The following is a 57671-nucleotide window of genomic DNA, read 5'->3' as shown; positions in this document are numbered from 1 at the left end:
ATGAGAAAGGTAGCCTTCTTTACAGAGATACTCGTCGAGGATTTTGACGGTGCATCACGGACAATGTTTCAGCTGATAAACCGTATAGACCAGCAGAAATTCAACTATTTCTTTATTTATGGCGGCGGCCCTACGCAATTTCGAAATTTCCATTCTTACAAGGTTCCCACATTCAAAATACCGGTCAATGACGATTATTGTCTCGCTATTCCACAGCTTATTAAAAAGAAACTTGAGCTCGCTTTAGATAAATTTGCTCCCGACATGATCCATATTGCAACTCCTTCCCTTTTAGGTTTTTTTGCATTGAATTATGCCAAACGGAAAGGTATTCCTGTCCTTACAATCTATCATACACACTTCATTTCATACATTGCCTATTATTTCAAAAACATATTACCCTTAGTCAAACCGACTGAACAATGGATGAAAAAAGCAATGAATAACTTTTACAACAAATGTGATATTGTCTATGTACCGACCAAATCCATTCTAAATGAATTACAGCAGATCGGCTTACAACAAGAAGGATTAAAACTGTGGCAAAGAGGAATAGACACAGCTCTGTTTAACCCCCAAAAAAAGAATCTATCTCAACTGCAGACCATCACAAAGAATGACAAACCAACAATCCTTTTTGTCAGTCGTATCGTCTGGGAAAAAAATATTAAAACGCTTATTGAAATCTATCAACAGATACATGCCCAAAACCTCGACTATAATTTCATTGTTGTCGGTGAAGGAACAGCCAAAATAATTGCGATGCAAGAGATGCCTAAAGCTATTTTCTTAGGAAAGAAAAGCCATGATGAGCTCGCAATTTTATATGCTTCGGCCGATGCCTTTGTTTTTCCGTCGGTCTCAGAAACGTATGGAAACGTCGTCGTCGAAGCATTAGCATCCGGACTTCCTTGTGTTATCGCCAACGGCGGAGGCTCGGCCTCCTTGATTCAGCACGGAAAAAATGGATTTAAGTGTCAACCTGAAAATGCGGCTGGATATGTTTACTACCTCAAAAAAATTCTCTCCGACGCAAGCTTAAAAAGGAATCTCGTCATTGAAGGTCTATCCTATGTTGGGCAACTGGATTGGAATAGACTAGCTGGACGCTATTTTAATGACATTGAACTATTGATAGACAAAACACAGGAAGTCGATTTGGCATGGGCAAATTAACAAACCCAAGCCAACTCATCAAAGGTGTTTTTTTACTTTTGATTCTGGCGTCCATCACGATCTTTTTAGCGAAAAGCGATTTAAATGCGTTGAAAAAAGAGCTCTCCTCTGTTGGTTATCGCTTCATCGTTATTTTGTTTACAACTTGCGCGGCCTATTTTTTAGGTACATTAGCTTGGTGGATATGTTTAGGCCCTGCAAAAAAGAAGGTCAATCTGCTCGAACTCTTTGCCGTCCGTCAAATCGGGGAAACCGTTGGACTATTCAATCCCACCAGCATTATCGGTGGCGATTTATTAAAGGCACAATTGATAACCCGTTATGACATTCCTTTAAAAGAAGGATTGAATTCGGTTGCAATATCCCGTATTACTGCCGTACTGTCTCAATTGACACTCTTTTTGATTGCTATGATTTGGTTGATATTTTCTCCTTTAAAAAATGAAATTATACGCTACGCAGGCCCAGTAATTTATATGATCTGTATGTTCTTATTTCTTTTGATGATCTTGATACTTTACTGGTTAATAGCTGCAAAAAGTCCCTCACAAACCAAGGCTTCAACAGCAACACCTTTTGGAAAAGCACAAGCGCATGTTCAGTCACTACTTTTGAGTGTAAAAGACTTTTATAAACATCAAAATAAGGTTTTTTGGTATTCTTACTTACTTTTTGCACTACATTGGATTATTGGCAGCCTTGAATTCTATTATATTCTAAAATTTTTGGGTGTTTCAGTACAACCAATACATGGTTTAATAGTAGATATGAGCGTCATTGTGCTAAAAAGCATCGGTGCTTTTATTCCAGGACAACTGGGTATTGAAGAAATCGCCAATAAGCTCCTACTCCATATGATCGGTATTACAGGAGGTAGTATTTGGCTCAGTGCTTCATTATTACGTCGCGGCCGACAGCTCACCTGGGTAGCACTGGGTTTTATATTTTATCTATGCATCAAAAAGAAACCAGTACATGTACCCCTCTGAAATAGAAATACTTTTTGTCAGCCACAAATATCCCCCAAGTGTTGGCGGTATGGAAAAACAAAGCTTTGAACTGATCAATACTGCGGCTCTTTACTTGAAGGTACACACCTTAGTCTATGACAATAGGGAACCTCTTTTAGCCTTCTTCTTCCTACTGAATCGCCGCATTCTAGCCAAAATTAACGATAACCCCGGCATCAAGCTTATCCACTTTAATGATGGATTAATTGCGTCCTTCGCCTCTTTTCACAAAGGATATACCCATTTAAAACGTGCTGTCACGCTTCACGGTCTGGATATCGTTTTTCCACTTCGTTATTTTCAACGTAAGATTATACCGCGGTTTAACACTTTTGATCAGCTTATTGCCGTTAGCCAAGCCACCGCCGACGCCGCACAGTTACGCGGTATCGATCCATCCAAAATCATTGTTATACCCAACGGTGTAGATCCGATACACTGCTCCACTCAAAACAATGAACCAACCTGCGAAAGCAGGCCCTATTTTATCACTTTGGGACGCCCTGTTAAGCGGAAGGGCTTCTCGTGGTTGATGAAACATGTCATCCCCGCGATTCAGGGCGATTTCAAATTACTAATGGTGGGGCCATTCGATCAAAAACCGCAATGGAAAGAACGCCTATTGCAGCTTACACCAAAAAAGATAAATCATTTAATCACCCTATTCCTCGGATTTCCCACCGATCAAGGGGCCATCCGAAAATTACTGAAAGCATACCCCGAAAAAATTGAACATCTTGGAAAAGTTCCATTCGAACAACTGCAAAGCCTCCTGACCAACGCACAGGCCTTTTTGATGCCCAATATTGAAATGGCCGGTGATATGGAAGGCTTTGGGCTCGTCTGCCTAGAAGCTTCCACAGCAGGCACAATTGTTGTTGCCGCCGAATTAGAAGGAATTACAAGCGCCGTTACACACAATTACAATGGGCTTCTCCTGCCAAGCGAAAACCAAAACGCATGGATCGAACAACTTCAAGCCATTTTAGAAGATCCAGTCCACTATAAAAAGCTAAGCCTACAATTTAAACAGAATACCCTAAAACAATATAGCTGGGATATTATGGCCAGATCCTATTGCCAATCATTTGCAGACTTAATTACAGCAGCAGATAAATAATTGAACGTAATACCGCATCAAGTTGACTGCTTCTGTCATCCACGCGGAAAGCTCTTCAAAAGGCATTGTTTATAGAACTTACTTGCTTGCTTGCTTGCTTGCTTGCTTGCTTGCTTGCTTGCTTGCTTGCTTGCTTGCTTGCTTGCTTGCTTGCTATACAGATAAAAGATCAATTAAATGATGAAATATGAAACAATAGATGCTTACTTCCAACGACAAGAACTCATATGGATAAATTCAACGTCTTTCAAGACGCAAAACTTTTTTATAGCGAACTGCTAACGGTCGATAAAAAATCAATTGAATCAAAGCGAAACATCCTACCAAAACAAGTCCCAATGGTGAATAAAAAGTTAGACCAATATACAGTAGTAATAAGAATAACCGCAGCATCTCAAGTGGAAAAACCCAGTCTTCATGTTCTAGAAGTCCTCCAATACAAATAACACTACAAAGAATAAATCCCCCGCCAATAACGAGTTGTATCAGTTGCTGATAATTACCATAAAGCAGAAAGAAAAAAAGAAGTGTCATCGTCAACATGGACTGAAAAAAGATATAGCGGCTTAACGCCTGCGCATGAACTTGCGGCTTAGCTCCGGCAAATATGCGCTCTTCCAGTTCTTCGCGAATTTCAGGCAGTATATCGTCAGGCTTACCGAATATAGTCCGCATTTTGTTCCTAAATCCTTTCGCTCGCTTAAATGACAAACCAATTTCAAATAAATAATGAAAATGCTGCCATAGAAAAGTATAGCGGTGAATGGGCTTTGTGAGCCCATAGACACAAGGCTCCTCCTTTTGTTCCGATATAAATGTTCCAAACAGCTTATCCCAAATAATCAGGATATCCCCATAATTCTTATCCAGATAGATTTCGTTGCTGCTATGATGCACCCGATGATGGGAAGGCGTTACAAATAGCCGCTCCAAAATACCCAAATTTCCAACAGTCTGCGTATGGGAGAAAAATGGATATACGCCATGAATCAACAGAATAGCGGTCATCATAAAGGGCGGGAAACCCAAAAGGGGGATAAAAGCCCAAAATAGCGAACGGAAAACGGCTTGAAATATGGTGATCCGGGCCGCCACCGTAAAGTTATAATCTTCACTTTGGTGATGTACAACGTGCGCAGCCCACAATAGGTTTATTTCATGGCTATAGCGATGATACCAATACCAGAGAAAATCTGTAAATAGGAAAAGTACAACCCAGGTCCAAACATTAGCTTCAATGTGAAATATCGCAAAATTTTGATACACCCAAACGAAAAAAAAGTAAAATAAACTAACGGAAAACATATCACACATACGCTCAACGATACCAACATTAAGATTTGAGATCGATTCATCAAAAGAATAAAAACGTTTCTGTTTTTTGAGGCTATACCCATATTCCAACACCATCAGAATTAAAAATAAGGGAATGATAAATGCCAAAAAATTAAGTTTTTCCGTATACATCCATTTGCTATTTTAAAGACAAACAATCTACCTGAATCGCTATTTGATAAGATTCGTCTTTTCTGATGCCAAAAGATAAATTCTTTCAAACTCTTTATTATTAAACAATCAATTTTAAATCAGGTTTTTCAATTTATGGTTTTTCAATTGATCAAAGGTATGCTTGCTCCTGTTTAGACAAGACCAAACGCCAACCTTAAGGACTTTTCTATCGCAAAAGAAAATGCACAAAAAAATCCTCAAAAAGCTAAACACTTTTTGAGGACTTCTGACTGAACGATAACCAGTACTTTACTGACAAGTCACCGTGATACCAGCTTACCGGACTATTTAAATGCTAATGCACACTGGACATATCGATCTGCGTCTTTCCTTGTTTGATCATCAAAACAAAGGGGACACACAGCAAAAATACCACACCCAGATATAAAAACACATCCATGTAGGATAATACAGTAGCCTGTTTCATCACGCTCATATCGAGTATCTGGTGTGCTTTGGCCAAAGCTTCATTGGGCGAAAAACCTTTCGCCTGAAAGCTCATTTGCAATTGCTGTACCCGTTGTTGCACATCAAACTTGCTTGGATCTAAATTAGCCACCAGATCGACGCGATGTTTTTGGCTATCACGGGCAATAAATGTCGTAATTAAGGCTATACCAAACGAACCACCCAGCTGGCGCATCATCCCTGTAAAGGCAGCTCCTTCACCGATTGACTTACCATGTAATGTCGATAGGGAGAGTGTCATGACAGGTACGAACAACAATCCTAAGCCAACTCCACGGAGAATTAGGGGCCAAAACATGTGCTCTGCTCCCGTATCATTGGTCATGAGACTGTACATCCAAAAACAGAAGCCAAAAAAGATACTTAGTCCTACGGCAACCATATATTTTTGGGGAACACCATTTTGGATCATCTTCCCAATAAAAGGCATCATGATACCGGTCATGATTGAACTTGGCAACAATAACAAACCTGCGTCTGTGGCCGTCCATCCCAATATCGACTGTGTATAGATTGGAATAATAAAAGTCGATCCAAACAAGCCGAAACCAAGAATAAAACTCATCACTACACCAACCTGCAAATTCTTATCCTTCAATACCCGCAAGTTAACAATCGGTTTATCATAGACCAATTCCCGCCATATAAAGAATAATAGTCCGAAAACAGACAAGATTGATAAGCCTAAAATCAAGGGATCGTCAAACCAATCATCCTGTTGTCCATGTTCCAATACAAACTGAAGGGAACCAATAAACATGATCAAAAAGATCATACCAAACCAATCCACTTCCTTTGCAGATTGCTTTTGGCTATATTTAGGACTGCGCACAAAAGATAAGGTCAACAAGGTCGCAATAATCCCTAACGGCACATTGATATAGAATATATATGGCCAGGAGAAATTATCGATAATATATCCACCTAACGGTGGGCCTAGCGTTGGACCAATAATTACCCCCATACCATAGATAGCCTGAGCCATACTACGTTTTTCTTTCGGATAACTCTCTGTAATAATGGTCTGCGCTGTTACCAACAACGCTCCCCCGCCCATCCCTTGTATAAAACGAAATGCAACAAGCTCCCAAATATTGGTCGCGTTACCACATAAAAATGAAGATACTGTGAATATGATAATAGACGCAGCAAAGTAATTTCTCCGTCCAAATTGTTGGGACAACCAGCTGGTCATCGGAATCACAATTACGTTGGCGATTGCGTAAGCCGTAATAACCCATGCCACATCTGTCAAGGTCGCCCCCAACGAACCTTTCATGTCGTTCAGAGCCACGTTGACGATGGTTGTATCCACGATTTCCAACAGCGCACAAAGCACCGCTGTAATCGTGATTACAACACGTCGAAAACCATATTCAACCAGACTATCTTGTTGATTTAAATTTTCCATAGTTATTGAACATGCACATCTACGTCAGCATTCATGCCCGGTCTGAGCAAAGCCACATTTTCTGCTTTATTGTCTTTTGTCAATTTGATTTTTACAGGTAAACGCTGAACAGTCTTCACAAAGTTACCAGTCGCATTATCTGGCGGCAATAAAGAAAAACGCGATCCTGTCGCCGGTGAGAAAGAATTTACTTCACCTTCAAATTCGATATTAGGATAAGCATCCACTTTGATCCCCACCTTTTGACCAGGCTTCATTTTTTCCAATTGCGTCTCTTTAAAGTTGGCTACTACCCAAGTTTCAATATTATCGACAATGTAGAATAAAGATTGACCTGGATTGACCATTTGTCCAGGCTGAACCTTAATGTTGGATACCTGACCATCCACAGAAGCCAGTACCGCGGTATAAGAAAGGTTCAATTTAGCCGCCTCAAGCTGTGCATTCGCTCTTTTTATATTCGCCTCAGCAACAGAAGTTTGTTTTGAAGCCACTGTAGTCTTACTGACGATTGCATTACGTTGCGACGCACTGGCATTGCGTTGCTGTTGCAAAATTTCAACCTGCTTGTCGGCTTCCAATTTCGCAGTCAATGCCTGCTCGTACTGCTGTTTCGTAATGGACTGGTTATTGTATAAGTTTTGGTAGCGGATATAATCATTGTTCGCTTGCTTAGCACGAATACGTGCCGCATCGATGCTGCCTAAATTAGATTGGATCGTTGCATCTGAGATCGCCACATTAGCCGAAGACGCAGATACATCTGCCTTTGAAACATCAAAGCTACTTTGAGCTGCTGCCAAGGCTGCTAATGCCTCGTCCACACGAACCTGATAGTCTTGACTCTCAATGGTAAATAACGTATCCCCTTTTTTAACCAAATCATTGTCCTTTACATAGACTTTAGCGATAAAACCGCCCACCCGTGGAATGATCGGGCTCATGTTTTTCTCCACCTGTGCATCGTCTGTAGTCTCATGCGCCTGGCCATGCATATATTTATACGCCCCATAAGCCCCTCCGAAGATGACCAATGCAGCCAAAACAATTGTAAATTTTTTATTTGTACCTTTTTTTTCAGGTGCGTTTTCTACTGTATTTTCCATGTCTAGATTAATTGCTATTTAATGTTTAAAGACCCATTTGCTAACAGCAGGTCGTAATATTTTTCAATGGTGTTTGCTTTGCTGATTGCCAGATTGATCTTGCTTTGCAGCTGCTGTACGTCTGCGGTCAACAAGTCGTCGGTATCGGCGATACCATTATCGTACTTATCTTTGGTGATCCGATAATTTTCAACAGCCTGATCCACCGCCTGATGATAGACCACATCCTGCTTTTGTGCCAGCATATAGTTTTCATTGGCCTGTTGAACCTGCACTTTTACCTTGTCATTTAATAATTCAATATGCTCATCAATTTCCTTGATACGGTTTTTTGCCACATTCACTTCTCTTTTATTTTTGTAAAGCGAACCGATATCGTAAGAAACGCCGATGCCAACCATGGCAGCATTCGTCACGGTAACCACCTTTTGAAGACCAAAAGCATTGTATCCAGCTGTTGCAGCAACAGTTGGCATGGCAGCCGCTTTTGTTACTTTCAACTGATCTTCAGCAACCAAACGTTGCGATTCCATCGATTTTAGATCTGAGCGCGAGGTTTTTGCTGCATCATATGATGCTTTTAAGCCCAAATCCACACCTGTGACTTCGCCCAAATTGATCTGATCCAGTTGGGTATCTTCATCAATTTTCAAGAAATTAGCCAATTGATAATTCAGCACCTTGATATTTTTCTGTGCTTCCTGAAGCGAAACCTGATAGTTTGAAAGCTGCAGTTCTGCTTTTAATAAGTCATTACGTGCGATCAAACCATTATCCAACATCGCTTTAAAATCCGAAACACGTTGCTCCGACTGCTTGATATTTTCAGCAATCAACAAATTGGTTTGCTGAGCCTTATAAAGACTCAAATAAAGATTTACTGCACGTATAGCCAATTGTTCTTTGCTCGCTACAGCATTGTATTCCTCGGCTTTCAATACATCCTTTGCAATATCAATGCCGCCCTTAATTCTGCCACCGGTATAGATTGGTATACTCACCGAAGCCTGACCCAACCACAATTGGTTTGCAGCGATATCTGGAGCAGATCCCCCCTCACCTAAAGCCAACTTTAAATTCACATTTGGTGTGGTCATAGCCATGTATTGTCCACTCAATTTTGCATCAGGAAGTTGTTTCGATTTGGCCGTTTCCACCTCGAGCTGCCTACCCAATATCTTGGTGTCGGCAGACTTCGCTCCCACGCTTTGATTTGCGGCCAAGTGAATTATTTCTTCCAAAGTCATGTGCTTGTTGTCCTGTGCCAACAAACCCATGGGACTTAAAAGCAATAAAGCACTCAAATTGGCCAACTTATTTTTCATATGTCAATAAAGCTTTAATTGTTGTCTGTATAAATTCTGTTAAAGTTGTTTCTATATAATTTGCATATTCTTCATCGTTATCGATATGCAACTGATCTTGCAAAAAGCAATGATTCATTTGGAAATTCATAAAAGTTCCCATCATCATCGAATGGATTAAAATTGGATCATATCCACCTTTGAACACCCCCTGTTCTACACCTTCATTGATCACGGAAGAAATAACCTCCAGGTTATGCAATTTGAGCTTCCTGAATGCTTCAGAGATCAGCATCCGCTGTTTTAGTGAACTTTCAATGGTAATAATATGATACAGCTTACGATGCGAATTCATCGATTTAATTGATCGATCTACCATCGCGTCTATTTTGTCCAGCGCATTGTCAATAAGCGCCAACTCATCCACATTGATCATAAAATCAGGAACACGCCACTCAAAAAACGTATCCAGCAACTTGTCCTTTGATCCAAAATAATAGTTGATCATTGCAACATTTACATTCGCTTCGTTGGCAATATCACGCACGGAAGTCCCATCAAACCCTTTTGTTGCAAAAAGACGCTCAGCTGCAAGTAAAATATCAATCTGTTTCTCGTTAAATTCCATTTTAAACCTCGATCTTTTAAAGATACCATCGCATATTCATAGCGATAATAAAAGACGTTCTCGCTAAATGCGCGACAAAGTTAAACAAACGTTTAATTTAAACAAGTGTTTAATTATTAAATTTGTGTAAAAAAAAACACCATTTCTGGTGTTCGCTATATGTAGCTGGCATTTTCGCAATATCGGATGAAATGTATTTCGCCAATGTTGGATCGAGCTTGCTTCGCTATATTGGATGAGATTAGTTAAGTATCCGGTAGATCATTTCTTTTAAAATCTCTTCACTATTGAAATTGCTCGGCACATTGACACCTTTGGATTTCAAGTCGGTCTCCTTCAACACATTAAGCACATCGAAAGTTTTCCGTCTATTGTAATTCCGTGCAGCAAGCTCGTATTCTTTTAGAAAGAAAGGATGTACCCCCAGTTCTTTTGCCGCGACGGATTTGTCTATCAGATAATGGTATTTGAGAATCTTCGTGAAGTAGGTGGCAATTTGTCCAATAACCATCACCAGTGGATTATTTTTGGGATTGGCGACAAAATAATCGACGATCTGATATGCTTTTAGGGCATTACGTTTAGCCAAAGCAGTATTTAATTCAAAAACATTATAATCTTTGGAAATACCTATATTCCGTTCAACATCTTCCATGCTTATCTCTTGGCTCTTCGGAACATTAAGCATCAGTTTGTCAAGTTCATTGGACACCTTGGACAGGTCATTACCGAGATAATCCGCAATCATCAACGCAGCTTGCGGATGAATGCGCCAGCCCGCATCTTTCACATACGTCCCAATCCAGGGGCCAACCTTATCGTCGTATAGTTTGGCCGCATCAACAACTAGTCCCTTTTTTTCAAAGACTTTATAAACCTTTTTGCGTTTGTCAAATTTCCCATGTTTAAAACAAAACACAAGAATGGTTGTCGGTGTAAGATGCTCCAGGTATTTAGTTAACAGTTCTTCCGTATCCGATTTCCATTTCAGCTCCTGCGCTTCCTTAATAATAATCACCTGATAATCACTCAACATGGGATACCGTTTTGCTGCATTGACAATGGTAGATATATCAATATCTTTTCCATAGAAAATCGATTGATCAAAGCCCTTTTGTGCTTCGTTCAACACCGTCGCTTCCAAGGCGTCAGCAATGGTATCAATGAAATAACTCTCCTCCCCTTGCAATAAATACACTGGTTTAAAAGACCTGTTCTTAATATCGGATAAGATCGGATTGATGTTCATATTTAAAACTATCGATAGTATTTATTTTCCCTGGGCCCAATTAAGCTCTTTACACGCGGCAACTTGTCTAAAGTTGCTATGGAGTACCCGGTCTATTTATTTATTTTTTCACTGCAGATCGGTTGCCCCATTACTTTCCCGCATCCAAACAATCTGCTACAGTCTAAAATGTCCCATGTTATTGCATCTTCACATGGTGTATCTAGTTCGACTATGGACATTTTATAGGAAGCAAAATTACGATTTTAATGGCAATTTAAGCGAGTAACCTCGCCGAATTAACGCTTTTATAATTGATTCATGTACGACCATCACTTTAAGCTATTGGTTTAAAGCCATGAACATTTAGCACCACAACTTCCACAATTCTGGTCAAGCAATACGGCCACAAAAGCAGACCTGAGGTTTTTTACAAAAAATCATCTTCGTCAGCAAAAAAACACCATATTTCATGCCTGATGAATGTATTTTTTTTGCTAAAATTTTAGTATATTTGTGTATGTTTTCACCGACTCCACTGAACTTACCGCCGTATCAAGCTAAAATATCTAAAAAGAACAATGCGATTTATATATTTGATGAGCTCAGAAAAAAGGATCTGGTATTAACACCGGAAGAATGGGTTAGGCAGCATTGGATCAACTATTTGTCGCTCATGAAAAATTATCCCAAGGCACTGATGCACATCGAAGGCGGTTTGAAATTAAATAACCTGCAGAAACGAAGTGATTTGTTAATTTATAACAGCAGCGGGCATAAGGTGGTCTTAGCCGAATTTAAGGCACCTCATATAAAAATTACACAACAAGTATTTGAGCAAATTGCAAATTATAATACAGTTCACCGTATACCATACCTGCTAGTAAGCAACGGTATGAATCATTATTATTGTAAAATTGATTTTATCAAAAAGTCTTACGAATTTTTGGAAGACCTCCCCAACTACAACGAAATTGACTAAGGAGCTATGCATGAAATAGATAAAAATTAATCCGGAGATTCAGTCTCCCTTAGGTCTTGAACGGGGAGCACCGAAAAAATGTAAAGTAGATGTAAAACATCTTTTCAATTTATTTGATTTTTAAAATATAGTTTTATATTAGTCCTACAGAATAGAAAAAATAAAAAGATGAATATAGATAAAAACGAATTCAGAAAATATGCAGTAAAGCATCACCGTATTGGAAGTCAACATGTTGATAGCTTCATTGCGCGTACAGAGACTAGCATTCCGACAAACCTTACGCCTTACATCGTTGAAGAACGTCAACTGAACGTTGCACAAATGGATGTATTCTCACGTTTGATGATGGACCGTATCATATTTTTAGGAAGCGGTATTGACGATCAGGTTGCCAATATTATTCAGGCACAGCTCTTGTTCTTACAGTCTACCGATGCACAACGTGATATCCAGATCTACATCAATTCACCAGGTGGAAGCGTATACGCTGGACTAGGAATTTACGACACCATGCAATATATTACGCCAGATGTAGCAACCATCTGTACCGGTATTGCAGCATCTATGGGCGCTGTTCTTTTAGTTGCTGGTGCAAAAGGCAAACGTGCAGCCTTACGCCACTCACGCGTCATGATTCACCAACCTTCCGGTGGCGCTCAAGGAGTTGCAGCCGATATGGAAATCAACTTACGTGAGATGATGAAATTAAAAGAAGAATTATACACCATTATTTCAGATCATTCTGGACAAACTTACGAATGGGTAGAAAAATCTTCCGATCGCGATTACTGGATGCGGGCTAATGAGGCCAAAGAATTTGGTATGATTGACGAGATTTTACTTCCAAAGAAGGAGATTATTAAATAACAATGGCAAAGAATAACGATAGAGACATTCATTGTTCGTTTTGTGGCATAAGCAAAAATGAAGCCCAGATGCTTATTGCTGGCAACGGTGCACACATCTGTGACCGTTGTATCCAGCAGGCAGGCGAAATCTTGGCAGAAGAATTAAAACAACGAAAAAGTAAAACTTTACAGACAGCTTTAAAGTTGATCCGTCCTTTGGAGATTAAAAACCACTTGGACCAATATGTCATCGGTCAGGATGATGCCAAAAAAGTAATTTCAGTAGCCGTTTATAATCACTATAAACGTTTAAATCAGAAAGTGGATAAAGACGAGATCGAAATCGAAAAATCCAATTTGATTATCGTGGGGGAAACAGGCACTGGTAAGACCTTGCTGGCAAAAACTGTCGCCAAGATACTTAATGTACCTTTCTGTATTGTGGATGCTACAGTATTGACCGAAGCAGGTTATGTAGGGGAAGACGTCGAAAGTATATTGACGCGTTTACTGCAAGCGGCAGATTACGATGTGGCTTCCGCTGAGCGTGGTATCATCTACATCGATGAGATTGATAAAATCGCACGTAAAAGCGACAATCCTTCTATTACGAGAGATGTATCGGGTGAAGGTGTGCAGCAAGCTTTACTGAAGATTCTCGAAGGTACAGTTGTCAACGTTCCACCGCAAGGCGGCCGTAAACACCCTGATCAAAAAATGATCGCGGTTAATACAAGCAATATCCTATTCATCTGTGGTGGGGCATTCGACGGTATTCAAAAGAAAATAGCAAACCGTCTGCGTACCCAGACAGTAGGTTATAAAATGAACGAGGACGAAGAGGAAATTGACTTGAACAATTTGTACAAGTATATTACACCGCAAGACTTAAAGAACTTTGGATTAATTCCAGAGCTGATTGGTCGTCTTCCTGTATTAACTTACTTAAACCCGCTGGATAAGGAAACCTTGCTGAGTATTCTGACTGAGCCAAAGAATGCTTTGGTAAAACAATATAAAAAGCTGTTTGAATACGAAGGTATTGAGCTAAAATTTGATCCTGACGTTTATACGTTTATTGTTGATAAAGCTGACGAATTTAAACTTGGCGCCAGAGGCCTACGCAGTATATGCGAAGCCATTATGCTGGATGCCATGTTTGAAATTCCGTCAACGAAAGAGCAGACGGGACAGAAAGCATTGGAAATCACGCTAGACTATGCGAAGAAGAAATTCGAAAAGTCTGATTTAAAAAAGCTTAAAGTTGCTTAAAAAAATCCCGTTCGCTGAACGGGATTTTTTTTTTAGAAAAGAATTAAAAATCTTATATTACAATAATAACATAGCCATAACGGAATGTTGACAGGAAGATAAGAGATTCAAGAAATTAAATTTAATGACTATGACAACAAAGAAAAGTGCAAAGAATACCGTAAATAGTCCGATCACACCAGGTTTAAAAACCAAAGAAGAAATCGTGAACAACTGGCTTCCCCGTTATACCGGAAGACCTTTGGAAGAGTTCGGGGAATATATCCTTTTAACGAACTTTTCGAAATATATACACCTATTTTCTGAAATGCATGATAATGCGCCTATTTATGGAGAAGATAAACCGATGCAATCCGTCACTGCCGGAGGCATCACCATTATCAATTTCGGGATGGGAAGTCCAATGGCCGCAACCATTATGGATTTATTATCAGCAATTGCACCAAAAGCAGTGCTATTTTTGGGTAAAACCGGTGGAATCAAGAAAAAAATTCCTGTAGGCGAATTGATTCTTCCAATAGCCGCTATCCGCGGTGAGGGAACTTCCAATGACTACTTTCCACCCGAAGTACCTTCATTACCCGCCTTCGCCATGCAAAAGGCCATATCCACGACAATCCGGGATCACCAACGTGACTACTGGACAGGAACGGTATACACCACCAATAGACGAGTTTGGGAACATGATAAAGCCTTCAAAAAATATTTAAAATCAATCCGTGCCATGTGCGTGGATATGGAAACCGCAACGATATTCAGTGTCGGATTTGCCAATAAGATTCCAACAGGTGCTCTGTTGCTGGTTTCGGATCAACCAATGGTACCCGAAGGAGTCAAAACGTCTGTCAGTGATGTAACAGTTACAACAAAATATGTAGAAGCACATATCAGCATAGGTATTGATGCTTTAAAACAGCTTATCAATAATGGATTGACCGTGAAGCACCTTAAATTTTAAGCTGTATTTCAGCCAACATCATATTTTCCCTTTCTAGGAAAATATGATGTATCCCTCCCCATAAAACCATAACTATCAAACTCTTAAAACTATTAACTATTATTTTTGATTAATAATTGAACGCTTATTAACTAAAATTTGAGGTGTTAACAAATGTTAATCTTCACAATAATTAAACGATTTGTCGTTTATATTGTAATATTCATATTACTCAACACATATATCGTAAAAATTAATCAAGCATTGTGAAGAAAAAAACATTATCTATTTTTAACGTAACCTTTTTGATTTGTTCAGCCTTAGCCACACAGGTAAGTTGTTCTTCAAGTTCTTCAAAAGAAAATAAAACCAAAGAAAAAAACGTAGCCTTGCCAGTCTATACCGTCACTAAATCTGACGCCACCACCATCAAGGATTATTTGGGAACCATAGAAGGTAAAGTTAACGTGGAGGTCCGCCCACAGGTCGAAGGGCTGCTTCAGGAAATTTATATCGATGAAGGCTCATTTGTTCAAAAAGGCCAGAAACTGTTCAAGGTAGACCCCTCTACTTATCAAGAAAATCTCAATAACATGGTTGCTACGGAGCAAGTCGCCAAAGCCAAACTTAAAAATGCACAGCTCGAAGTCGACCGGTTGAAACCGTTGGTTCAAAACGACGTTATCTCCGATGTCAGACTGGCGTCGGCAAAATCAGATTATCAAGTAGCCAAGGCAACGTTGGACCAGGCCATCGCAGCCGTACGTTCAGCGCAGATCAGCAAAGATTTTACAGTGATCACCGCTCCGGTAAGTGGTTACATTGGCCGCATTCCAAAGCGTATTGGAAATTTGGTATCAAAAGGCGATAAAGAACCCCTTACCTATCTTTCAGACATCCAGGAAGTGTATGTATATTTCTCCATGAATGAATCTGACTTTCTTTATTTTTCCAAAGCACAGGCAAAAAAAGATAGCTTGGAAGGGAAAAAATACAACCAGAATCAAAAGCTCGTATTTCCAGAAGTTACTTTAGTCCTCGCAGATGGTGAGGAATATTCAAAAAAAGGTATTGTCGACGCCGTCAATGGCCAGATTAACCGAACTACGGGAGCAATCTCTTTGCGCGCCACCTTCCAAAACCACGACAACATACTTCGATCCGGAAGTAGCGGCACCCTTAAGATTGCCGAAGTAAAAAAAGACGTTCTTCAAATTCCGCAGATAGCCGTCAATGAATTGCAGGATAAAACCTTTGTCTATATACTGGACCAAAACAATAAGGCGCAAAAACGAAATATCCAACTGATGGGCAAAAGTAAAAACAATTATATCGTCTATACAGGCCTCAAGGAAAACGATCGCGTTATTACCAGCGGATTTGACAAATTAACCGACGGTTCACCAGTGACCCCGATTTTACAGAAATAATTATCGATCATTTTTGCATACTACCTGGTGCCAGGCATACTGTGCACCAAAAGTAGCGTGTTTAAAATTCTATGTATATGCTAAAAACATTTATAAATAGGCCTGTATTAGCTACGGTGGTTTCTATTATCCTGGTTATCTTAGGCTTGGTGGGCCTAAAACTCCTGCCTGTCTCGCGCTTTCCAGAAATTGCCCCACCAAGTGTGCTTGTTTCACTAAGTTATCCCGGTGCTAATGCGGAAACCGTAGCAAAAAGTGTTTTGCTGCCTATCGAAGAAGCCATCAATGGTGTAGAGGATATGACCTATATCAAGTCGTCTGCCTCCAATTCAGGATCGGGAAGTGTATCGGTGTACTTTAAGACAGGTACCAATCCTGATATTGCTTCGGTCAACGTACAGACACGGATTTCCAAAGCAATCAGTTCCATTCCTGCCGAAGTAAATGAAGCCGGCATCACGGTCATGCCTCGGCAAACCGGTGTCATCATGACCATCAATCTCTACTCCGATCACCAGGATAGCGCCTACGATGAAACCTTTCTCCAGGCTTATGCACAGATTAACCTGATGCGACCTTTGCTGCGTGTCGATGGCGTAGCTCAAGTTTCCCGTTTGGGGGCCAGGGATTATGCGATGCGCCTTTGGCTGAACCCAGAAAAACTAGCCCTTTATAACCTCGTTCCACAAGATGTTATGAATGCTATAAAAGATCAAAACTTTGAGATTGCCCCAGGCAAATTTGGAGAAACCTCGGATGAAGCTTTCGAAACAGTGATCCGTCATAAGGGGCGTTTCACCACACCGGAGGAATTCCAGAGTATTGTGATCAAAACCAACACCGACGGTTCAGTGCTCTATTTAAAAGATGTGGCCCGGGTAGAATTCGGAGCTACAAATTTAAGCAGCGACAACAAGGTGAATGGCCATCCCGGTCTTACACTCAACTTAACACAGACCAGTGGTTCCAACGCCCATGATATCGATATTGCTGTCAGAAAGGTTCTTGAAGAACAATCAAAAACATTTCCAAAAGGCCTACACTATGAGGTGACCTATTCAGTACGTGATCAGATCGACGAATCGATCAACCAAGTGGAGCACACCCTTTTTGAGGCGTTTATCCTGGTATTTATTATTGTCTTTATCTTCCTGCAAGATTTTCGATCCACCCTGATTCCGGCAATTGCAATCCCAGTTTCCTTGGTGGGAACCTTCTTTTTTCTGCAGCTTTTTGGATTTTCGCTCAATGTCCTCACGATGTTTGCCCTGGTGTTGGCTATTGGAATCGTAGTGGATGACGCCATTGTCGTCGTCGAAGCTATCCATGAAAAAATGCACAGCACAGGATTGAAACCCAGAACCGCAACATTGTCGACGATGTCCGAAATTACGGGAGCCATCCTGTCAATAACCATGGTCATGGCTGCTGTATTTTTGCCTGTAGGATTTATGGAAGGGCCAGCAGGTATTTTCTATCGCCAATTTGCCTATACCTTGGCAACGGCGATTCTGATTTCAGCACTCAATGCCTTAACTTTAAGTCCAGCCTTATGTGCTCTCCTACTGAAAGCCCCGAAACAGCATACCAATCAAGAAAGCAGCAAAATCAATCAATTTAAAGATCGTTTCTTTAAAGCATTCAATACGTCTTTTGATCGGCTGACGGCCCGTTATGTCGCTATTGTAGAAATACTGATCAAGAATAAAAAAATAGCCTGGGCAGGCTTAATTTTAATTACAGCACTTGGCATCGTGTTCATGATTAAAACGCCCAAAAGTTTTATTCCGACCGAAGATGATGGCTTTATTACATATAACATTGCCCTCCCTCCCGGCGCTTCATTGAGTCGGACTACTGAGGTTCTTCATCGTGCCGATAGTATTTTAAAGAAAAGACAGGACATCAATGGCATGACAACAGTCTCTGGTTTTAATGCCCTGGACGGAAGTTCGAGCCCGGCATTTGCTGCTGGTTACATTACCTTAAAACCACATGCCAAACGCGAGCACATCAAAAACATTAATGCGTTTATGGATACCATTAGGCATGATCTATCCCAGATCAATGAAGCAACGTTTACGGTGTTCCCCCGACCTACCGTACAGGGTTTTGGAGACTTTGCCGGCATTGAAATGGTTCTTCAGGATCGGATGGGTGGTGACATTCGGGATTTCAACACCATTGCAGATACCTTTATTAGCCAGCTCAATACGCTGCCTGAAATTCGCAGCGCCTACACAAGCTTTAAATCGAACTTCCCTCAATATGAAGTAAATATCGATGCCGTAAAGGCAAAATCGCTGGGCGTCGAAATCAAAGATCTTATGTCTACAATACGGTCTTATTTTGCACGTGTACAGGCGAGTGATTTTAACCGGTTTGGTCGCCAATACCGCGTTTATGTTCAATCGGATTTCGACTTCCGGAAGGATCCCGAATCCTTCAATTCTATTTTTGTGCGGAATAGTAAAGGCGAAATGGTTCCTATTAACACCATATTAACTTTAGAAAAGACGGTGGGTCCGGAAACTATTACACGCTACAATCTGTACAACGCGATAGCGGTTAATATTACGCCAGCGGAAGGCTACAGTACTGATGATGCCATGCAGGCAATCCAAAAATTGGCCGACAGTAAACTTCCGGGTAATTATGGTTTTGAATGGACGGGCATGAGCTATGAAGAAAGTCAGTCCGGTTCACAGACGATCTTGATTTTTGCGCTTAGTATCCTATTCGTCTACTTCCTGCTTTCGGCTCAATACGAAAGCTATATCCTTCCTTGGGCAGTACTATTGTCCATACCAGTCGGCCTGATCGGCGTTTTTACCGTGATCAACCTGGTGGGACTTCAAAACAATATTTATGTGCAAGTCGGACTCATTATGCTCATTGGCCTCTTGGCCAAAAATGCGATTCTGATCGTGGAGTTCGCTGTCCAGGAGCGAAAAAATGGCAAAAGCATTATCGAAGCAGCCATTAGCGGTTCAAAACTTAGGTTAAGGCCAATCTTGATGACCAGCCTGGCTTTTGTTGCAGGGCTGGTACCCTTGATGTGGACGGTTGGCCCCTCGGCAATCGGTAACCATTCGATCAGCTTCAGCGCCGCCGGCGGCATGCTCTTTGGTGTAGCATTCGGCATCTTTATCATCCCCGTACTCTTTGTTGTATTCAAAAGTCTGGATGAAAAACTACATGATAAACTAGCTAAAGAAGAGGAAGAATAATGAAAAACATACAAAAATACCTTTCGGGAATATCGATCATCATTGGCCTCTTAGGCCTGATGAATGCCTGTAAGATCGGCAAAGATTATGTGCCGCCCAAACTCAAACTTCCGGAAAACTTTCGTGGCGATACGCTGGATTACTTCGGAGATACCTCCAGTATGGGCCTGATCCATTGGAAATCCTTCTTTCATGATCCCACATTGAAGCTATTGATTGATTCTGCCTTAGCCAATAACTTTGAAATGAAAACTGCACTGCTCAACCTGCAGATTTCAACGCGAGTCTTAGCGCAGAATAAAGCCAACTACCTGCCGAGTGTAAATGCAACAATTGCCAATGGAAACCGTACCTGGCGATCAAAGGACTTTGGCAGTGGTCCTCTGACTAAATACTACGATCACAAGGATGAAAAAGCGCCGCAAAATATGTTCGTCTATCAATCCATGTTTGGCTCTGATATTAATTTTAGCTGGGAAGTCGATATCTGGAAGAAAATAGGAAGCAAACAAGAACAACTCTTAGCCGAGTATTTGGATACAAAGGAGGCAAAAAATGCGATACAGACCTCGATCATAACAGCTGTGGCAAAAGGTTACTTCAATCTCTTGATGCTCGATGCCAAAATTGAAGTTGCCAAACGGAACGTCCAATTAAATGACAGCACTCTCCGCATGATCAAGCTCCAATATGAAGCTGGTGAAATCACCGCCTTGGCAATCCAACAAACACAATCACAACGCCTATTGGCAGCCTCCCTCGTTCCCGAAATCGAAAAGGAAATTGCCATCCAGGAAAATGCGCTGCAGACACTTACCGGAAAATTACCCGACAGCATCAAAAGAGGAACTTCTTACGAGCATCTCTTCGCGGAGAGCAAAGACATCTCCCTGGGGTCCCCAATCGAGATTGTCCGCAATAGACCAGATATCCGATCATCTGAATTTCAACTGATGGCAGCCAATGCGAATGCGAATATCCAACAGGCTATGCGTTATCCGTCATTGACCGTGGGCGGCGTATTGGGGGTAAATAGTATGCTCCCTAAAAATTGGTTTAATATCCCTGGCGCATTGCTTGGTGGAATAACTGGAAATTTAACCACGCCTATTTTCAAAAACAAAACATTGAAAACACAGTATGAGGTTGCTAAATTGGAACGTGATAAAGCCGAAATCCAACTGCAACAAAAAGTTGTCGAGGCAGTCGCCGAAGTCTCTAATGCAGTGGTCACAGTCGACAAGCAACGTGAACAATTAGCTTTGGCTAAAGAAAGGGTCGATAACGCGCACCTGGCAGTTAAAAACGCAGGTCTACTCTTTAAAAGTGGGTATGCCACCTATCTAGAGGTCATTACCGCGCAAAGTAATGCCCTTAATAGCGACCTGGATCTCGTCGAATTACGACAACAGCATTTAGATGCATTTGTAGACTTGTATCGTGCGCTCGGTGGAGGTTGGAGATAAGGATTTAAAACTTTATTTTTGTGGTATGACTCCAGAAGAATTACAACACTATTTTCAATCCAAAGACTTGCCCGAAACGCTGGAAATACAGCAAGATATGCAGGTCTTCGACGTTCAGCGTTTCTTGAGCACAAGCTTCATCCATGTAAGCTTATGGAAAAAAGATTTAAGCAAATGTCCATCCTGGATTAGACTGCTGAAATTCAAGGATGCCTTAGAAGCAAAAGAAGAAGCCTAACATCTGTTAGGCTTCTTCTTTATTTATACGTTCTATAGGCTGGGCGCAAGTTGTTTCATTAATAAAGGCATCTGTTCTTTCGAAAAAATCTCTTCTGCCCCGGCGTCCCGCAATTCCATCCGCTCATTCTCATCACTGCTCGAAGTCAACCCAAATATTCTGATCGAGGGAAATCTTTCTTTCACAATTTTTGCCGTTTCTATTCCGTTTAATACAGGCATATGCAGGTCTAATATACATATCTCAGGAAGCTCATGCTCGTTTTCATGGAGGTAGTCGATCAACTCCCTGCCATTGGATGCACAATAAACCAAATCCAATAAATGTGATTGAGCCATCGCTCGCATCAACACATGATGAATCATCGCATCATCTGCGTAGACAATCGTACATCTATCTTTGGTATCCATTTGAATAAGCTGTCATTTAGTAATTATAAAAACAATATTATATAAATATGTAATAAAATAAAAAATACAGAAAAAAGTTAGCAATAATTATGTTATTATACAAATTTTATTTCAAAATGTCCAATATTAACAATCCAACAAACTTTTAGTTTGATTTATACAATAAGAACATCATAGGTAGCAATCTCTTCGCGTCAACAACGCTAGAAAAGATGTGGTAAAGAGAAAAGAAGACCGGTAGATTATCTCCTAAAAATCATCTTCAATAATTTCGGCCACTCTTCCTATTTGGCCGTCCGTCAACCTGACTTTAATCCCCCTCGAATGATAAGAGGACGATGTTAGCAAGTCCTTCACAATGCCTTCTGTTAGATTTCCCGTACGCTGGTCCTTTTTTAAGATTATATTCACCAACATACCTGGCTTTACATCTGCTCTATTTCTTCCATCCATGGTCAAACTTAGATAAATAGTTTTTTAAATGCAATATAAAAAATCATTTATTGTTGGAAAGACCTTCATCCTGAATGCAGGAAAAAGCGTATTGAAGTGAATGCAGGGCTATTGCATACATAAATGTTACAAATCAAATGTAAAGACCTTTTCCTGCTAGCACTGTCATATCACAAAAAATGGTCGGAAGAAATTCCGACCATCGTTGGCTTTTAGCTTTTTTTTAGAAATAGTCACCGTCAGCATTGACCGGCGACCGTTGACTTATTTAAATAACTTAAAGATATCGTTTCCAAATATAAAGACCATCAAGGCCAAAAGAATGAAGAAACCGACCATTTGTGCTTTTTCTAGGAATTTTTCACTCAATGGCTTGCCTTGAATCATCTCAACCAACAAGAACAACACGTGACCGCCATCCAAAGCTGGAATAGGCAATAGGTTCATAAATGCCAATGCCATAGACAACATCCCTACTAAGGACCAAAAACGGATCCAGTCCACTTCCGTGCCAAACAGAGTTGCAATGCCAATAGGGCCAGATAATGCTTTATCAGCACGCACTTCGCCTTTGAAAATTTTACCAAATCCCTTGGCGTTATCGGTAATCACTGTAAACGCTTTCTTTGCACCGATCGGAAACGCCTCCATCAACGTATATTGCGTTGTAAACGATTTGATGGAATAATCACGATTGATCCCTATTCCCAGCATGGCATCTGCAGGAACAATTCCTTGCAAGGAAACTTCGGCCCCTTTGCGTAAAACTTTAATCGCAACCGTTTTATTGCTGTTCGCTTTTATTTGCGCCTTAAATTGATCGAAGAAAGGAACCTGTGTCTCGTTTACGGCAATAATGCTATCGCCTTTCACAAACCCCATTTTACTTGCCACCGAACCGGGAGCTACTTCAGCAACACTGGTCGTTTTAACCCGTGGCTCGATAAACTTCTCTCCTTTTTTGTCGGAAAGCGTGTTTAATAAATCAGCGGGGACTTTGACTTCTGCTGTAGCTCCATCACGCTCAACTGTAAGTGCAACTCCCCCCATCAATACTTTAGAACTGATCAGCTCCGAGTAATTTTCGATACGGTGACCGTCTATTGCAATCACTTTATCGCCAGCTTTCAAACCAATAGATTCACCAATGGACCCAGGCACAATACCGTTTACCAGCTGATCCATTTTAATGTCTGTATTGCCCATTTTAAAAGTCAGCATCCAAAAAACAACAACACCGACGACAATATTGACAATAATACCGCCTAACATGACGATTAAACGTTGCCAAGCTGGTTTTGATCTAAATTCCCAAGGTTGTGGCTCCCCCTTCAATTGCTCCGTATCCATCGATTCATCGATCATACCCGCAATCTTGACATAACCGCCTAAAGGCAACCAGCCAATACCATATTCACATCCTTTATAATTGAATTTAAATAATTTCACTCCCCAAGCATCAAAGAACAGATAAAACTTTTCCACCTTGATACCAAATGCACGTGCTGCTAAGAAATGTCCTAACTCATGTAGAACAATTAAAATTGACAAGCCTAAAATCACTTGTCCGACCATAATTAAAACACCCATGTATGCTTTTTAAAATTTAATCTTTGATTATTTCCTTTGTTATTAACCTTGCGGCACGATCCGTCTCCAGATAATCATCCAGCGTAGGTGTCGCAATGAATTCTACTTTATCTAATGTCTGTTCAATAATCTCACTCATCTCCAAAAAACCAACTTGATCTTTCAGGAAGGCATCCACAACCACTTCATTGGCCGCATTTAATACACAGCTTCTATTTCCGCCGGTACGAAGGCTTTCATACGCCAATGCCAAATTCCGAAAAGTTTCCATGTCTGCTTTTTCAAAACTGAGCGTCGGATAGTCCATGAAATTAAATCGTTCAAAACTGTTTTCAAAACGTGCCGGATAGGTCAGTGCATACTGGATCGGCAATTTCATATCAGGAATCCCCATTTGGGCCTTCATGGAACCATCTTGAAACTGAACTAACGAATGTACAATAGATTGAGGATGTACAATCACATCCACCTGATTTATGGACAGATTGAAGAGCCATTTTGCTTCAATCACTTCTAGCCCTTTATTCATCAGGGATGCTGAGTCAATCGTAATTTTGGCGCCCATCGACCAATTGGGATGCTTCAAGGCTTGGGCCTTCGTAACCTGTAGGAGATCGGCACGTTTTTTCCCACGAAAAGGACCGCCGGAGGCAGTCACATATATTTTCTCAATTGGATTATGCTCCTCACCGGTCAAACACTGAAAGATCGCCGAATGCTCTGAATCCACAGGAAGCATGCGTACACCATATTCTTTCACTAAGGCCATTATCAGCTCACCAGCGACAACAAGTGTCTCCTTATTGGCCAGTGCAATATCTTTTTTCGATTGAATCGCTTTAACAGTAGGTTTTAATCCCGCAGATCCAACAATTGCATTCAAAACGATATCAACTTCTTCCAACTGCACCACTTCAACCAATCCGGCTTCACCCAAAAGAACAGCGATATCATATCCTTTTAAAGCATCCTGTACCTGATTATAGTGTAGGGAATCTGTTACCACCACTGCTTTGGGCTTAAACTCCAAGGCCTGCTGGATCAACAGTGTGACATTGCTGCCACAAGTCAGAACAATTGCTTCAAATGTATTAGGAAAGGCTCTTATCACATCCAAGGCTTGTGTGCCTATACTTCCCGTTGCCCCTAAAATGGCAATTCCTTTTTTACTCAAAACCTTTGCTATTAATTAAAATATATTATTTAAAATCTTTGGGTCTTCTCCCCCATGGTAATCCGCCATCATGGATCGGTAAGCGACCGAAACAACAATACTAGCCAGAGGTACCACCAAAAACGAGCTCACGAGGTTCAAAATAATAAAAATTATGTAATATTCTAAATAATTAAAATACATCTGTAGTAACTGGAAAAAAGCAAATACAGCCAAAATCAATAATAGTTTGAATACATTGCCTTTTGTCAATGCAAAACTGAAGCGTAATGACCGTAATGTCCCCGCGTGTTTATCAATAATGAAAAACGGATAAAATGCCACTCGAATAATCAGGATGAACGTCAATATGGCCGCAACAAAGACAACAAACATCGTAAAGTTGCTCATCAGCTCCATCCGATTGTCACCATTTTCAAATAGGTAAAGGAATGGTAAAGAGACGGCCCCCAATAGCATCAGAAGTGCTATAGAAAGCACCATAATACTCAACATAGCGCCAAAAAAGTATGCAAGCTCTTTCGTACTCGGGATACATTGGACGAGTTTCTTCTCCTGGTTACCATCAATCAGGCTTAAAATATACTTAAACAAAGTCATGTTCAATCCAAAATACATCACCATGAAAAAAAATGCCATAAAGCCACTCAACACCACATTGAAATCACTGATGGTGGTCGCGAGATAATTAGACAGTCCGGAGGTTACAAATAGTAAAAAACAAAGCCCCGCCACTGAAAAATAATGCCTTTTCAGCAACTCCAATGACTTATTAAAAACCTCGTTAACGGCAAAAGTACTTTCCTTTAGGAATTGAATCATTTTTTCTTTGAATAAACTTCTACAAAGATGCCATATTTTTTAATTTTCAACAATTTACACACCTAGAAAAATCACTTTTTTTATCATTTTTAACATAAAAAGAACGGTTATGGAAAATCTGTTATCCCAGATAGATGAAAACAGGCTAAAAATAAAAATCCCCTATCCGAATGGATAAGGGATTTTCTATTTTGACCTTAACTCTTCCTATTTAAATTCTTTGGGAAGCGGCTTCTCCAATAAGTATTGGTAGTAGAAACGCGCACGCTCATTAAAATCATATTTACTTTTCGAACGGTCAAATCCATGACGGCTTCCCGGATAGATCATCAATTCAAAAGGGACGCTTCGATCCGTTAATTTATCGACAAGTTGGGTTGTATTCTGCAAATGAACATTGTCATCCATATCGCCATGCATAATGCGCAACACGCCTTTATAATTATTGGCATAGGTCAACACAGAACCAGCTTTATATCCGTCTGGATTGTCTTGAGGCGTGTCCATCCATCTTTCCGTGTAATGGCTATCATACAGATCCCATGAGGTAACCGGTGCGCCAGCAATACCAAAATCAAATACATCTGCCGCCTTCGTCATCGCCAAACAAGTCATATAGCCACCATAGCTATGCCCTGTAATAAGTACTTTGTTTTTAGCGACCCAAGGTTGCGATTTTAACCATTTAACAATTGTCGAATAATCAATAATTTCCCAGTGACCAAGATTGCAGTGCATATAAGCAACACCTTGTTTACCAAAATGACCAGATGCCCGGTGATCTGCAGAGACTTGAATAATTCCTTCATTGGCCCAGTACTGATTGGCCGTTCCTTTCCAGGTATCTTTTACCGTTCCCGCGTCAGGCCCACCGTAAATACTGAAAACAACCGGGTACACTTTTGATTTATCAAAATTTGTCGGATAAGTGATGGTCAATGGAAGATCGAACAGTCCGTCATCTGATTTAAGATGTAAGTATTCGGTTTTACCGTAGGTATACGAGGCAAAATCAGCAGCTTTACTATCCGCTAGCTGACGTACGACCTTACCTTGATTATCCAACAAAGCGAACCGATCGGGTGTACTCACATTGGAGTATTTGGTAATAAAATACTTGCCGTCAGGCGATACATTCACATCGTGCGAGTATTCACCGAACGTCAGACGTTTTAAGTTTTTACCTGAATAATCCACGCGGTACAAATCAAAACGCGCTGAGTTTTCTTTACGTGCGGTAAAATAGATCACCTTATTTTTTTCATCAATCCGTTTTAATTCCGTCACCTGCCATTCGCCGGAAGTAATTGGATTGACCAATGTTCCATCCAATTTATAGAGGTAATAATGCGCCCAGCCTGTCTTATCCGATTTTAGGATATAATATTTGTTGTCCGCCAGATACGTGATACGCTCATCGTGATCCAAATTGATCCATGAAGCCTGACGCTCATCGTAGATTTCTTTTTTTGCACCAGAATTTGGATCCACCTGATAGAACTTTAAATTGTTCTGATCCCGGTTCATCCACTGTACCATCACATTTTTACTATCAAAGGCCCAATAAGGCTGGCCAAAATACTGATCGTCTTTCTCGTTGAAATCAGCCCAGGTAACGTTGCCCCCTTCGAGGTGAACGATTCCTACCTTCACTTCCGGATTTGGGTCACCGGCTTTGGGATATCTTGTCTCCTCCAGGTAACCATGCTGGCCTTTGGACGAATAAATCGGAAACATCGGAACCTTGGTATCATCGAAACGCATAAAAGCGATCTTACGGCTGTCCGGAGACCACCAAAAAGCTTTATATTTTGTTGGGCGCCCAAGAATTTCTTCGTAATATACCCAGGATGACCAACCATTGTAGATCACATCAGTACCATCCTTTGTATATTGCATTTCTTTTCCTGAAGTCACGTCTACGCTATACAGATTGCTTTTACGCGTAAAGGCTACATATTTACCATCCGGTGATAAGGTCGGATTCTGTTCAGCAACATCAGGAGAGTTGGTCAGCCTCTTTGCTACACCATCGGTACCTTTCAGGAAGATATCATTGTTCTCGACATAAACAACCGTCCCTTCTTTAGCGGGAACTGTATAAATGCTTCTGCGACCTGATTTAATGTTAACCTGATATAAACGACCATCATTTACATCATTTTCCAGATAAGCTGTCCCGTCTGCCCAGCCAGGATACTGATTGGTACGAACTGTCAACGATGACTTTTGCCCCCAGGACTGTGCAAAATCCAATTTCTTTTGTGCGAAACCAACCTCGTGCACAAAAAAAACGATAGACGCACCTAAGAGTACTCTTGATACCGTATTCATTAATTTTTGGATATGTTTATTAATTATTTTGGCTAAGATAAAGAATTGTGACAAATAACGACGATTTTGCCTGTAACAAGCTTAATTCACATATCGCGTACCATATGATTTAGCAAGGGCTCGATTAAACCGGATGATTCCTTACTAAGGATGTTGCTCGAAAAGTGCAAGCTGTATGCCTTCCTTTGGAAAATCAGCTTCTTCCACAAAATTTGATATCGAAACACCCAACAACCTCACTTTGTTCACCAGCTCAACCTTGCTCAACAAACTATGGGCGGTGGCGTAAATTTTGTCTTCCGAATCAAAACTATTTTCTAGGGTTATACTTCGTGTCAACTGAACAAAATCGGCATATTTAATTTTTAAGGTTAAGGTTCGCCCAGATATTTCCTTTTTCCCAATACGTGTCCACAACTGTTTGCAGAGCCGTTGCAAAATGGTATTTAATTCTTCAAAAACTTCTACATCCTCACCAAAAGTATCCTCAATCCCGACCGATTTGCTGCTACGATTGGGAACAACAGGACGGTCGTCTATCCCGCGTACGATACGGTAAAAAAAATGCCCCGTCTTTCCAAACCAACGTACGAGATCCTCTTCACGCTGTTTTTTTAAATCAAGCCCAGTAAACAGTCCCAGTTCATGCATTTTTTTTGCTGTCACCTTACCTACGCCAAAAAACTTGTCCACGGGCAATGACTCCATAAACTTGACAATTTTAGAAGGACCTATAAATGTTAAGCCGTTGGGTTTGTCCATATCCGAAGCAATCTTTGCAACAAATTTATTCACGGAAACGCCGGCCGAGACGGTCAGATTCAGTTCTTCTTTGATTGCTTCTTTAATGGCTTTGGCGATATCAATAGCCGAACCAATGCCCTGCTTGTCTACAGTTACATCCAAAAAAGCTTCATCGAGGGAAAGCGGTTCAATTAAGTCCGTATAACGGAGAAAGATCTCCCGGATTTGATATGAAACCTGACGATACACGTCAAAACGAGGATAGGTAAAGATAATATGGGGGCACAACTGAAGAGCCTTTCGGGAGCTCATCGCAGATTTGACGCCAAATTTTCGTGCTTCGTAACTGGCCGTCGCAACTACTCCTCTCCCATCCGGAGAACCACCTACTGCAATCGCTTTCCCCCGATATTCGGGAAAATCACGCTGATCTACAGATGCATAAAAGGCATCCATATCCAAATGAATAATCTTGCGATGTACCTGTTCGGGATCCATGATCCAAATTTACAAAAATTAGCATTACAGACTAAGAAAACCGAAAAATAACTAATAGAATTAGCAACTACAGCAAAGCCCGCAAACGGTAGGCTCGGGAGCCTCTTACTCCAATCACGCTCGGCAACTTTCTAGGCTACATCTAAACCATTCGTTATTATGCCGTTAATTTTTTATCTTTAGGTGAAACTATAGGTTAGGCGAAAAAGCATCCAGTCCTGATAGTCTCATAAACCACAGTAAAAAGACTTAAAAATAGCACATTATGGAAAATATGCCTGAACAAAAACCGAAAAAATCCGGATTTAAGAAGTTCTTACTTCTGCTGATCCTTTTTCTACTTGTGGGGGGTGGATCCTACGTTTACTGGAAGTATTACTATGTATTCGGTGAAGGCGTAAAATCTGGTTATCTTAATTATGCTGTAAAAAAGGGCAATATTTTCAAGACATACGAAGGTAAACTCATCCAGGAGGGGTTTGGAAGTATCAAAACGGGTGGTATCGCCAGCAACCAATTTGAATTTTCTATTGAAGATGATTCTATATTCCGTCAATTGGAGCTCAATAGTGGAAAGTACTTCGATCTGCGCTACAAAGAATATCATGGCGTTCTTCCCTGGCGTGGAAACACGGTTTATATTGTTGACAAAGTTGTCAATATGAAATAGAAATTTACGTTCCCGATTGAAGATTTTTCGACACAGCCTGCTTATGCAGAAAGCACATCACGCACGATCAATTTTTCGTTAAAAAAACTTTTTAAAATGGTCCCGTCACCGTGTAGTGTCCAAACTTCCTGGGGATTTACCATCTTAATGTAGTGAAGAATGTCATTCCAGTCCACATGATCTGAAATATACAATTCGATATCATTCTGTGCCTGTAAACGTTTCCAGCCTGAAGCAAATGCACGTAACACTTTGGTCGCCCTAAAATAACTGTTAAAAGTCATCGGCGGTACCAAATAAACTTTATTCTGTTCGCCCTGTTTCATTTCTTTTCTGTTGTAGGGCTCATAGTCTAATTTCTTCAGCCCGTGTTGGTCGTAAAGGCGATGGTAGGGCAATATTCCACTATGCACAAGCACTTTTCGCTCCGGACAGTATCTGTTGATCAAATCAGTAATCCGCTGCGCCTTGCCCAACACATAAGTACCTAATAAGATATTGCTGGCATGTCCGTCAAGTTTTTTTATCTCCTCCGCAGGATCTGGGTGTATAATATCCGGATTTGCAAATGTGCTTTCTGTAATAAGGACATCGGCTTGCTGCACTTCGATCGGCTCGCAAGTCTCATCAGCTTGCAATTTGTAATCGCCCGTGTATAGGTAGCGCACTCCCCTGTATTCCATCAGAATTTGTGCCGAACCCAATATGTGACCTGCTGGTAAAAATGTGATTTCGACCGCACCCATTTTAAACGGACTATTGAACAATTTAACCTGATATGAATCTTTGCGGTTTTGTTTATAGCGATAAGTCATAAACAATGAAGTTGCCTGCGTTGTATACACATAATCGTGTCCCGAACTGGCATGATCGCCATGGGCATGAGATACGACATTGTGCATGACGGGATTGCTCGCATCAATAAAAAAATCACCATAACGGCAATAATAACCTTCTGGTTTTCTGACCAAGAAGTCAGCTAATATGATCGACATAGTTTTATTTTAGAAATTTTTGATGTAAAGTCCACACTTGCGGCAATAGCGGAGTGGTTCCATCATTAATGATGACGAAGTCTGCCAGTTTTAATTTTTCTTCATCAGTTAGTTGCTTATTTATTCGCTCCATGACCTGTTCTTCAGTGACGCCATCACGCTCCATAACACGTTTAACACGTATGTGTAAAGGCGCAGTAACCAGGATGGTATAATCAAGATCCTTGTAAGAGCCACTTTCAAAAAGCAAAGCAGCCTCCTTGAGTGAATAACGGGATTTTTGTTGTTCGGCCCAGTCTTTGGCCGCCTGGATAACGATGGGGTGTACAATGCCATTTACAAGTTCGAGCTTCGCCTTGTCGCTGAATATCTGTTCGGCCAAAAAAGCCCGATCTAATTTCCCATCCTTATAGGTCTCTTTACCGAACTCCGCAATCAAGCGTTCTTTGATCCGTAAATCGGTATTCATCAATTCCTTCGCCTCATCATCTGCATTATAAACAGGTACAGCCATGGCTTTAAAAAGCTGACAGATAAATGTTTTACCGGATCCAATTCCGCCTGTTATTCCAATCTTCATGAAAATAGTGTTATTTACGTACAAAAAAGTCCACGTTTTGAGGTACAACGCTGATTACCTTACAAAAGTCAGGTACTTTGGTCAGCAAAACAGGCAAATATTGCACCCCGTTTTTCTCCCAGTCAGCCAGATCTACCACAGCTTCAAAATCTCGCGATGTATAGTTATTATAATCCTTAACGGACATCAGTACGGTGACGACCACTTTGCTTGGATTAAGCCTAACAGAACTATAGCGCTGGCCATTTTCAACCTTCACGGGTAATTCAATCACTTTCTCGGTTAACTCCCCTACAGGCATCAGAACCTCGACCGAAGTCGGATAAACATTGATATTCGCTTTTTGGTTACGTGCCAGGTTTGCCACGGTTCGAACATCGGTCTCCACTTCCTTCCCGCGAACGGTATCGGTCTCCCAATACTCAATCGCCGAAACATCCTCATAGGGCCCTGTAATCGTCACATAAGCCGGGGTAATCTTGGTATCAGCAATAAAACCATACCCACGCTTAAAGCCAATATTGGATAAAGGTTTGACGGGCACTTTGCGCTGCGTCTGTTTGGAAAAATCGAAAAACAAGGTATCTGGGCTGACCGAGACTACCCGTTGTTCATGTGGAAACTGCCGGTTGATAAAGCCCAATTGATTGGAAAAAACAATCCAATCTTTGGTTTTTAAAGAGCTTAGGTCAACCTGCACCTTTGGGGTTTCCAAAGCAGCTTTGGAAAATAGGAATTGCCATCCCGTCATCTCCAATTTCACCTTTACCGTATCGGATTGTTGCGGGTGAAATGCGCGTTTCTCGGGAAGATTGACATATTCAATTGCTGCCTTAACGGACACAGTATATTGATTGGAAATCGAAAACAATAACCAAGCTAACAACGAAATTCCAACACAACGCACGAAGACATTAATCTTACGCCGTTGGGTCTTATTTATTCGAACTGCATTCGCCATGATACAAACTTAATCAATTTGCGCAAAAATTAGCGTTCTTATCTGCATTTCATCACAAAGACGCCAATATTTCCATTGCATTTTTCTCTTTTGTGGCAAGGGTTTTGAAAATTGCTGATGCCTGTTGGACAGCATCGAAACTGGCCGTCTCAGCAATTTGACTAAACAATTCCGACAGGGATGTCCACAATAATGCAATCTGTACAAACTCATGATGAACCACCGCGAGTTGTTCTATTCCGAGGAGATCGTAACTTTCCTTGATAAAGTCGCGATACAGATTTCGAAACAAAGCACCCCCAGTGCCCGCTTTTTCCATTAGACTTGCAGCCATCTTAAACTCGCTTTCAATAGCTTGACTTGTCTTGAACCAATTCATCACTTCTTCACTGGTCTTCAAAATTCCTTTATATGAAATATTGTTGATAGGTGGTGCAAGATATTGCTTTGCATTTTTGACCATTGCGGCAATCAGCACTTCTTTCAGGTCAACGTTCTCCATATTACCTGCTATGGTATAATACAAATTTTTGGACGACATAGGCCCTTTCTCTGCCCGCGCTAAAGCTAAACTCGCAAGCGACGTCTTCACACTACCGCCTTGCTGCCTCGTATCCACCAAATAGGCATGCTCATCGTCATAGCCATATATAGCGACATAATGTCCCGCAAAATGAAATGGCTTAGTAAAATATTCCAGGTAATAGGCATCGAGTTTTAATCCCACAGGTTGCCCCTCATCCAAGAGCTGTCGTACAGCCTGCCAGGCTTTTACTTTTGAAGAGGTTTCATGAACATTGAGTTCGAGACCGAGATTTTTGCAGATATGCTGCGTCAGGAGATCCGTTTTTATTCGTCCGCCCAAAAATGGAAAGTCCATGGTTTTCATTTTCCAATAGATAAAACTAAGTCCCTCCCCTAATCCAAAAAGCATCGGTTCAGAAAGTTCAATGCCAATATGCTTCAATAAAGTACCTGTTGCGGTAGTTTCACAATGTAGCCCGTCAAACGGTTTAAGATTTTCCATAGCATTCTTTTTCACAAAATTAGAAGCTCGATTGACAGCTTGGTGTCAGCAGGAAAAGAGCGTCTAATAAATACTTCTTGCGACACACTTTTTTGTTACAGAGTGTAGTCCCTTCCCTATTGTCTCATTTAATTTTTTAGCTGCAACAAAAGAACATCAGCTGGTAACCAACTTATCCCTTTTTACAGTGATTGTTCAGTGATTGTTCAGTGATCGTTCAGTGCTTGTTCAGTGGAGACTGAATAAACAATGACTGATTACTGTCTAAACATTGAGTAAAAATTGTGTTTAGGGATTACCTGGTATTAGCATATTTCCTTTTTTATGCTTATCTTAATTATCTATAAGCTAATCAATACATTATGGCAATCATAAAAAACGGGAGCCCATACCTGAACAGCTGCTGAGTAGAACACGCTTCAAAACTATGAGGTCGCATATAAGCATGTTAAACCCGATCATCACTATAGGCTACAAGGCATACAGTTATCCGAAACGGGCCTATGATGTCGCAATGTCTTATAATTTGAACCATGCGCTTATTCAGGAAGAGAACGGTTTTGTGGTGGACTGGCAAAAATTTATGATTGCCAAAGGAAGTCCCAATCCCATCACTTCCTACACGATGGATTTCGATCAAGAAAATCAGGTGTTTCTGGTTACCTGGGAATACGACCCCTATCTGGAGAAGAAATTTGACATGGGAACTTATGATTCGTTCTTATTCCTGTATAATGCAACGTATAATGGGGCTGAATATCCATTTTTGACGAATGAGGCGAAAAATAGCTTAATAACGGGTAGACAAAACATTGATATACCGAAACATAAAAAGCAAGTGACCTATGAAGTGTATATCTTTTTTGTAGAGAGCTATGGCGGAGGTAATACAGACAGTATGCACTTAGGTAAGATAAAGATTTGACCGGTACATAAAAAAAGCCAGTTTTCCACGAAAACTGGCTTTCATTTCTTTCCCAAAAAAGCTTAAGAAGCGCTCTTCTCCGTGTTGTTAGCAGCTTTAGAAGCATCTAAAGCAATGGCTGATTTGTCAAAACGGATTTTTACACCTGAACCTACATCAACTAAGAAAGTCGTGTCTGATACTTCTACAATGCGTCCGTGAATACCAGCTGTAGTTACTACCTTTGAATTTACACCTAATTGCTCTACATATTTTTTATGGTCTTTTTGTTTTTTCATCTGTGGTCTGATCATGAAGAAATAAAATACCACAACTAGACCAACCATCATTATCAGTTGACCATAACCGGCGCCACCTGCTGCTTGTAATAATACTGTATTCATTTGTTATTATATCGTTTAATAATGTGTTATTTTGCTAATACTTCGCCCTTTAGCTGCACTGTTGTTAAGCCATTGGAAGCATTCGATTGAATCGTAATGATCTTCTGCTGTTTACCAACTTGTCCCTCACTATTGAAAGTTACATGGATCTCAGATTTTCCACCTGGCAAAATAGGGCTTTTCGAAAACTCAGGTTGTGTACAACCACATGAAGCAGTCACTTTCGAGATAATAACAGGTGCATCACCCGAATTTTTCAGCACAAAGGTATGCTTTACCTGTGCGCCTTCCTTTACCTGACCGAAGTCAAATGCAGACTCTTCAAATTCTACTTTTCCCAATTGTGCTGCCGCCTTGGAAAGGCTATCCGCAGCTGCTGTTTCAGTCGCTGTCTTGCTTCCTTCATCTTTTCCTTTTTGTGCATTTCCACAAGAAAATAAAAGTACTGCCGACAAAGCTAAAACCGAATATTTGCCAAAGTTTTTCATTCGTATAAATTATTTATGCGTTTGGTTTTAATCTCTTAAACCACGACCTGCCTTCTGGATTCTTCCTTGTTGATTCAGATCGTTTAATATTTTATCCAAGATACCATTGATAAATGTATTACTTTTCAATGTACTGAATACCTTAGAAATTTCAATATACTCATTTATTGTCACTTTCACAGGAATAGATGGAAAATTAACCAACTCACATATGGCCATACGCATCAATAAAGTATCCATTAGCGCAATACGGTCTGACTCCCAGTTCTTCGTTTTCTCCGAGATAAGCTTTTGATATTCATTTGTATTGCGAATAGTTTTACCTAGCAATGCAATGACATAGTCGCTATCATCATTCCAGTTTTGCGTAATCTCTGCCAGTTTATTTTTACGTGGATCTTCTGAACTAAAGTTCTTAAAAGTCTTCGCAATCAACGCTTGCAATACTTCTTTATCGACAGGCCAGTTGATGAATTTCTCCTCAAAAACCTGCTCAATAACCGGTGATTTCAAGATAATCTTTTTAAAGATATGCTTGATGATATCCTTTTCCGTACCGATCGAACGATCCTCTTGTTGCAAGTACTCCAAATAAGCCTCGGAATCCTTTAATTGCAAAAATACCGTACGAACGATCTCCGGATCGAAACTCCAAGAAATTTTATACTTTTTGACACCTTCTCCATATTGTGGATTTTGTCTCAATGACTCAATAAAAGTGTTAGTACTTAACTTGGTCGTTAAAGACAAGTCTTTTTCAGTTGGTAAAAACTTATTAGCTCTACCCTCTGCATCTATTAAGACATAATCAGATACTTCATCTAATAGATTCAGTGTCCACATATACATCTCATAGACTTCATCCACATTTTTTAATAGTGCTTTTTCAAATGTTTTGATGTCTTTATCTTCTGAAAGACTGTACGCATAAAGCGTTTGCACTACTTTTACCCTCAGGTGTCTCCTGTTTAACATAGTAATTTAAAGAACGATTTTTTTATAAAATAATAAGTAAGAACGATTTTGGGATGAAGACTACCGCTTGATTTTTTTAATATCTTGGATACGCTTCTCCGCAATGCGATTAGCCGCTTCAAAAGTAGAAATATTCTCTTCTTTTGATTTTTTCAAGACGTCTCTAGTCGCATTATAAATATTTTTGATCACAAATTCAGTGTGATCTACGCCGTAATTTTGAATTTCTGAATAACAGCCGATTAATGCACCAGCGTTGATCAAATAGTCAGGCGCGTATAATATACCTCTTTCATGCAGAATAGAACTTGTAACAAGTTCATCTTTCAATTGATTATTGGCAGAACCAGCAATAATTTTGCATTGCATTTTCTGTGCGGATTCCGGATTTACCGTACCACCTAACGCACAAGGAGAATATACATCAAATTCGTGATCGAATACTTCATTGTAAGGTATTGGCTCAGCTTTGTACTTAGCCGCCACTTTCAGCATTTTTTCTTCCGTAATATCGCTGACATATACACGTGCATTCTCTTCACGTAACATCGCGATCAAACGTTCGCCAACACCACCTACTCCATGTACAATAACTTTTTTACCAGCAACATTTTCCGATCCGTATAATTCCTTTAAACAGGCTTTTATACCAAAATAAACACCTTGTGCAGCAAAAATGGAAGGATCACCGACACCGCTACCATGAATAGCCTTTGGTAGACCAGCAACGTGGTCAGTCTCGGTATAAATATGTTCTAAATCACGTTGTGTCGTACCTACGTCTAGTGAAGCAATGAAATTACCATTCAATCCTTCAATAAACTGGCCCAAACGGCGCAATAAAACCTCAGATTTGTCCAAACGGCTATTACCAATAATAACAGCACTTCCCCCGCCTAAATTCAATCCAGTGATGGCAGATTTGTACGTAATGGCCTTGGATAAACGTAAAGCATCCTCAATAGCTTCTTCTGTACTTTCGTATGGTAACATACGAACTCCTCCTATCGCAGGCCCCAAGGTTGTATCATGGATCGCAACGATAGCTTTCAAGCCCACTAATTCATCATTACAGAAAAATAAGTTTTGATGGCCAGACTGGCTCATCAATTCAAAAATAGAATTTTGAGATGTTGACATAAAATGTACTACTCTAATTTGTTTTAATTTTTTAAGGTACTTGATGCAAAAGTAGGAAAATTATTCGTTGTGCATAACAACTTTTTTTATCCAAGACTTAACATTTGATTTCCGAATGACAGTAAATTCGCTTAAATCGTAAAGCATTTTGATGAATTAGTCCTACTTTTGTATTCGTAATATGAAGGATCTCGCCTACTTAAATAAGTACTTTTATAAATACCGCTGGAAACTGATTCCAGGGGTTATTTTCGTTATCATATCCAACTATTTTGGGGTATTGCCTGCAAAGGTAATTCGCGAAGCATTTGATTTGGTTCAGGAAAACATCTATCTATACCGTCTATTTGATGGTTTCGACAGACAGGAACTCATCTATCAGGTATTTGGCACCAGCCTCCTGTTTTTTGGTTTCGTCGTGCTCCTACTTTCACTGCTGCGGGGCATATTTTTATTCTTTATGCGTCAGACGATCATTTTAACCTCGCGTTATATTGAATACGACCTCAAAAATGAGATCTATAATCATTACCAGGATCTAAACTTTGGTTTCTTTCGGAAAAACAATACCGGAGATCTCATGAGCCGCGCGACGGAAGACGTCAATCAGGTGCGTAACTACCTAGGACCTGCCATCATGTATGCGATCAATACCGTAGTTTTATCGATCATGGTCATCTATGCGATGTATAGCGTCAACGGAAGATTGGCCACTTATGCATTGGCGCCAATCCCTGTCCTATCGGTTATTATTTTATTTGTTAATAAAATCATTAACAAGCGTAGCTTAAAAATACAGAAACAACTGGCGAACCTTTCTTCTTTCGTCCAGGAGACTTTTGCTGGCATCCGCGTAATCAAAACCTACACCAGAGAACAAAATAAAATGCAGGAATTTGAGAAGGAAAGTACCATTTATCGGAACACGGCTCTTGATCTCGTCAAAGTACAGGCTGTTTTCTTCCCGCTTATTCTATTGCTTATTGGACTTAGTACAGTCATTACCATTTATATTGGTGGAATCGAAGTTGCCAAAGGAACAGTGACTGCCGGAAATATCGCCGAGTTTATCATCTATGTCAACCAGTTGACTTTCCCTGCCATGTCTTTGGCTTGGGTCACGTCATTGGTACAACGTGCTGCCGCGTCACAAAAACGGATTAACGAATTCCTTCAAACCGAATCTCCTATCGTTAACGGCACAGCTGCCAAGGAACTGGAGGGCGAAATCAAGGTTAATGGGATCTCGTTTACTTATCCGGAAACCGGCATTCAGGCGATAAAAAATATATCGTTCCAAATTCCGATCGGCAAAACACTTGCTATTATCGGAAAAACAGGATCCGGAAAATCTACGCTGGCCAATTTACTCCTTCGGATGTATGATATCGACAAAGGAAGTATTCATTATGATGGTCTTGAAATTAAAAACCTTGATTTCAAAAGCTTACGCCAACAGGTCGGATTTGTCCCACAAGATGTTTTCCTATTTTCAGATACCATTGCCAATAATATAGGCTTTGGTTTAGACCACTTTACACAGGAACAAGTGGAACAGGCTGCCAAAGATGCCGCTGTATACGACAATATTATCGCTTTTGAAGATGGATTTGAAACCGCTGTTGGAGAACGTGGGATTACCCTCTCCGGGGGCCAAAAGCAACGGGTATCCATCGCACGCGCTTTAATTAAGGAACCCAAAGTATTGATTTTTGATGACTGTCTTTCAGCCGTGGATACAAAAACGGAAGAAACCATTCTCCGTTCGCTAAGCCGCATCATGAAAGGTAAGACCTGTATTTTTATTGCCCATCGCATCTCGACAATCAAGAATGCAGACCATATATTGGTGATGGATCAAGGGGAAATTGTAGAACAGGGTACACATGCTGAATTGATGGATAAAAGAGGTGAATATTTTGAACTCCATGAAAAGCAATTACTGGAAAGTGTGGAAGGATAAATAAAATATCCCTGAATTCAGCTAAAGGATCCAAGGGATATCTCTCCTAAATTTGTCTTAAATATTTAAGTCAAACATTTTACATTAAAGGATCATGGAGAGAACCCCTATTCAAAAGGCTACGTCAAACGACGGAAAAACAATTGCTATTATTTCTTACTTAACCATCATCGGCCTTGTTGCAGCCATCATTATGAACAACAAGGAAAAGACTGCTTTAGCACAGTTCCATATCCGACAAAGTATAGGTATCTCCGTGACAGGAATGGCCTTGGGGCTGTTACGTTTTGTTCCAGGTATTGGCGGAATTGTCCTTAGTATTGTTGGATTGCTCCTACTTATTGCTCTTATATTGGGATTAATGTCTGCATTTGCCGGAGAGCAAAAGCCACTCCCTTTCATCGGTGAAAAATACCAGGAATGGTTTAATATGATATAATAGGCCTATAAATAACATGGAGCACCTCCCCATCAAAGATGCTCCATGTTTTAATTTTTTCTGAAATCCCTGTTTTTAATTGACCAAAGGCATCTTTAACGAGCTTTCACATCCGGCAGCGCTTTCTCCTCTTTAAAAAATACGGCAAATAACACAAGACAAAAACCAGAAATACCTGCAGGAATAAACCAAAGATATTCCCAAAATTGAGCAGTATAAGCTGTTTTTAGATAATCTGAAACTGCACCGGCAACCCAAAATCCGATTAACATCCCTACACCATACATCGCAATGGTAATAAGCCCCTGTGCAGAAGCTTTGTATTTTTCGCCGGCAATTCTATCGGTATAAATCTGGCCGACTACAAACATAAAATCATAGCAGATGCCATGTAATAATATTCCGAATAGCAATAAGAATGAACGTTCCTGTCCGTCGCCGTATGCAAAAAACAAATAACGGAGTGCCCAGGCTGCAATCCCCAATAAAATCATCTTTTTATACCCCAGGCGTCTAAAGAAAAATGGAATCAACAACAGGCAGATGGCTTCGGAAAATTGCCCCAATGCCATTTTTGCTGTGGGATTCGGTATTCCGGCGTTGACCAAAAATGGATTGGCATTTTGATAATAGAACGAAATAGGTATACAGATGACAATTGCTGTCACAAAAAAAATCAGAAAGCTCCGCTGTTTTAAAAGCTTCAGTGCATCCAAACCGATCGCCTTGCCAAAATCAAATTTTTCATCCCTGAGTTTCACCTGCGGCGGAGTTTTTGGGAGAGCCAGGCTAAAGAATGCCAGTAACAACGAGCAGACCGCCCCCATAATAAAGGTGTTGTGCAGAGCACCTGCCTGTATCGATTCGGGCGCATCCCAACGGAACAAATAACTGATGACAAGTCCCGAACAGATCCAACCGATCGTTCCCCAAACACGTATCCCCGGAAAATACTTCTTCGCATCTTCTATATGCCGGAATGCTATTCCATTGGACAAGGATAACGAAGACATGTAAGCCATAAAGTAAACAAACACATAGGGATAAAAATGTGTTGCATCAGGTGCTTGAGACATCCCGTAAAGTAGTCCAGCTCCAATGAGATGCAAAGCTGAAAGCACCCGCTCGGCATTAAAGTATCTGTCGGCGACAAAACCCACAAAAAAAGGAGCAAATACAGCACCAAGGGATTGTGTCGCAAAAATATTCGCTACCTCCATTCCTGAGGCATTGAGCGATTTAATCAAGTATGTTCCCAAAGTGACAAACCAGGCCCCTTTGATAAAATACTCTAAAAACATCATCAGGGACAATTGCACGCGTAATACTGGTTTCATCTATTCAGTTGTGTTGGAGGTGTTTGTTTTGATTCGGGCAATGCATTTCGCATAAAATTAAGCCAGTTCTTGCTAGCAATCTTTTCAAGATCGGTCTTATCATACCCTCTTTTTGACAGGATACCAAATACTTTTTGGATATCAGCAATAGTTTCCAGATCATAAGGACACTGCTCTCGGCCAAATGCTCCATCTAAATCGCTCCCTACGCCGACATGATCAACATTTCCTGCCAATTGACAAATATGATCAATATTGTTGGCCATGATTTCCATGGAGCAATTGCTTGTTTTAGGGTCGGATACACCGCGGACCCAATTCGGTACCATCATCCAAGCATCGAGCGCTACACCGATCACTGCTTTTTTCGCAACAAGAGTCTTGATCATTTCGTCACTGAACTGCCTATTATGGTCGACAAACTTGCGACAATTATTATGGCTTGCCCAAATGGCACCGTTATAACGTCCAACAGCGTCCCAAAACGCATCATCATTGAGGTGTGTTGCGTCTAATATCATCCCCAATCGCTCCATTTCCCGCAACAATAGGACGCCCTGTTCATTAAGCTTGCCCGATGAGTCGGTTCCGTTGGCATATCGCCCCGGTCCGTAATGCGCTGGTCCGACAGCTCTCAAACCATAATTATAAGCTGTTTCAAGATAACTGATATCTACAATTGAATCGGCACCTTCCAGACTCAGCAGATATCCGATTGGCTTATCTACATGATCGCTGCCATTCGACCAAAGTGCTATATGTTGATCCAGATCAGCTTTTGTACAAATCATTTTCATTTGCCCATCGGCTTCCATTGCCTTATACCACGCAAGCTGCCCCTGCGTCTGCGCCCAAGCCTGTTCCGGGGAGTACCAGCCTGGTAAAGAGCTTTCGGGTTTTACGAATCGAGCGATTTGTGTGGCAACAACCAAACCAATATGACCACGACGCAATTCGTCAAAAGTGACTGTTGCCTTAGCCCGATCGGGCTTGTCATCCATCCCCTTTTCCCTGCGGTTGAGTTCTGTAATTGGCAATCGAAGATCCCGATTCCATTCCATGGCATTCATACTCAAATCCAAATGTGCATCGACCAAAAATGGCATTTCAAATTCGTACATATCAATAATTTATCTTTTTATTTCGTGCATAAACAGTCCACGTTTGATCTGCATGCCGTTCATGGACTACTTGAAGTTCGCCATAACAGGCTACGGTAGGGCAGATATGGCGTGGTACAGCATACACCGCATCCCCTAAGTGGAACTGCGCACTATCTGTCACCTCAACAACCAGATGTTCTTCACTCTGCATTTTTATTTCACCTATACGTGGATCGAAAAACTTGACGCGAGGCTGCGGCGATTCGCATGCAACGGATTTATACCCTAGGTCCAAGCACAGGTGTTTGTGATCAACAATAGAAACGACACGTGTTAGAAGTACCGCGGCAAGCATAAAATCTTGTTCTGCATAATTTTCGGCATAGCCAAAATCCCAAAACACAAAGGTTCCTGGACTGCATTCTACATCGCTGCGTTCGGCATGAAAAGGGAAACTCGGTGAACCGCCAATCACTTTAGTCAATGGTTTAGAGGTGGATGTCTGCGCCATCAGGTAGGCCGTTTCAAGTATACCGTATGCCTGTTGGCATTGTTTTTCGCGAAGCTGATAATCCTTATCATGAATATGACCATCGTAGCCATGCACACCGACCAACTGAATACCATTCAGGAGATTGATATCCATAACGAGACGCTCAATCCCGTCTAAAGCTATCCCTGTACGTCCCATCCCAATATTAACATCCAGATAAACAGCGCTTCGCAAACCTTTCGACAGACTCCGCGCTGAAATTTCCTCTGCTGCATCAACATGATCCACAAGACAGGCAAAATGTGTTTGGGGAAAGGCGCTCACCAGATTCAAGAAACGATCTATCTTTGGCCCTACGGGCTGGTACGCCAGCAAAACATCTTTTGCACCGATAACCCCCAATAGTTCTGCTTCTGCAATGGTTGCACACTTAAACTTTGTAATCCCCCTATCCATCATCAGCTGGCATACTTCACGGCACTTGTTCGTTTTGATATGCGGCCGCAATCGGTCCGCCCGCCCATGCACAATGTGTAAAGCGCGGTCTATGTTCTTGACAATGCGATCAGGGTAGACCAGCAAGGCCGGCGAATCGACTTGATCGACATTTTGTATGTGACACCAAGTTTCCATACTATTCGGTTTAATATAACTCAAATAATGCTTCGATTTCCACTGGAATATTATCGGGCAAAGAACCGAATCCTACTGCGCTACGTGTTCCAATACCATTCTCTTCTCCCCAAACTGCAGCAAATAGTTCACTACAACCGTTAATCACACCGGGGTGATAAAGAAAATCCGAGGTACAGTTGACCATACCCAATACTTTGATTACACGTTTGATTTTGTTCAAGGAACCCAAGTTGGTTTTAATGGTCGACAGCATGGTCAAACCGACCTGACGCGCGGCAAGTTTACCTTCTTCGGGGCTGATATCACTTCCAATTCGACCTATAATCAATGTGGCATCATCTTGTACAGGACCATGACCGGAAAGATACAGGTACTTACCATCAATGACGTATGGTTTATAAACACCTTTTGGTGCCGGCGCTGGCGGTAATGTCAAACCTAATTTTTCGAATTGTTCATCTGCGTTGTACATCTTTAACGATTTTAAAGTTTAAAATAATAGCTAATATAAAATTAATTGCAATAGTAAAACAGCAAGCAGCCCAACAATGGAAACAATAGCCTCCATGATCGACCAGGAGAATAACGTATCCTTTACGCTAAGGCCAAAGTACTCTTTAAACAGCCAAAATCCGGCATCATTGACATGGGAGAACATCAGACTTCCGGCCCCTATCGCCAGTACCATGAGATTGGGATCCGCTTCTCCCCCTGTAACAATAGGGAGCAGCACGCCAGCGGCTGTCAACGCGGCGACTGTGGCCGAGCCGACACAACCTCTGATAACAGCTGTAATTAACCAGGCCAACAGTAAAGGTGAAATGGAGAGCTGCTGTAAGGTGTTGGCCAAAAGGAGACTGACTCCACTGTCTTCCATCACTTGTTTAAAGATTCCCGAACCAGCAATAATCAACAGTATCATGGCAATATCTTTTACAGCAGACTCATAAATTGTCATCACATTGGCCATCGATCGGCCCAATTTCAATCCTAAGAAATAGGTTGCTGCACTGAGCGCGATAACCATAACAACGGTGGGGTTGCCGACGAACTTCACGCCCTGCTGCAGCGCTATATTACTTGTATGGTAGCAATAAGGAAGCAGTGTAAATAGGACAATGAGCAATACCGGTAGCAGGGCTACAGCCAAACTTACCCCAACTGTCGGGCGCAGATACTGCGCTGATTCCGAGCGATCTTGCTCCCGAAAAATTGATTCTTGACTCGCCCGTATGTTTTTCAGGCATCTTCCAAAAATAGGGCCACCTAAAATAATAGCAGGTATAGCAATCAAAAGACCATAAATAAGTGTCAATCCCATATCGGCATGAAACAGGGCAACGAGAGCAACGGGAGAAGGATGCGGCGGAATAAAGCCATGCGTTACAGACAGGGCTGCCAGCATCGGCAATCCAATATATACAGCCGGCAACTTATACCGGTAGGAAATCGAAAATATCAAGGGGACTAATAAGACAAATCCGATTCCATAAAATAGCGGTATCCCAACGATAAAACCCGTCAACATAAGCCCCCACTGAAGGTATCGCTCTCCCATTAAGCGGACCATTTGCTCAGCAATAATCTCAGCGGCCCCACTTTCAGCTACAATTTTCCCCAACATTGCGCCCAAAACAATGATCAACGTTAGGCTCCCCATAACGCCGGCAACACCTTTTTCAACGGTGCCTACCAACTGTGCCGGTGGAATTCCCAAACAAAGTCCACTTAGCAAGGAAACAACCAAAAATGCGAGAAAGGCATTGATCTTAAAATAAGTTATGCAAAGGATAAGCAAACAAATGCTGATTACAATGAGGATTATGGTCATTATATCACGATTAGGTTTTCCCTCAATTTGAGAGCTTGTATAAAATTTGGTCTATTAAATCATTTTTTCATCCTGAAAGTAAGGATATTTTTCATTTTTTGCAAGAAAAATGAAAAAATGATACAAATAAAAACGGGTATAGCTCAAGCCATACCCGTTTTTGTTTACTCGCCGATGACTTTGATTTCATGGCCTGTCGTTCAGAAATAATGCAACCGTCTGCTGTTGCGACTTATTTTTTGGGGATCTCTTTGAGAATATCAAGCACAAAACTCCAAAATTTCTGCACCGAAGAAATGGAGACACGCTCTGCAGGCGAATGTGCACCTAAGATTGTTGGTCCAAAAGAAATCATATCCATTGCCGAATAGTTTGTCCCCAAGATACCGCATTCCAATCCGGCATGGCACGCCACGACTTCCGGAACTTCGCCATGTTGTCTCGTATAAATGGATTTGAGCACTTCTAAAATTTCAGAATTCGGATTAGGAGCCCATCCGGGATAATTGCCCGAAAAATCTACCTTAAAACCGCCCAGTTCAAATGCTGCCTGTAACGATTGGGCTAAATCAAATTTAGAAGTTTCAACAGAAGATCTGGTTAGACATTTGATGGAAACCTTTTCCCCGCCTACTTCTACTTTGGCAATATTATTGGAGGTTTCTACCAAGTCTTCAAAATCGGCACTCATACGATATACACCATTTAAGGCCGCATAAACGCTGTTGATCAAGTTTTCCTGCACGTTTACGGGAACGACTGTAGCATAAGCAGCATCAGTTTGCTTCACCACAATTTCCATAGCTGGTTCTGTCGTTGCAAATTCCGATTTAATATCCTGAGCCAATTGTGTTAGCTGCTGAACAAAGTCAGTTGCTTTATCCTTAACCACCACCACTTTGGCAACGCTTTCTCTCGGGATGGCGTTGCGGAGGCTTCCACCCAATAACGACGCAATACGCAATCCAAAATGTTCATAGCCTCTATAGAGCAGGCGATTCATTACCTTATTGGCATTGGCAAAACCTTTATGAATATCCATTCCAGAGTGCCCGCCATGTAGTCCTTTTACGGTAATTTCAAAAGATAGCATATCAAAAGGACAAGGTTCTGCGCTATAGGACTGCGTTGCCGTCACATCAATCCCGCCGGCACAGCCAATATCAATTTCAGTATCATTCTCTGTATCCAAATTGAGCAAGATTTCGCCCGAAAGTACACCGCCTTTTAAACCTAAAGCTCCTGTCATACCTGTTTCTTCATCAATGGTAAACAAAGCTTCAATAGCAGGGTGTACAATACTGGATGATTCCAGAATCGACATGATTGTCGCAACGCCAAGACCATTATCTGCCCCTAAAGTGGTACCTTCTGCTTTTACCCAATCGCCATCAACGTACATCTTAATACCTTCATTATCGAAGTCAAAAACAGTATCGTTATTTTTTTGGTGCACCATATCTAAATGCGACTGCAAAACAATCGTTTTGCGATCCTCCATTCCCGGAGTAGCGGATTTTTTAATGAGCACGTTACCAATCTCATCAACGCTTGTTTCTAAACCCAAGGATTTACCAAAGTCTACCATAAAGGCAATCACGCGCTCTTCTTTTTTTGAAGCTCTGGGGACCGCATTCAATGCTGCGAAATTTTTCCAAATTGCTTTTGGTTCTAACTGATCTAAACTATTATCAATCATATCTATAATTTTTCCTTGGCCAAAGTTACTCGATTTTTATCAGATATCCGTTGATTATTGCCGGGGAATAAAACAAAAGACAATCGCTGATCGTTCTAATAAATGTGTAAACATGAACATAAAATTATGCATAAACCAGTACAAGTTGAACGAAAGGATATTTACTTTAAACCGGATAAGAAAAGAGTTCTCGCACGTTTTTTTTTCCTTGGCGATGACCGTACAATAAAAATTATCAGGCGCATTTTATCCCTTAACGAGTCGGAACGGAAAGAAGTCTTTGGACAGGTTTTACGAAGCTATACGAAAAGACATCGCAGCATTGCCCATATCTTTGAACGGAATTTTGACAGGGTAAGCCACCTTTTGGAGAAGATTCCATTTTCAAAGGAGAAGCTAAGTCATATCGACAAGTTGCTGATCGGCTCTTACTTTACCATGGAATATTCCATTGAATCGGCAGCGTTATTTAATCCCTCCATTATCGAACATCCGGATCAGACCGAATTATTCAAAGGTGAAAAACGGGTTATTTTAAGCTTCAGGGCCACCGGAGAAGGTCATGTCTCTTCGATCGTTTTTCGCTCGGGCACCTTGGATGTCGACAATAATATCCATATCGACTATATCGGTAATCTATTGGATAAACCCATGCAAGTTAAAAACCACCGGTATCACAAGGAGTCCTTCTTAAAGAAGATGAATGAGCTACATGCGGAACCCACAGAAGTCAAATCCAAACTGGAAGAGAAGCTAACGGAGACATTTACATATGAGGAACTTAAGCGGTACATCGATGAAGTGCGGTGGGAGAGTGAAGAAAATCTTGAAAATGTGACATTTTTACAACAGGCGCTCTGGCTCGCTTCCTCGCATTATGAAATGACTTTTTCATTGGACACTTCCATTTCGGAACGCGTGATATTTCCGCTCGCCGACACAGAAAAAAGAGGGATAGAAGACGCCCGTTTTGTCCAGTTCAAAACTGAGAAGAATGAGAGCATCTATTATGCTACCTACACAGCCTACGACGGATTTAGTATCCTTCCTAAACTGCTCACCACAAAAGATTTTTATCATTTTAAGGTGAAACCCATCTATGGTGAAATTGCCAATAAAGGTGCGGCACTATTTCCAAGAAAAATAAATGGGCGCTACGCCATGCTCTGTCGCATTGACGGTGAAAACAATTATATTGCTTACTCCAACAATATCAACATATGGCAGGAAACGGCAATCCGCATTCAAGAACCTGAATATCCCTACGAATTTGTCCAGATCGGCAATTGTGGCTCACCGATTGAAACTCAATATGGCTGGCTGATCCTGACCCATGCCGTGGGCCCGATGCGCGAGTATGTTTTGGGGGCCTCCCTTCTGGACCTGGACAACCCCCATGTTGAAATTGGACGACTACATAGCCCATTGATGACCCCAAACGATGAAGAACGGGAAGGCTATGTACCAAACGTCATTTATTCCTGCGGTGCTCTGGTCCACAATGAACACCTCATTTTACCGTATGCAATGTCTGATTATGAGTCGACTTATGCCACCATCAAGCTTGAAGACTTATTGCTGGCTATCTTGAATCCTGATCGCTATCATTAAAGGCACGAGAAACCACAATATAGGCCAAATAGAAACAGAGGGTGCTTTCAGCCCCTTGGTTTCTATTGATGCCATAAGCCTCCAGTCCATCACAGCAACCTTTGGTTTCCTCATCGTAGAGTCCGAGCCTAAGATCATTCTCGCCCAAGAACCAACGGAATGAGGCTATCATTCGGGTAAAATAAATCTTTTTATTCGTCAGTCGAAAAGCTTCGCGATACATAAATACCATGGCTGTGACATCCAGTGGCTGCTGACCAAACTTGCTGACATGCTTGCCCTGCTTGGCCCATTCCTGGTTTCCCACCAACGAAAGCGCACCATTTTGGATCGTAATGCTTTCGAGAAACTTTAATGTCGTTAGCCCCAATTGTTTTATTGTCTCATCATTTAAAAAAGGATATGCAGTCAAAAACGCATAAGGTAATATTGCATTATCATACGCCAATACGGATTCAAACCATTGCCAGTGTTCATCTGAACTCGCTTCGTATTCCCGCACAAGTTTGCCGATAAGCGTCCGCATCAGCTCTATCATGACCTCGTCATTGGATTGATGATGCAAATATTCGGCAATTCCCAGCACAGTATACGCTATCGCCCGGTTGGAGCGCAACTGACCGAAATTCGGCACAGCTCTAAAAAATAACTCGTGTCCCAATTGATAATAACTGGTTAATTTAGTTTTACGAAGAAGCACCCCCAGGGCCCATATCGTTCGTCCAAAGGAATCCTCCGAACCGACTTCATCCAAGAAATTATGCTGGAAATCCATAAAATTATGAAAAAGACCGTCTTCGCGCTGATGATAATAAATATAACTCAGGTAGGTGGAAATACGGCGGTCTAACTTCTTATCAGCAAAATTATCCTGGGCTAATAAAGCAAGTAAAAGTGCCCTCGCATTATCGTCGAGACAGTAGCCTTCTTTATAATTGGGCAAAGAATAAGTTGCGTGCTGTAAGATACCCACCTGATTGGTCAACCTATCGATATGCTTCCAGCTGAATTTAGGCATCTCATCTTTACTAAATCCTGCGTTTTCTTTAAGGCCGTCGTAGGTAGGTATGATTTTATTTAAAATCCGTGTATACCGGAGGCCAATATTTTTCCAGGTGAGCTCCTTTCCAAATGCACTGGCATTGTCCCGCAAGGTGGTACGATAATCCAAATTTGAAAACAAGTTTTTAAGCGCTTCAGCCATCTTGGCTGAATTTTTAAATTCGACCAATACCCCCCTTCCATCAGCCAGCAGTTCCTTGGCGTGCCAGTAAGGCGTAGAGACCACCGCAGCTCCGGCACCAATGGCGTAAGATAACGTTCCACTCGTAATCTGCGCCTCATTAACATAAGGGGTGACATAAACGTCACAGGCACAAAGATACTCTACCAGATCGGCCTGGCTCACAAAGGAATTAACAAATTGGACGTGCTCCTGCAACTGATAAGCTTCCACGAGACTGCCTAGATACTCCCGATACTCCTCTCCCGAATGCGCCAACACATTAGGGTGTGTTTTGCCAACGACCAGGTACAACAGATCTGGTTCATCTTTAACGACTTCAGGCAAGGATTCAATCACCATTTCGATGCCCTTGTTGCGTCCCAGGAAACCAAATGTCAATAACACTTTCTTGCCAGAAAGACCTTTTTTAAGCTTTGCAAGCTCATGTTCCAGGGTAAACTCGGGCACACCATGGTGTATCAGTCTAACTTTCGTGGTATTGACCCTATAAATGGATTTGAGTAAAGTAACCGCATAATTACTCATGACGATTACAATCGAAGCCCTTTTTACAATTTCAATGAGAATAGCCTTTTCATCAACATTCGGCTTCTCAAGAATGGTATGAAAATTAACTAACAATGGAATATGCAATGCGTTAACCAACGATAAGATATATATTCCACTATTACCACCGAAGATGCCATATTCGTGCTCCAATATCACACAGTCATAGCCATGTTCATTAATATAGTTGGCTGCTTCAATATAGGACAATTGATCATACTGGTCTATTTTAAAGACAACTTCACTGGGATAATCATAGTCCCGGTCAGCGACAGCAAAAACGTGCTGTGTTAATTCCTGATTATGCAACGCAACAGCATGCAACAAATCCGATGTAAAAGTGGCGATGCCACATTCTTTGGGCAAGTAAGTACTTATATAAGCGATCTTCATTGAAATAATAATTTTGAATACAGCTACGACGAAGGCAGTAGCATACGTGTGTCCATTATCTAAATGCTTTTCGAAGGAAAATTGTTTGTCACAACTGCAATGAATTAAATCGGAAGAAGGTGCTAAACCACCTTGTGTAGATAAGCTCCTGTTACAAAACTTGGCGCTGCAACGCAGCCCATTTGATGGAAACAGGGTATCCATTGGTTATGCTTAGTTGAAAACAAGGGCCATTGATTATGCAAAAAAAGAAAACTCAATAACCCAGATTCACAAGGCGTAGATTGCTATTGCATTTAAAAATCAATTTATCTAAGTTTGTTGCGGAAAAATGGGCATTGAATGAAATCAGCAAAGGAAAAAATGATTGCCGGCCTTCCCTATATCGATTCGGAGGGGCAATTATTTAAGGAAAGACAATACGCAAAAGAAGAACTTAAACGGTTTAACGATTCGGAGCCTAAACACCTGAAATTCAGAAAGCAGATTATTCAAAAACTTTTTAAATCGACGGGAACTCGATTCTTTCTCGAACCTCCTTTTCGTTGCGATTATGGTTACAATATTGCTATTGGTGAGAACTTTTACAGCAATTATAATTGTACAATATTAGACGGTGCACCAGTTACCATAGGTGATAATGTATTATTTGGTCCAAATGTAAGCCTCTTCACAGCCGGCCATCCCCTCCATTTTGAAGCAAGAAATCAAGGTTGGGAGTTTGCGTTGCCTATCGTAATCGAAGATAATGTATGGATCGGTGGACAGGTTGTCGTCAATCCCGGCGTGCGAATCGGAAAAAATTCGGTCATTGGTTCTGGATCAGTCGTCACAAAAGATATTCCAGCAGACGTCGTAGCTGCAGGTAATCCGTGCCGGGTTATACGTAACATTACCGAAGCGGATCGGATCACCTATGCTGAAAATCCGTAAGGATCACAAGGAGCAGCACCGGTGTGCAGCCATAACCTACCTCATGGCTCATTGTCGGGCATGAGATCATTGGTTGGCGGTAATGAATACGTGATCATGAGCTCCTCCTTTTGTTTTATAGGAACAAAACCATTACTTTCCCAAAAATGTTGCTGTGCAGAGGGCCCTTCGGCTTGGAGCATTTTACCACCGAACGTATCGATAAATAGTCGCGCATGTTTCAATAATGCTGTGCCCACACGTTTCAGTCTTACATGTGGAGCAACAGCGAGGAAATGGATTGTATAAGTATCACCTGAACTAATCAGGCTCAACACGCCTACTACTTCGTTTCCGTCGTAGGCGGCAAAATGCGTCGCTTCAAAATCGCCCTCCAACATCACCTCGGCCAACTTACCTTCCAGAGCGAAAACCTCTTTTCGAAGTTTCCAGGTCCGGGCGGCAAAAACTTGTTCAATGTACCAATCTATCATAATCCTTTTTCTAATGAGATAAATGCGTCTGAAAGATGATTAATGGTATCCGAAGGTAATAAGGAATAGGCACCAATCGTCTTAACTGCAATATCTGCCGCGCGCCCATGGATATATACCCCCATAATTAAAGCTTCTTTAGAAGAATAGCCCTGTCCAAGCAAGGAGGTAATAATCCCTGTCAGTATATCGCCACTGCCTCCTGTTGCCATACCCACGTTGCCTGTACTATTGAAGTAAACGAGCCCATCAGGCATAACCATTGCACTATTTGCCCCTTTTATTAACAGGTACAACTGATGTTTACGCGCAAAAGCTTTCACTTTCTCAATCTTTTCGAAATCATCTTGCCAAGCACCCAATATCCGGCTAAGTTCTTTGGGATGGGGTGTTAATATACTGTGCGCTGGAACAGAGGCCCAAAGATCTGGTTCGCGGGCAAGAATATTTAAAGCATCAGCATCTAATACCAAAGGGGTATCATTAACCTGAGTTATAAATACCTTTAGCGCATCAATTGTATGAGATGCTGTTCCCATCCCGATTCCGATACCCACTGACTGATAACCTGTCAATAAGGGGAATTGACTAATGAAATCTTGTTGGAGATCAGTCATCACCATCGCTTCGGGCACGGCAGTCTGTAAAATGGTATTACCGCAGTTAGGTACATAAGCTGAAGCTAAACCGCAACCCGCTCGAAGAGCCGCTTTTAGCGCAAGCTGAACAGCCCCCATTTTACCTTTACTTCCGCCAATAATCAGGGTATGACCAAATGTTCCCTTATGATCAAATCTCCTTCGTTGTCGATAAAAGGACCTAAGGAAGGACTCGTCGACATAAAACAGATTGGTTTCTGCCAATTCAATTGCACGTTGGCTAAGACCGATATCCAATACCTTGAAGTCTTTTACATACCATTGGTTTTCGGGTATTAGCAAGGCTATCTTGGGAAACTGAAAGGTATATACCATATCTGCCTTTACAATGGGAACATCTTTAGCTGTCTTTTCATCAGCCAGCAGCCCAGAAGGCATATCGATCGAATAGATTGTTGCACCACATCCATTTATACTGGAAATTATACCATTCCAGTCAGCTGTCAGTGCCCGCTTTAATCCATATCCAAACAAGCAATCCAGTACGATTGCATCGGAAGGAATATCAATCTGGTCTTCCGCTGCAATTTTTTGAATCATATGATTGGGTAAACGCTTTTGATTGGTAAGATTATCTACGGAGTAATCCTTAACATCCACTAAATAAACCTTGACTTGGGCCTGTTGTTGATCCAACAGACGCGCCAGCACCAAACCATCGCCGCCGTTGTTTCCCTTACCACAAAAAATATAAAAGGTACTTTGCTCCAATCGTGAATGAAGCTTTTTAATTTCCTCAAAAACAACTGTTGCAGCTCGTTCCATCAGGTCAAGACTACTAATTTTCTGATCCTTTAAGGTTTCACTATCAATCCCGTTTATCTGCTGAGCGGAAAGTATCTTCATGTCGTTTCTATTTTTATTGAAAGTACCTATTCTCAAGCTCAATTAAAAATCTCTGTATACTTTTTGGTAGGCGATAGCAATCCTAAAGTAGGATACCAAGAAGGATGCTACCGCCTAACTCGTGTAAGTCACAATTTCTATGCACTTGTTGTTACCTCTTTCACCCCGCCTGTCCGTTTCAAGGTACCCCAAGTATTTAATTCACCTTTAATCGCTTTTCTGACAGACTTAAATAAAACGAAATACATCAGTTGACGCCAGAAAAAACGCTGCGGAAACAAATAAATTAAATTGCTAAGCTTCTCGCCTTCCATTTTAAAGGCAATACCTGCAAAGAAAATATCCACGAATACAAAAAGGAAGTAATAAAACATCACTTGACCAAAACCGTTATGCAGTGAAAATAATCCTGCAATTCCTGTCCAGCTGATACCATTTACCTCGCTTAGGGAGAAAAGACCGCTCACCAGAGAGAATAACATAAAAATATCGGCCAAGGGCGCAAATAAAGGAAGTATAATCTGAAAAATCAGAATATTAGGCATTCCGACCATACCAAAATAGCCATATTTGGGATTCAACAGGGTCTGTTTATTTTTCCAAAAACTCTGCAACACACCAAAGCTCCAACGGAAACGCTGCTTGAAGAGCATTTTTACCGTATCTGGTGCTTCCGTATAAGCGATTGCTTCAGATGAATTTCGCACGGTATAACCCGCTCTTAATATACGCATGGTTAGATCACAATCTTCCGCTAATGTATCCGTTGTAAATCCACCCACTTCCAAAATAACAGATCTACGAAAGGCGCCAATTGCCCCTGGTACGACCGATATCATGTTGAGCAAATCGAAAGCTCTCCTATCCATATTCTGTGAAGTAATATACTCGATCGATTGCCAATGTGTCAATATATTATGGACATTTCCTACTTTAACACTTCCTGCGACAGCAGCGACTTGAGATTTGTTAAAATATTTCATCAACTGCTTTAACGCATCTGTCTTCAGTTGAGTATCGGCATCGATACAGAGCACAAACTGAGCATCGGATTGCTCGATACCATAGTTAAGCGCAGATGCTTTCCCTCCATTTGGTTTTGTAAATAACCTTACTTTAGGATGATCGCCATACACCTTACTGACCATCTCAAAAGTTTTATCTTTCGATCCATCATCAACAAAAATCAACTCATAATTGGGATAATCCAAATTCAACAGGCTTTTTATAGTTGCCAACACGGTTATTTCCTCATTATAGGCAGGAATGATCACACTTACCTTCTCCCGAGGATCCAAAACCAATTGAGATTGCTCTTTTTTACTTTTTTGTTTTTGCCGGATTGCCAAATAAGCAATCATTGCTGTTCTAAAAATTGCCAATACAATGGCAATGGAAAAAACCAGATTCAAGAAGATGTTACCATAAAACAATGTTCCTAAGAACAAGCGGTTGGAAGATCCACTAAATCCCGAATCGGAAGCATTTTCAACAGGTGGCATCAATTCATCTCGTTTTTTGCCCATTAAATCACCAATCGTTGCAAATTTATATCCATGAGATTTAAAATAATGAATAATACGTGGCAAGGCGGCTATGGTCGCTTCTCGATTGCCTCCAGCATCATGTAATAGGATAATATTCCCGTTATCGCGTTGTTTGATGACTTCCTTATAGACTTCATCTGCTGTACGGCCAGGTAACCAATCGTTGGGATCGATGTATTCGCCAATATTGATATAGTTCTCTTTACGGCTCTGGGCCACGGGCAGAATTTCGGCCACCGTCTGTGGTTCGGCATCCGCATTAAAAGGAGCTCTGAAAAGAATTGTACTATGACCGGTTATACATTCAATGATCTTTCGGGTGGCGTTCAACTCGAACTTAACACGATTTGGCCCTATTGTGGACATATCGGGGTGAAAAAAAGTATGGTTACCGATTTCATGTCCCTCCTGGTATTCGCGACGAACCAGATCCATATTTTTCTCAGCCATCACACCCACAAGAAAGAAAGCTCCCGGAACACGTTCTTTTTTTAAGATGTCCAATACTTGTGGCGTATATGTCGGATCAGGCCCATCATCGAATGTGAGCACCACCGTCTTGTCTCTTTCTCCAAAGCGCTTAATAACGTAATTACTCGGTGTTTTTACATACACTTGGTCCTGAATCATTAGCGTCGATGGATCGTAAGTAAATTTAACTTCCCCAGGAGCCGGGCTATTGACCAAATCCAAAATTTCCCCATCGCCAATATATTGAATCCCTCCCACATTGATCTGACTTATTTTCCGAAAGTCAAAAGGCTCTTTTTTCAAATTTTCTTGATTCAATGATCTGGAAATAAACGACCATAAACGAGCGTCTTCACTTCCCAAACGCCAAAGAGCAATGCCTCCAAGGCCCCAGTCATCGGCTTTGCGGATGAGATTGAAATAAGTTGCGGCATCGGTAAAATAGACATCATGGCGCATCCCCGCACCATCTGTATAGCTGAAGTTGAGATTGGAAGATTGGGGATCAAAAGTAATCTTAGCATTGTAATTATGCGCCAAGATAACGGCGTTATCATACGTCAACGTTTTGCCCACCCGATCTTTCGGCCAGTCATATCCATAACATGCCAAAGCCAAAATCACTTTGTCTGCATCGATCTTATTGCAAAGTTCATCCAGGTTCTTTTCAACCCATGCCTGATGTGAAATGGCCCCAGCATTACTTTCAATGGAATGCTGATCATAAGCCATCAAAATAATATAATCGTTGTATTTTTGTAAGGAAATGGGATCGTAATCATCATTTTCAGGCGAGATATCTTGCGTGACAAGCAGGTCCTCCGTATGAAATACGGTATAGATATGCGCCATAAAATCGTTTAATGGCTGGTGGTCATCCAACTGTAAATTCTCAAAGTCGATATTTATACCTGCAAAACCATTACGCTTCACTTTAAAAAGGATGTCGTCTATAAAACGTTGTTGTTTATCCGGATTAAGCAAAATAGCCTTTACAGTCTGCCCATCAAAATCGTTACCACTGAAATTGGAAATCTGCGCAATTGCTTTACGCTTATATTGATGGATCACCTTAAGCGCAGCAGTATCCGCTTTATCGACCACGGTATCTTGATTAGGTACCGTAAAAAAGGACTCCATGGCGACCATATCCAAATGACCTATATTTCGGCGTAAATCAGATAAAGACTGTTCACGAACTTCATTAGACCAAGAACTGACATAAAAGCCCATATTGATCCTGTCTTTGGTACCAATATGTTTCAAATGCTTCAGCTCACGGTCTCGTTTAATCTTCTCCAATTCGGATTTTACAATGGTAAACTCCTTGAATTGTTTGGATTTTTTTAATCTGGCGGTGGACTTTTCGGTCAATGCTGTGTTGGTATTAATTGTTGGAAAAGGAGGAATCTGAATCTTTCCCAATGTATAAACCACACATATCACACCAATGATCAAACCTATCACCAATGCGCTGCTCATCCATGAAAAAGCGTACCAGCGCTTTTTGCTTGACGTCTGAAAAATCTGTTTTCCTGACATAATCGTATTCTTTTTAACTTCGGCTAAGCTACATCAGAAAATGATCCAAAAAGCGGATGAGTAGCTTAAAAATTTCTTAATTTTCTCAAATGATTTATGTTTCGAATTATATCTAGATTTAAGTATATTCGATAAACGCAATACACTAGCTCAGAAAATTTTATATGAGATCCATATATGTACTCATTCCACTCCTCTCGTGTCAGGTTTTCATTGGCTGTGGACAACCGAATGTGGCTGCACCAAAAGCCCAAGTGCTCGACTCGGTCGCTGCGGATCTAGCACGAACGAACGGAAGCCAGTTTATTAACCCCGCTGGGATGACGGTCAAATTACGCATTTTATTGCCGGAAGGCTTTAAAAGAGCA

49 protein-coding genes (1 of these 49 running past the window's edge) are annotated in these 57671 nt (G+C 41.1%); 18 read left to right on the top strand and 31 right to left on the bottom strand.

The genetic code is table 11. The annotated features are described in order from the left end of the window. Genes B3600_RS17575 through B3600_RS17565 form a run of 3 tightly spaced genes read left to right on the top strand, consistent with a single transcriptional unit; the run spans position 1 to position 3306 of the window. Positions 1 to 1176 (top strand): glycosyltransferase family 4 protein, encoded by a 1176-nt coding sequence (locus B3600_RS17575; RefSeq protein WP_286753808.1) that lies wholly within the window; start codon positions 1 to 3, stop codon positions 1174 to 1176. Beyond that, positions 1164 to 2165 (top strand): lysylphosphatidylglycerol synthase transmembrane domain-containing protein, encoded by a 1002-nt coding sequence (locus tag B3600_RS17570; RefSeq protein ID WP_286753807.1) that lies wholly within the window; start codon positions 1164 to 1166, stop codon positions 2163 to 2165. Before B3600_RS17575 ends, B3600_RS17570 begins: the two co-directional genes overlap by 13 nt. 49 nt (positions 2166 to 2214) lie before the next feature. Then, the gene (locus tag B3600_RS17565; protein WP_236560225.1) at positions 2215 to 3306 is read left to right on the top strand and encodes a glycosyltransferase family 4 protein; all 1092 of its coding nucleotides are present in this window, start codon (positions 2215 to 2217) and stop codon (positions 3304 to 3306) included. A 237-nt stretch (positions 3307 to 3543) separates the two neighbouring features. Here the strand turns inward: B3600_RS17565 and B3600_RS17560 are convergent, their stop codons facing one another. From B3600_RS17560 to holA, 6 genes are all read right to left on the bottom strand, one after another. After that, a complete protein-coding gene (locus B3600_RS17560; RefSeq protein ID WP_286753806.1) occupies positions 3544 to 4773 on the bottom strand; it encodes a sterol desaturase family protein in 1230 nt (409 codons plus the stop codon). A 337-nt stretch (positions 4774 to 5110) separates the two neighbouring features. Then, positions 5111 to 6694 (bottom strand): MDR family MFS transporter, encoded by a 1584-nt coding sequence (locus tag B3600_RS17555; RefSeq protein ID WP_070565506.1) that lies wholly within the window; start codon positions 6692 to 6694, stop codon positions 5111 to 5113. A 2-nt stretch (positions 6695 to 6696) separates the two neighbouring features. Beyond that, complete coding sequence (locus B3600_RS17550) at positions 6697 to 7800, bottom strand: HlyD family secretion protein (protein ID WP_070565508.1); 1104 nt, start codon at positions 7798 to 7800, stop codon at positions 6697 to 6699. Between the two features lie 14 nt (positions 7801 to 7814). Beyond that, positions 7815 to 9125 (bottom strand): TolC family protein, encoded by a 1311-nt coding sequence (locus B3600_RS17545; RefSeq protein WP_286753805.1) that lies wholly within the window; start codon positions 9123 to 9125, stop codon positions 7815 to 7817. Beyond that, positions 9115 to 9732, bottom strand: coding sequence for a TetR/AcrR family transcriptional regulator (locus tag B3600_RS17540; protein WP_070565512.1), 618 nt, complete (start codon positions 9730 to 9732; stop codon positions 9115 to 9117). Before B3600_RS17540 ends, B3600_RS17545 begins: the two co-directional genes overlap by 11 nt. Positions 9733 to 9973: 241 nt before the next feature. Beyond that, positions 9974 to 10981, bottom strand: a complete 1008-nt coding sequence (holA, locus tag B3600_RS17535; protein WP_286753804.1) for a DNA polymerase III subunit delta — start codon at positions 10979 to 10981, stop codon at positions 9974 to 9976. A 499-nt stretch (positions 10982 to 11480) separates the two neighbouring features. Here holA and B3600_RS17530 point away from each other — a divergent pair, with 499 nt between their 5' ends. The 8 genes from B3600_RS17530 to B3600_RS17495 all read left to right on the top strand — a co-directional run bounded on the left by B3600_RS17530 (position 11481) and on the right by B3600_RS17495 (position 21366). Next, the gene (locus tag B3600_RS17530; RefSeq protein ID WP_070565516.1) at positions 11481 to 11942 is read left to right on the top strand and encodes a type I restriction enzyme HsdR N-terminal domain-containing protein; all 462 of its coding nucleotides are present in this window, start codon (positions 11481 to 11483) and stop codon (positions 11940 to 11942) included. Between the two features lie 168 nt (positions 11943 to 12110). Next, positions 12111 to 12812, top strand: a complete 702-nt coding sequence (clpP, locus tag B3600_RS17525; RefSeq protein WP_046674530.1) for an ATP-dependent Clp endopeptidase proteolytic subunit ClpP — start codon at positions 12111 to 12113, stop codon at positions 12810 to 12812. A 2-nt stretch (positions 12813 to 12814) separates the two neighbouring features. After that, a complete protein-coding gene (clpX, locus tag B3600_RS17520) occupies positions 12815 to 14065 on the top strand; it encodes an ATP-dependent Clp protease ATP-binding subunit ClpX (protein ID WP_286753803.1) in 1251 nt (416 codons plus the stop codon). A gap of 124 nt (positions 14066 to 14189) precedes the next feature. Next, the gene (locus tag B3600_RS17515; protein WP_286753802.1) at positions 14190 to 15023 is read left to right on the top strand and encodes an AMP nucleosidase; all 834 of its coding nucleotides are present in this window, start codon (positions 14190 to 14192) and stop codon (positions 15021 to 15023) included. Positions 15024 to 15268: 245 nt separating this feature from the next. Beyond that, positions 15269 to 16432 carry an efflux RND transporter periplasmic adaptor subunit gene (locus B3600_RS17510; protein WP_236586034.1) on the top strand — a complete coding sequence of 388 codons (1164 nt, stop codon included), beginning with the start codon at positions 15269 to 15271 and terminating at the stop codon, positions 16430 to 16432. A 77-nt stretch (positions 16433 to 16509) separates the two neighbouring features. After that, positions 16510 to 19662, top strand: a complete 3153-nt coding sequence (locus B3600_RS17505; RefSeq protein ID WP_286753801.1) for an efflux RND transporter permease subunit — start codon at positions 16510 to 16512, stop codon at positions 19660 to 19662. Then, positions 19662 to 21128: an efflux transporter outer membrane subunit gene (locus tag B3600_RS17500; protein WP_286753800.1), complete on the top strand. Its 1467-nt coding sequence runs from the start codon at positions 19662 to 19664 to the stop codon at positions 21126 to 21128. Before B3600_RS17505 ends, B3600_RS17500 begins: the two co-directional genes overlap by 1 nt. Before the next feature lie 25 nt (positions 21129 to 21153). Beyond that, positions 21154 to 21366: a DUF6965 family protein gene (locus B3600_RS17495; RefSeq protein ID WP_070565692.1), complete on the top strand. Its 213-nt coding sequence runs from the start codon at positions 21154 to 21156 to the stop codon at positions 21364 to 21366. A gap of 32 nt (positions 21367 to 21398) precedes the next feature. Here the strand turns inward: B3600_RS17495 and B3600_RS17490 are convergent, their stop codons facing one another. The 7 genes from B3600_RS17490 to dinB form a co-directional block, all read right to left on the bottom strand. Beyond that, positions 21399 to 21776, bottom strand: a complete 378-nt coding sequence (locus tag B3600_RS17490) for a response regulator (RefSeq protein WP_070565524.1) — start codon at positions 21774 to 21776, stop codon at positions 21399 to 21401. Positions 21777 to 22025: 249 nt separating this feature from the next. Continuing rightward, positions 22026 to 22229, bottom strand: coding sequence for a YwbE family protein (locus tag B3600_RS17485; RefSeq protein ID WP_070565526.1), 204 nt, complete (start codon positions 22227 to 22229; stop codon positions 22026 to 22028). A 264-nt stretch (positions 22230 to 22493) separates the two neighbouring features. Beyond that, the gene (rseP, locus tag B3600_RS17480; RefSeq protein ID WP_070565528.1) at positions 22494 to 23819 is read right to left on the bottom strand and encodes an RIP metalloprotease RseP; all 1326 of its coding nucleotides are present in this window, start codon (positions 23817 to 23819) and stop codon (positions 22494 to 22496) included. Positions 23820 to 23835: 16 nt separating this feature from the next. Next, positions 23836 to 24993 (bottom strand): 1-deoxy-D-xylulose-5-phosphate reductoisomerase, encoded by a 1158-nt coding sequence (locus tag B3600_RS17475; protein ID WP_201639012.1) that lies wholly within the window; start codon positions 24991 to 24993, stop codon positions 23836 to 23838. 15 nt (positions 24994 to 25008) lie between these two features. Then, entirely contained in the window at positions 25009 to 25815 is an 807-nt protein-coding gene (locus B3600_RS17470) for a beta-carotene 15,15'-monooxygenase (RefSeq protein WP_070565532.1), read from the bottom strand. A gap of 207 nt (positions 25816 to 26022) precedes the next feature. Further along, positions 26023 to 28149: a S9 family peptidase gene (locus B3600_RS17465; protein WP_286753799.1), complete on the bottom strand. Its 2127-nt coding sequence runs from the start codon at positions 28147 to 28149 to the stop codon at positions 26023 to 26025. Between the two features lie 144 nt (positions 28150 to 28293). After that, complete coding sequence (dinB, locus tag B3600_RS17460; protein WP_046674520.1) at positions 28294 to 29391, bottom strand: DNA polymerase IV; 1098 nt, start codon at positions 29389 to 29391, stop codon at positions 28294 to 28296. A gap of 265 nt (positions 29392 to 29656) precedes the next feature. Here dinB and B3600_RS17455 point away from each other — a divergent pair, with 265 nt between their 5' ends. Then, positions 29657 to 30061, top strand: a complete 405-nt coding sequence (locus tag B3600_RS17455; protein ID WP_197084053.1) for a hypothetical protein — start codon at positions 29657 to 29659, stop codon at positions 30059 to 30061. A 41-nt stretch (positions 30062 to 30102) separates the two neighbouring features. On the opposite strand, the gene B3600_RS17450 is transcribed toward B3600_RS17455, so the two are convergent. The 4 genes from B3600_RS17450 to B3600_RS17435 are packed head-to-tail and all read right to left on the bottom strand — an operon-like array spanning position 30103 to position 33624. After that, complete coding sequence (locus tag B3600_RS17450; RefSeq protein ID WP_084823202.1) at positions 30103 to 31056, bottom strand: exonuclease; 954 nt, start codon at positions 31054 to 31056, stop codon at positions 30103 to 30105. 4 nt (positions 31057 to 31060) lie between these two features. Further along, the gene (gene coaE / locus B3600_RS17445; protein ID WP_197084052.1) at positions 31061 to 31636 is read right to left on the bottom strand and encodes a dephospho-CoA kinase; all 576 of its coding nucleotides are present in this window, start codon (positions 31634 to 31636) and stop codon (positions 31061 to 31063) included. Positions 31637 to 31646: 10 nt separating this feature from the next. Further along, entirely contained in the window at positions 31647 to 32597 is a 951-nt protein-coding gene (locus B3600_RS17440) for a hypothetical protein (RefSeq protein WP_046674519.1), read from the bottom strand. 52 nt (positions 32598 to 32649) lie between these two features. Then, complete coding sequence (locus B3600_RS17435; protein WP_286753798.1) at positions 32650 to 33624, bottom strand: BtrH N-terminal domain-containing protein; 975 nt, start codon at positions 33622 to 33624, stop codon at positions 32650 to 32652. A 355-nt stretch (positions 33625 to 33979) separates the two neighbouring features. Here B3600_RS17435 and B3600_RS17430 point away from each other — a divergent pair, with 355 nt between their 5' ends. Continuing rightward, complete coding sequence (locus B3600_RS17430; RefSeq protein ID WP_312523248.1) at positions 33980 to 34549, top strand: DUF6266 family protein; 570 nt, start codon at positions 33980 to 33982, stop codon at positions 34547 to 34549. 62 nt (positions 34550 to 34611) lie between these two features. On the opposite strand, the gene yajC is transcribed toward B3600_RS17430, so the two are convergent. Genes yajC through B3600_RS17410 form a run of 4 tightly spaced genes read right to left on the bottom strand, consistent with a single transcriptional unit; the run spans position 34612 to position 37535 of the window. After that, positions 34612 to 34932, bottom strand: coding sequence for a preprotein translocase subunit YajC (gene yajC, locus B3600_RS17425; RefSeq protein WP_201639008.1), 321 nt, complete (start codon positions 34930 to 34932; stop codon positions 34612 to 34614). Positions 34933 to 34958: 26 nt separating this feature from the next. Further along, positions 34959 to 35420 (bottom strand): DUF1573 domain-containing protein, encoded by a 462-nt coding sequence (locus B3600_RS17420; RefSeq protein WP_070565544.1) that lies wholly within the window; start codon positions 35418 to 35420, stop codon positions 34959 to 34961. Between the two features lie 27 nt (positions 35421 to 35447). After that, complete coding sequence (gene nusB, locus B3600_RS17415) at positions 35448 to 36395, bottom strand: transcription antitermination factor NusB (RefSeq protein WP_070565546.1); 948 nt, start codon at positions 36393 to 36395, stop codon at positions 35448 to 35450. A 60-nt stretch (positions 36396 to 36455) separates the two neighbouring features. Further along, positions 36456 to 37535, bottom strand: coding sequence for a Glu/Leu/Phe/Val family dehydrogenase (locus B3600_RS17410; RefSeq protein ID WP_046674513.1), 1080 nt, complete (start codon positions 37533 to 37535; stop codon positions 36456 to 36458). Positions 37536 to 37716: 181 nt separating this feature from the next. On the opposite strand from B3600_RS17410, the gene B3600_RS17405 reads away from it, so the two are divergent. Next, a complete protein-coding gene (locus tag B3600_RS17405) occupies positions 37717 to 39498 on the top strand; it encodes an ABC transporter ATP-binding protein (RefSeq protein ID WP_286753797.1) in 1782 nt (593 codons plus the stop codon). A gap of 94 nt (positions 39499 to 39592) precedes the next feature. Then, a complete protein-coding gene (locus B3600_RS17400) occupies positions 39593 to 39937 on the top strand; it encodes a hypothetical protein (protein WP_201639006.1) in 345 nt (114 codons plus the stop codon). 95 nt (positions 39938 to 40032) lie between these two features. Here the strand turns inward: B3600_RS17400 and B3600_RS17395 are convergent, their stop codons facing one another. The 6 genes from B3600_RS17395 to B3600_RS17370 form a co-directional block, all read right to left on the bottom strand. Then, positions 40033 to 41274, bottom strand: a complete 1242-nt coding sequence (locus B3600_RS17395; protein WP_286753796.1) for an MFS transporter — start codon at positions 41272 to 41274, stop codon at positions 40033 to 40035. Continuing rightward, positions 41271 to 42395, bottom strand: coding sequence for a dipeptidase (locus tag B3600_RS17390; protein WP_286753795.1), 1125 nt, complete (start codon positions 42393 to 42395; stop codon positions 41271 to 41273). The genes B3600_RS17395 and B3600_RS17390 overlap by 4 nt, the downstream gene beginning before the upstream one ends. 1 nt (position 42396) lies before the next feature. Continuing rightward, entirely contained in the window at positions 42397 to 43503 is a 1107-nt protein-coding gene (locus tag B3600_RS17385) for a D-TA family PLP-dependent enzyme (protein ID WP_286753794.1), read from the bottom strand. Between the two features lie 10 nt (positions 43504 to 43513). Continuing rightward, a complete protein-coding gene (locus B3600_RS17380) occupies positions 43514 to 43978 on the bottom strand; it encodes a RidA family protein (protein WP_046674510.1) in 465 nt (154 codons plus the stop codon). A gap of 30 nt (positions 43979 to 44008) precedes the next feature. Next, positions 44009 to 45337: a gluconate:H+ symporter gene (locus B3600_RS17375; RefSeq protein ID WP_070565556.1), complete on the bottom strand. Its 1329-nt coding sequence runs from the start codon at positions 45335 to 45337 to the stop codon at positions 44009 to 44011. Between the two features lie 232 nt (positions 45338 to 45569). Next, entirely contained in the window at positions 45570 to 47036 is a 1467-nt protein-coding gene (locus tag B3600_RS17370) for an aminoacyl-histidine dipeptidase (RefSeq protein ID WP_286753793.1), read from the bottom strand. A gap of 126 nt (positions 47037 to 47162) precedes the next feature. On the opposite strand from B3600_RS17370, the gene B3600_RS17365 reads away from it, so the two are divergent. Further along, positions 47163 to 48647 carry a glycoside hydrolase family 130 protein gene (locus B3600_RS17365; RefSeq protein ID WP_286753792.1) on the top strand — a complete coding sequence of 495 codons (1485 nt, stop codon included), beginning with the start codon at positions 47163 to 47165 and terminating at the stop codon, positions 48645 to 48647. On the opposite strand, the gene B3600_RS17360 is transcribed toward B3600_RS17365, so the two are convergent. Further along, positions 48619 to 50832: a glycosyltransferase family 4 protein gene (locus tag B3600_RS17360; protein WP_286753791.1), complete on the bottom strand. Its 2214-nt coding sequence runs from the start codon at positions 50830 to 50832 to the stop codon at positions 48619 to 48621. The genes B3600_RS17365 and B3600_RS17360 overlap by 29 nt on opposite strands. Positions 50833 to 51174: 342 nt before the next feature. On the opposite strand from B3600_RS17360, the gene B3600_RS17355 reads away from it, so the two are divergent. Next, positions 51175 to 51765 carry a sugar O-acetyltransferase gene (locus B3600_RS17355; RefSeq protein ID WP_070565562.1) on the top strand — a complete coding sequence of 197 codons (591 nt, stop codon included), beginning with the start codon at positions 51175 to 51177 and terminating at the stop codon, positions 51763 to 51765. 41 nt (positions 51766 to 51806) lie between these two features. On the opposite strand, the gene B3600_RS17350 is transcribed toward B3600_RS17355, so the two are convergent. From B3600_RS17350 to B3600_RS17340, 3 genes are all read right to left on the bottom strand, one after another. Beyond that, a complete protein-coding gene (locus B3600_RS17350; protein WP_286753790.1) occupies positions 51807 to 52238 on the bottom strand; it encodes a GNAT family N-acetyltransferase in 432 nt (143 codons plus the stop codon). Next, positions 52235 to 53743, bottom strand: a complete 1509-nt coding sequence (locus B3600_RS17345) for an NAD(P)H-hydrate dehydratase (protein WP_286753789.1) — start codon at positions 53741 to 53743, stop codon at positions 52235 to 52237. Before B3600_RS17345 ends, B3600_RS17350 begins: the two co-directional genes overlap by 4 nt. Before the next feature lie 137 nt (positions 53744 to 53880). Continuing rightward, positions 53881 to 57303: a glycosyltransferase gene (locus B3600_RS17340; protein ID WP_286753788.1), complete on the bottom strand. Its 3423-nt coding sequence runs from the start codon at positions 57301 to 57303 to the stop codon at positions 53881 to 53883. Positions 57304 to 57467: 164 nt separating this feature from the next. Between B3600_RS17340 and B3600_RS17335 the strand changes: the two genes are divergently transcribed. Then, positions 57468 to 57671 carry the 5' portion of a DUF4846 domain-containing protein gene (locus tag B3600_RS17335; RefSeq protein ID WP_286753787.1) on the top strand. Its footprint extends 636 nt past the window's final position, so 204 of the gene's 840 nt are visible here — the first part of the coding sequence; it begins with the start codon at positions 57468 to 57470; the stop codon falls past the right edge of the window.

Origin of the sequence: Sphingobacterium sp. UBA2480, from assembly GCF_002341965.1 — a bacterium.
GTDB classification, from domain to species: Bacteria; Bacteroidota; Bacteroidia; order Sphingobacteriales; family Sphingobacteriaceae; genus Sphingobacterium; species Sphingobacterium multivorum.
This window is presented reverse-complemented; position numbering and strand designations above follow the sequence as displayed.

What these genes read in the sequence shown, in the direction of transcription:
- B3600_RS17575 (WP_286753808.1), top strand. Translation starts at nt 1, where the DNA reads ATGAGAAAGGTAGCCTTCTTTACAGAGATACTCGTCGAGGATTTTGAC.
- B3600_RS17570 (WP_286753807.1), top strand. Translation starts at nt 1,164, where the DNA reads ATGGGCAAATTAACAAACCCAAGCCAACTCATCAAAGGTGTTTTTTTA.
- B3600_RS17565 (WP_236560225.1), top strand. Translation starts at nt 2,215, where the DNA reads ATGGAAAAACAAAGCTTTGAACTGATCAATACTGCGGCTCTTTACTTG.
- B3600_RS17560 (WP_286753806.1), bottom strand. Translation starts at nt 4,773, where the DNA reads ATGTATACGGAAAAACTTAATTTTTTGGCATTTATCATTCCCTTATTT.
- B3600_RS17555 (WP_070565506.1), bottom strand. Translation starts at nt 6,694, where the DNA reads ATGGAAAATTTAAATCAACAAGATAGTCTGGTTGAATATGGTTTTCGA.
- B3600_RS17550 (WP_070565508.1), bottom strand. Translation starts at nt 7,800, where the DNA reads ATGGAAAATACAGTAGAAAACGCACCTGAAAAAAAAGGTACAAATAAA.
- B3600_RS17545 (WP_286753805.1), bottom strand. Translation starts at nt 9,125, where the DNA reads ATGAAAAATAAGTTGGCCAATTTGAGTGCTTTATTGCTTTTAAGTCCC.
- B3600_RS17540 (WP_070565512.1), bottom strand. Translation starts at nt 9,732, where the DNA reads ATGGAATTTAACGAGAAACAGATTGATATTTTACTTGCAGCTGAGCGT.
- holA (WP_286753804.1), bottom strand. Translation starts at nt 10,981, where the DNA reads ATGAACATCAATCCGATCTTATCCGATATTAAGAACAGGTCTTTTAAA.
- B3600_RS17530 (WP_070565516.1), top strand. Translation starts at nt 11,481, where the DNA reads ATGTTTTCACCGACTCCACTGAACTTACCGCCGTATCAAGCTAAAATA.
- clpP (WP_046674530.1), top strand. Translation starts at nt 12,111, where the DNA reads ATGAATATAGATAAAAACGAATTCAGAAAATATGCAGTAAAGCATCAC.
- clpX (WP_286753803.1), top strand. Translation starts at nt 12,815, where the DNA reads ATGGCAAAGAATAACGATAGAGACATTCATTGTTCGTTTTGTGGCATA.
- B3600_RS17515 (WP_286753802.1), top strand. Translation starts at nt 14,190, where the DNA reads ATGACTATGACAACAAAGAAAAGTGCAAAGAATACCGTAAATAGTCCG.
- B3600_RS17505 (WP_286753801.1), top strand. Translation starts at nt 16,510, where the DNA reads ATGCTAAAAACATTTATAAATAGGCCTGTATTAGCTACGGTGGTTTCT.
- B3600_RS17500 (WP_286753800.1), top strand. Translation starts at nt 19,662, where the DNA reads ATGAAAAACATACAAAAATACCTTTCGGGAATATCGATCATCATTGGC.
- B3600_RS17495 (WP_070565692.1), top strand. Translation starts at nt 21,154, where the DNA reads ATGACTCCAGAAGAATTACAACACTATTTTCAATCCAAAGACTTGCCC.
- B3600_RS17490 (WP_070565524.1), bottom strand. Translation starts at nt 21,776, where the DNA reads ATGGATACCAAAGATAGATGTACGATTGTCTACGCAGATGATGCGATG.
- B3600_RS17485 (WP_070565526.1), bottom strand. Translation starts at nt 22,229, where the DNA reads ATGGATGGAAGAAATAGAGCAGATGTAAAGCCAGGTATGTTGGTGAAT.
- rseP (WP_070565528.1), bottom strand. Translation starts at nt 23,819, where the DNA reads ATGGGTGTTTTAATTATGGTCGGACAAGTGATTTTAGGCTTGTCAATT.
- B3600_RS17470 (WP_070565532.1), bottom strand. Translation starts at nt 25,815, where the DNA reads ATGATTCAATTCCTAAAGGAAAGTACTTTTGCCGTTAACGAGGTTTTT.
- B3600_RS17465 (WP_286753799.1), bottom strand. Translation starts at nt 28,149, where the DNA reads ATGAATACGGTATCAAGAGTACTCTTAGGTGCGTCTATCGTTTTTTTT.
- dinB (WP_046674520.1), bottom strand. Translation starts at nt 29,391, where the DNA reads ATGGATCCCGAACAGGTACATCGCAAGATTATTCATTTGGATATGGAT.
- B3600_RS17455 (WP_197084053.1), top strand. Translation starts at nt 29,657, where the DNA reads ATGGAAAATATGCCTGAACAAAAACCGAAAAAATCCGGATTTAAGAAG.
- B3600_RS17450 (WP_084823202.1), bottom strand. Translation starts at nt 31,056, where the DNA reads ATGTCGATCATATTAGCTGACTTCTTGGTCAGAAAACCAGAAGGTTAT.
- coaE (WP_197084052.1), bottom strand. Translation starts at nt 31,636, where the DNA reads ATGAAGATTGGAATAACAGGCGGAATTGGATCCGGTAAAACATTTATC.
- B3600_RS17440 (WP_046674519.1), bottom strand. Translation starts at nt 32,597, where the DNA reads ATGGCGAATGCAGTTCGAATAAATAAGACCCAACGGCGTAAGATTAAT.
- B3600_RS17435 (WP_286753798.1), bottom strand. Translation starts at nt 33,624, where the DNA reads ATGGAAAATCTTAAACCGTTTGACGGGCTACATTGTGAAACTACCGCA.
- yajC (WP_201639008.1), bottom strand. Translation starts at nt 34,932, where the DNA reads ATGAATACAGTATTATTACAAGCAGCAGGTGGCGCCGGTTATGGTCAA.
- B3600_RS17420 (WP_070565544.1), bottom strand. Translation starts at nt 35,420, where the DNA reads ATGAAAAACTTTGGCAAATATTCGGTTTTAGCTTTGTCGGCAGTACTT.
- nusB (WP_070565546.1), bottom strand. Translation starts at nt 36,395, where the DNA reads ATGTTAAACAGGAGACACCTGAGGGTAAAAGTAGTGCAAACGCTTTAT.
- B3600_RS17410 (WP_046674513.1), bottom strand. Translation starts at nt 37,535, where the DNA reads ATGTCAACATCTCAAAATTCTATTTTTGAATTGATGAGCCAGTCTGGC.
- B3600_RS17405 (WP_286753797.1), top strand. Translation starts at nt 37,717, where the DNA reads ATGAAGGATCTCGCCTACTTAAATAAGTACTTTTATAAATACCGCTGG.
- B3600_RS17400 (WP_201639006.1), top strand. Translation starts at nt 39,593, where the DNA reads ATGGAGAGAACCCCTATTCAAAAGGCTACGTCAAACGACGGAAAAACA.
- B3600_RS17395 (WP_286753796.1), bottom strand. Translation starts at nt 41,274, where the DNA reads ATGAAACCAGTATTACGCGTGCAATTGTCCCTGATGATGTTTTTAGAG.
- B3600_RS17390 (WP_286753795.1), bottom strand. Translation starts at nt 42,395, where the DNA reads ATGTACGAATTTGAAATGCCATTTTTGGTCGATGCACATTTGGATTTG.
- B3600_RS17385 (WP_286753794.1), bottom strand. Translation starts at nt 43,503, where the DNA reads ATGGAAACTTGGTGTCACATACAAAATGTCGATCAAGTCGATTCGCCG.
- B3600_RS17380 (WP_046674510.1), bottom strand. Translation starts at nt 43,978, where the DNA reads ATGTACAACGCAGATGAACAATTCGAAAAATTAGGTTTGACATTACCG.
- B3600_RS17375 (WP_070565556.1), bottom strand. Translation starts at nt 45,337, where the DNA reads ATGACCATAATCCTCATTGTAATCAGCATTTGTTTGCTTATCCTTTGC.
- B3600_RS17370 (WP_286753793.1), bottom strand. Translation starts at nt 47,036, where the DNA reads ATGATTGATAATAGTTTAGATCAGTTAGAACCAAAAGCAATTTGGAAA.
- B3600_RS17365 (WP_286753792.1), top strand. Translation starts at nt 47,163, where the DNA reads ATGCATAAACCAGTACAAGTTGAACGAAAGGATATTTACTTTAAACCG.
- B3600_RS17360 (WP_286753791.1), bottom strand. Translation starts at nt 50,832, where the DNA reads ATGAAGATCGCTTATATAAGTACTTACTTGCCCAAAGAATGTGGCATC.
- B3600_RS17355 (WP_070565562.1), top strand. Translation starts at nt 51,175, where the DNA reads ATGAAATCAGCAAAGGAAAAAATGATTGCCGGCCTTCCCTATATCGAT.
- B3600_RS17350 (WP_286753790.1), bottom strand. Translation starts at nt 52,238, where the DNA reads ATGATAGATTGGTACATTGAACAAGTTTTTGCCGCCCGGACCTGGAAA.
- B3600_RS17345 (WP_286753789.1), bottom strand. Translation starts at nt 53,743, where the DNA reads ATGAAGATACTTTCCGCTCAGCAGATAAACGGGATTGATAGTGAAACC.
- B3600_RS17340 (WP_286753788.1), bottom strand. Translation starts at nt 57,303, where the DNA reads ATGTCAGGAAAACAGATTTTTCAGACGTCAAGCAAAAAGCGCTGGTAC.